The organism is Acidovorax sp. SUPP3434, from assembly GCF_030159015.1.
GTDB lineage: Bacteria > Pseudomonadota > Gammaproteobacteria > Burkholderiales > Burkholderiaceae_C > Paracidovorax.
Genome location: NZ_BQXL01000001.1, coordinates 508,999 through 564,650 on the forward strand (window position 1 = coordinate 508,999; position 55,652 = coordinate 564,650).

50 protein-coding genes, 2 tRNA genes and 1 pseudogene (2 of these 53 only partly in view) are annotated in these 55,652 nt (G+C 66.3%); 33 read left to right on the top strand and 20 right to left on the bottom strand.

Annotated features, from left to right (window positions below; translation table 11 throughout):
• The 4 genes from AVKW3434_RS02270 to AVKW3434_RS02285 all read right to left on the bottom strand — a co-directional run.
• Nucleotides 1–1,144, bottom strand: the 5' end (the start) of a protein-coding gene (locus tag AVKW3434_RS02270; protein ID WP_284403998.1) for an EAL domain-containing protein. 1,400 nt of this gene lie to the left of the window's left edge; 1,144 of the gene's 2,544 nt are visible here — the first part of the coding sequence; it begins with the start codon at nucleotides 1,142–1,144; its stop codon lies beyond the left edge, outside the window.
• A 198-nt stretch (nucleotides 1,145–1,342) separates the two neighbouring features.
• Nucleotides 1,343–1,759, bottom strand: coding sequence for a hypothetical protein (locus AVKW3434_RS02275; protein ID WP_272569117.1), 417 nt, complete (start codon nucleotides 1,757–1,759; stop codon nucleotides 1,343–1,345).
• 172 nt (nucleotides 1,760–1,931) lie between these two features.
• On the bottom strand, nucleotides 1,932–2,711 hold the full coding sequence (locus tag AVKW3434_RS02280; RefSeq protein ID WP_284404001.1) for a cold shock and DUF1294 domain-containing protein: 780 nt from the start codon (nucleotides 2,709–2,711) through the stop codon (nucleotides 1,932–1,934).
• Between the two features lie 3 nt (nucleotides 2,712–2,714).
• The gene (locus AVKW3434_RS02285) at nucleotides 2,715–3,596 is read right to left on the bottom strand and encodes a CoA transferase (RefSeq protein ID WP_284404003.1); all 882 of its coding nucleotides are present in this window, start codon (nucleotides 3,594–3,596) and stop codon (nucleotides 2,715–2,717) included.
• A gap of 218 nt (nucleotides 3,597–3,814) precedes the next feature.
• On the opposite strand from AVKW3434_RS02285, the gene ygiD reads away from it, so the two are divergent.
• Nucleotides 3,815–4,675 (top strand): 4,5-DOPA-extradiol-dioxygenase, encoded by an 861-nt coding sequence (gene ygiD / locus AVKW3434_RS02290; protein WP_284404591.1) that lies wholly within the window; start codon nucleotides 3,815–3,817, stop codon nucleotides 4,673–4,675.
• A 112-nt stretch (nucleotides 4,676–4,787) separates the two neighbouring features.
• Here ygiD and AVKW3434_RS02295 read toward each other — a convergent pair whose 3' ends face one another.
• On the bottom strand, nucleotides 4,788–5,984 hold the full coding sequence (locus AVKW3434_RS02295; protein ID WP_284404005.1) for an amino acid aminotransferase: 1,197 nt from the start codon (nucleotides 5,982–5,984) through the stop codon (nucleotides 4,788–4,790).
• A gap of 108 nt (nucleotides 5,985–6,092) precedes the next feature.
• Between AVKW3434_RS02295 and uvrB the strand changes: the two genes are divergently transcribed.
• The 16 genes from uvrB (at nucleotide 6,093) to AVKW3434_RS02375 (ending at nucleotide 18,419) form a co-directional block, all read left to right on the top strand.
• Nucleotides 6,093–8,174 carry an excinuclease ABC subunit UvrB gene (gene uvrB, locus AVKW3434_RS02300; RefSeq protein WP_284404007.1) on the top strand — a complete coding sequence of 694 codons (2,082 nt, stop codon included), beginning with the start codon at nucleotides 6,093–6,095 and terminating at the stop codon, nucleotides 8,172–8,174.
• Between the two features lie 251 nt (nucleotides 8,175–8,425).
• Nucleotides 8,426–8,962 carry a Fe-S cluster assembly transcriptional regulator IscR gene (gene iscR / locus AVKW3434_RS02305; protein WP_092739258.1) on the top strand — a complete coding sequence of 179 codons (537 nt, stop codon included), beginning with the start codon at nucleotides 8,426–8,428 and terminating at the stop codon, nucleotides 8,960–8,962.
• A 132-nt stretch (nucleotides 8,963–9,094) separates the two neighbouring features.
• Nucleotides 9,095–10,315 (top strand): IscS subfamily cysteine desulfurase, encoded by a 1,221-nt coding sequence (locus AVKW3434_RS02310; protein ID WP_284404008.1) that lies wholly within the window; start codon nucleotides 9,095–9,097, stop codon nucleotides 10,313–10,315.
• Nucleotides 10,316–10,349: 34 nt separating this feature from the next.
• On the top strand, nucleotides 10,350–10,748 hold the full coding sequence (gene iscU / locus AVKW3434_RS02315; RefSeq protein ID WP_272553075.1) for a Fe-S cluster assembly scaffold IscU: 399 nt from the start codon (nucleotides 10,350–10,352) through the stop codon (nucleotides 10,746–10,748).
• Nucleotides 10,749–10,763: 15 nt separating this feature from the next.
• Complete coding sequence (gene iscA, locus AVKW3434_RS02320) at nucleotides 10,764–11,087, top strand: iron-sulfur cluster assembly protein IscA (protein WP_284404010.1); 324 nt, start codon at nucleotides 10,764–10,766, stop codon at nucleotides 11,085–11,087.
• A gap of 66 nt (nucleotides 11,088–11,153) precedes the next feature.
• Complete coding sequence (hscB, locus tag AVKW3434_RS02325) at nucleotides 11,154–11,672, top strand: Fe-S protein assembly co-chaperone HscB (protein WP_284404012.1); 519 nt, start codon at nucleotides 11,154–11,156, stop codon at nucleotides 11,670–11,672.
• 77 nt (nucleotides 11,673–11,749) lie between these two features.
• Nucleotides 11,750–13,621: a Fe-S protein assembly chaperone HscA gene (hscA, locus tag AVKW3434_RS02330; RefSeq protein WP_284404014.1), complete on the top strand. Its 1,872-nt coding sequence runs from the start codon at nucleotides 11,750–11,752 to the stop codon at nucleotides 13,619–13,621.
• Nucleotides 13,622–13,637: 16 nt separating this feature from the next.
• Nucleotides 13,638–13,976: an ISC system 2Fe-2S type ferredoxin gene (fdx, locus tag AVKW3434_RS02335; RefSeq protein WP_272569129.1), complete on the top strand. Its 339-nt coding sequence runs from the start codon at nucleotides 13,638–13,640 to the stop codon at nucleotides 13,974–13,976.
• Nucleotides 13,976–14,704, top strand: coding sequence for a DNA polymerase III subunit epsilon (gene dnaQ, locus AVKW3434_RS02340; RefSeq protein WP_272569130.1), 729 nt, complete (start codon nucleotides 13,976–13,978; stop codon nucleotides 14,702–14,704). The genes fdx and dnaQ overlap by 1 nt, the downstream gene beginning before the upstream one ends.
• 25 nt (nucleotides 14,705–14,729) lie before the next feature.
• Nucleotides 14,730–14,804 (top strand) — tRNA-Val (locus AVKW3434_RS02345).
• A 44-nt stretch (nucleotides 14,805–14,848) separates the two neighbouring features.
• Nucleotides 14,849–14,923, top strand: a tRNA-Val gene (locus AVKW3434_RS02350).
• A gap of 146 nt (nucleotides 14,924–15,069) precedes the next feature.
• A complete protein-coding gene (locus AVKW3434_RS02355; protein ID WP_284404593.1) occupies nucleotides 15,070–16,125 on the top strand; it encodes a histone deacetylase family protein in 1,056 nt (351 codons plus the stop codon).
• On the top strand, nucleotides 16,122–17,225 hold the full coding sequence (locus AVKW3434_RS02360; protein ID WP_284404017.1) for an NAD(P)/FAD-dependent oxidoreductase: 1,104 nt from the start codon (nucleotides 16,122–16,124) through the stop codon (nucleotides 17,223–17,225). Before AVKW3434_RS02355 ends, AVKW3434_RS02360 begins: the two co-directional genes overlap by 4 nt.
• 124 nt (nucleotides 17,226–17,349) lie before the next feature.
• Nucleotides 17,350–17,658, top strand: coding sequence for an ElaB/YgaM/YqjD family protein (locus AVKW3434_RS02365; protein ID WP_272553263.1), 309 nt, complete (start codon nucleotides 17,350–17,352; stop codon nucleotides 17,656–17,658).
• A 43-nt stretch (nucleotides 17,659–17,701) separates the two neighbouring features.
• Nucleotides 17,702–18,097 carry a phage holin family protein gene (locus AVKW3434_RS02370; protein ID WP_284404019.1) on the top strand — a complete coding sequence of 132 codons (396 nt, stop codon included), beginning with the start codon at nucleotides 17,702–17,704 and terminating at the stop codon, nucleotides 18,095–18,097.
• A 37-nt stretch (nucleotides 18,098–18,134) separates the two neighbouring features.
• A complete protein-coding gene (locus tag AVKW3434_RS02375; protein WP_284404021.1) occupies nucleotides 18,135–18,419 on the top strand; it encodes a hypothetical protein in 285 nt (94 codons plus the stop codon).
• Nucleotides 18,420–18,498: 79 nt separating this feature from the next.
• Here AVKW3434_RS02375 and AVKW3434_RS02380 read toward each other — a convergent pair whose 3' ends face one another.
• Nucleotides 18,499–19,569, bottom strand: a complete 1,071-nt coding sequence (locus AVKW3434_RS02380) for a quinone-dependent dihydroorotate dehydrogenase (protein WP_284404023.1) — start codon at nucleotides 19,567–19,569, stop codon at nucleotides 18,499–18,501.
• Between the two features lie 36 nt (nucleotides 19,570–19,605).
• Here AVKW3434_RS02380 and rpiA point away from each other — a divergent pair, with 36 nt between their 5' ends.
• On the top strand, nucleotides 19,606–20,295 hold the full coding sequence (gene rpiA / locus AVKW3434_RS02385) for a ribose-5-phosphate isomerase RpiA (protein ID WP_284404025.1): 690 nt from the start codon (nucleotides 19,606–19,608) through the stop codon (nucleotides 20,293–20,295).
• A 116-nt stretch (nucleotides 20,296–20,411) separates the two neighbouring features.
• On the opposite strand, the gene AVKW3434_RS02390 is transcribed toward rpiA, so the two are convergent.
• From AVKW3434_RS02390 to AVKW3434_RS02410, 5 genes are all read right to left on the bottom strand, one after another.
• Nucleotides 20,412–21,047, bottom strand: a complete 636-nt coding sequence (locus AVKW3434_RS02390; protein WP_284404027.1) for a glutaredoxin domain-containing protein — start codon at nucleotides 21,045–21,047, stop codon at nucleotides 20,412–20,414.
• Between the two features lie 42 nt (nucleotides 21,048–21,089).
• A complete protein-coding gene (locus AVKW3434_RS02395; RefSeq protein WP_284404030.1) occupies nucleotides 21,090–23,129 on the bottom strand; it encodes a M3 family metallopeptidase in 2,040 nt (679 codons plus the stop codon).
• A 58-nt stretch (nucleotides 23,130–23,187) separates the two neighbouring features.
• Nucleotides 23,188–24,039, bottom strand: a complete 852-nt coding sequence (folD, locus tag AVKW3434_RS02400) for a bifunctional methylenetetrahydrofolate dehydrogenase/methenyltetrahydrofolate cyclohydrolase FolD (RefSeq protein WP_284404031.1) — start codon at nucleotides 24,037–24,039, stop codon at nucleotides 23,188–23,190.
• A gap of 82 nt (nucleotides 24,040–24,121) precedes the next feature.
• Nucleotides 24,122–24,748 (bottom strand): response regulator transcription factor, encoded by a 627-nt coding sequence (locus AVKW3434_RS02405; protein ID WP_092739228.1) that lies wholly within the window; start codon nucleotides 24,746–24,748, stop codon nucleotides 24,122–24,124.
• A complete protein-coding gene (locus AVKW3434_RS02410) occupies nucleotides 24,745–27,303 on the bottom strand; it encodes a PAS domain-containing sensor histidine kinase (RefSeq protein WP_284404034.1) in 2,559 nt (852 codons plus the stop codon). Before AVKW3434_RS02410 ends, AVKW3434_RS02405 begins: the two co-directional genes overlap by 4 nt.
• Nucleotides 27,304–27,467: 164 nt before the next feature.
• Between AVKW3434_RS02410 and aceE the strand changes: the two genes are divergently transcribed.
• The 6 genes from aceE (at nucleotide 27,468) to AVKW3434_RS02440 (ending at nucleotide 36,920) form a co-directional block, all read left to right on the top strand.
• Complete coding sequence (gene aceE, locus AVKW3434_RS02415; RefSeq protein ID WP_272569141.1) at nucleotides 27,468–30,191, top strand: pyruvate dehydrogenase (acetyl-transferring), homodimeric type; 2,724 nt, start codon at nucleotides 27,468–27,470, stop codon at nucleotides 30,189–30,191.
• A 103-nt stretch (nucleotides 30,192–30,294) separates the two neighbouring features.
• Complete coding sequence (aceF, locus tag AVKW3434_RS02420) at nucleotides 30,295–31,992, top strand: dihydrolipoyllysine-residue acetyltransferase (protein ID WP_284404036.1); 1,698 nt, start codon at nucleotides 30,295–30,297, stop codon at nucleotides 31,990–31,992.
• A 13-nt stretch (nucleotides 31,993–32,005) separates the two neighbouring features.
• Nucleotides 32,006–33,877, top strand: a complete 1,872-nt coding sequence (gene lpdA / locus AVKW3434_RS02425; RefSeq protein ID WP_284404038.1) for a dihydrolipoyl dehydrogenase — start codon at nucleotides 32,006–32,008, stop codon at nucleotides 33,875–33,877.
• A gap of 207 nt (nucleotides 33,878–34,084) precedes the next feature.
• Complete coding sequence (locus AVKW3434_RS02430; protein ID WP_284404039.1) at nucleotides 34,085–35,050, top strand: tripartite tricarboxylate transporter substrate binding protein; 966 nt, start codon at nucleotides 34,085–34,087, stop codon at nucleotides 35,048–35,050.
• Nucleotides 35,051–35,252: 202 nt separating this feature from the next.
• Complete coding sequence (locus AVKW3434_RS02435; protein WP_284404041.1) at nucleotides 35,253–35,843, top strand: hypothetical protein; 591 nt, start codon at nucleotides 35,253–35,255, stop codon at nucleotides 35,841–35,843.
• 126 nt (nucleotides 35,844–35,969) lie between these two features.
• Nucleotides 35,970–36,920, top strand: coding sequence for a class I SAM-dependent methyltransferase (locus AVKW3434_RS02440; protein WP_284404043.1), 951 nt, complete (start codon nucleotides 35,970–35,972; stop codon nucleotides 36,918–36,920).
• 64 nt (nucleotides 36,921–36,984) lie between these two features.
• Here AVKW3434_RS02440 and AVKW3434_RS02445 read toward each other — a convergent pair whose 3' ends face one another.
• The gene (locus AVKW3434_RS02445; protein WP_284404045.1) at nucleotides 36,985–37,884 is read right to left on the bottom strand and encodes a LysR family transcriptional regulator; all 900 of its coding nucleotides are present in this window, start codon (nucleotides 37,882–37,884) and stop codon (nucleotides 36,985–36,987) included.
• Nucleotides 37,885–38,006: 122 nt separating this feature from the next.
• On the opposite strand from AVKW3434_RS02445, the gene AVKW3434_RS02450 reads away from it, so the two are divergent.
• Nucleotides 38,007–38,957 (top strand): NAD-dependent epimerase/dehydratase family protein, encoded by a 951-nt coding sequence (locus AVKW3434_RS02450; protein ID WP_284404047.1) that lies wholly within the window; start codon nucleotides 38,007–38,009, stop codon nucleotides 38,955–38,957.
• Between the two features lie 34 nt (nucleotides 38,958–38,991).
• On the opposite strand, the gene AVKW3434_RS02455 is transcribed toward AVKW3434_RS02450, so the two are convergent.
• From AVKW3434_RS02455 to AVKW3434_RS02470, 4 genes are all read right to left on the bottom strand, one after another.
• On the bottom strand, nucleotides 38,992–39,546 hold the full coding sequence (locus AVKW3434_RS02455; protein WP_284404053.1) for a 2OG-Fe(II) oxygenase: 555 nt from the start codon (nucleotides 39,544–39,546) through the stop codon (nucleotides 38,992–38,994).
• Between the two features lie 104 nt (nucleotides 39,547–39,650).
• Nucleotides 39,651–40,418, bottom strand: coding sequence for a hypothetical protein (locus AVKW3434_RS02460; protein ID WP_284404054.1), 768 nt, complete (start codon nucleotides 40,416–40,418; stop codon nucleotides 39,651–39,653).
• A gap of 45 nt (nucleotides 40,419–40,463) precedes the next feature.
• Nucleotides 40,464–41,288, bottom strand: coding sequence for a DUF2167 domain-containing protein (locus AVKW3434_RS02465; RefSeq protein ID WP_284404055.1), 825 nt, complete (start codon nucleotides 41,286–41,288; stop codon nucleotides 40,464–40,466).
• A gap of 174 nt (nucleotides 41,289–41,462) precedes the next feature.
• Nucleotides 41,463–41,825, bottom strand: a complete 363-nt coding sequence (locus tag AVKW3434_RS02470; RefSeq protein ID WP_284404057.1) for a response regulator — start codon at nucleotides 41,823–41,825, stop codon at nucleotides 41,463–41,465.
• A gap of 55 nt (nucleotides 41,826–41,880) precedes the next feature.
• On the opposite strand from AVKW3434_RS02470, the gene AVKW3434_RS02475 reads away from it, so the two are divergent.
• Entirely contained in the window at nucleotides 41,881–43,002 is a 1,122-nt protein-coding gene (locus AVKW3434_RS02475; protein WP_284404060.1) for a sensor histidine kinase, read from the top strand.
• Between the two features lie 103 nt (nucleotides 43,003–43,105).
• Here AVKW3434_RS02475 and AVKW3434_RS02480 read toward each other — a convergent pair.
• The 4 genes and pseudogenes from AVKW3434_RS02480 to AVKW3434_RS02495 form a co-directional block, all read right to left on the bottom strand.
• A pseudogene (locus tag AVKW3434_RS02480) lies at nucleotides 43,106–43,972 on the bottom strand (isocitrate lyase/PEP mutase family protein).
• Nucleotides 43,973–43,976: 4 nt separating this feature from the next.
• Nucleotides 43,977–45,428, bottom strand: coding sequence for a bifunctional 2-methylcitrate dehydratase/aconitate hydratase (locus AVKW3434_RS02485; RefSeq protein ID WP_284404062.1), 1,452 nt, complete (start codon nucleotides 45,426–45,428; stop codon nucleotides 43,977–43,979).
• A 58-nt stretch (nucleotides 45,429–45,486) separates the two neighbouring features.
• The gene (gene prpC, locus AVKW3434_RS02490) at nucleotides 45,487–46,650 is read right to left on the bottom strand and encodes a bifunctional 2-methylcitrate synthase/citrate synthase (protein ID WP_284404066.1); all 1,164 of its coding nucleotides are present in this window, start codon (nucleotides 46,648–46,650) and stop codon (nucleotides 45,487–45,489) included.
• Nucleotides 46,647–47,072, bottom strand: a complete 426-nt coding sequence (locus AVKW3434_RS02495; protein WP_284404069.1) for an acyl-CoA thioesterase — start codon at nucleotides 47,070–47,072, stop codon at nucleotides 46,647–46,649. The genes prpC and AVKW3434_RS02495 overlap by 4 nt, the downstream gene beginning before the upstream one ends.
• Before the next feature lie 120 nt (nucleotides 47,073–47,192).
• Between AVKW3434_RS02495 and AVKW3434_RS02500 the strand changes: the two genes are divergently transcribed.
• The 7 genes from AVKW3434_RS02500 to AVKW3434_RS02530 form a co-directional block, all read left to right on the top strand.
• On the top strand, nucleotides 47,193–48,653 hold the full coding sequence (locus tag AVKW3434_RS02500) for a short-chain fatty acyl-CoA regulator family protein (RefSeq protein ID WP_284404071.1): 1,461 nt from the start codon (nucleotides 47,193–47,195) through the stop codon (nucleotides 48,651–48,653).
• Nucleotides 48,654–48,807: 154 nt separating this feature from the next.
• Nucleotides 48,808–49,386 (top strand): sigma-70 family RNA polymerase sigma factor, encoded by a 579-nt coding sequence (locus AVKW3434_RS02505; protein WP_284404074.1) that lies wholly within the window; start codon nucleotides 48,808–48,810, stop codon nucleotides 49,384–49,386.
• 81 nt (nucleotides 49,387–49,467) lie between these two features.
• The gene (locus AVKW3434_RS02510; RefSeq protein ID WP_284404077.1) at nucleotides 49,468–50,550 is read left to right on the top strand and encodes a FecR family protein; all 1,083 of its coding nucleotides are present in this window, start codon (nucleotides 49,468–49,470) and stop codon (nucleotides 50,548–50,550) included.
• Between the two features lie 161 nt (nucleotides 50,551–50,711).
• Nucleotides 50,712–53,156: a TonB-dependent siderophore receptor gene (locus AVKW3434_RS02515; protein WP_284404079.1), complete on the top strand. Its 2,445-nt coding sequence runs from the start codon at nucleotides 50,712–50,714 to the stop codon at nucleotides 53,154–53,156.
• Between the two features lie 46 nt (nucleotides 53,157–53,202).
• Nucleotides 53,203–54,852, top strand: coding sequence for a PepSY-associated TM helix domain-containing protein (locus tag AVKW3434_RS02520; RefSeq protein ID WP_284404083.1), 1,650 nt, complete (start codon nucleotides 53,203–53,205; stop codon nucleotides 54,850–54,852).
• A complete protein-coding gene (locus tag AVKW3434_RS02525) occupies nucleotides 54,849–55,154 on the top strand; it encodes a DUF3649 domain-containing protein (protein WP_284404085.1) in 306 nt (101 codons plus the stop codon). Before AVKW3434_RS02520 ends, AVKW3434_RS02525 begins: the two co-directional genes overlap by 4 nt.
• 27 nt (nucleotides 55,155–55,181) lie before the next feature.
• Nucleotides 55,182–55,652, top strand: the 5' portion of a protein-coding gene (locus tag AVKW3434_RS02530; protein ID WP_284404088.1) for an alpha/beta hydrolase. 396 nt of this gene lie beyond the right edge of the window; 471 of the gene's 867 nt are visible here — the first part of the coding sequence; it begins with the start codon at nucleotides 55,182–55,184; its stop codon lies beyond the right edge, outside the window.

A 55,652-nucleotide genomic window follows, 5' to 3' on the forward strand; every position in this document is an offset into this window, starting at 1 on the left:
ATTGCTGCTCGCGCGTCACGTCGTGCAGCACCAGCACGGCGCCCGCCAGTTGGCCCTGGTTCATTAGCGGCGATCCCACCAGCGTGACGGGGACGGTGCTGGCGTCCGGCCGCACGATGCGGTGCGGGTGTTCGTCGTGCAGCCCGACGGTGCCGTGCAGCGCGCGTTCGAGCAGTTGGGTGATGCTGCCGTGGGTGGCGGGTGGCTCGGCGCTGCCGGTGGCCTTGGCGCCGTCTGGGGGGCCCGTGTGCAGCAGTTGCGCCAGCGGCATGCCCAGGCTGTCCTGGCCGGAGCGGGCCAGCAGGTTCTCCGCCGCGGGATTCATGTAGCGCACGTTGCCGTGCAGGTCGGTGGTGACGATGCCGTCGCCGATGGCCGCCAGGGTGGTGTGCGCCTGTTCGCGCTCGGCTTCCAGAATGGCTTCCACCTGGCGGCGCTGCCCCATCAACTGGCGGGTGTGGGCCAGGGTGAGGGCGATCAGCGCCAGCACCGTGGCCACGTTCAGCCACAGCAGCCAGCCCATGATGCGCCGCGAACTGTCGCCCATCGTTGCGCTGAAGTCGGTGGCGGCCGGTGTGACCCCGACGTCGATCTCATCGACCAGGCGCTGCCAGCGCTGCACCATGTCCGGCGTCACGCCGCCGGCCACGTACCCCGCCCGGATCTCGCGCGACAGGGCGTCCAGCCGCTGCAGGTATTCGTCGCCCAGCATCCAGTGCCGGATGGGCTCGCGCAGGATGTCGTGGTCCCGGAAAAGGCGCAGCATCCAGATCAGCCCCGTGAGGTCGCTCGGGTGGTTGCCGCCGCGCAGGAGGGCCTCGCGGGCGCCGGCCACATCGGGCTCGGGGGCCTCGATCAGCAGCCGCGCCTCGCGGTCGGCCAGCGGAATCTGCAAGGCCTGGTGGAACTGCTCGTACAGGCGGCCCTCGCCGGTGACGACGTATTGGCCCAGGTGGTGAATGGCGTCCTTCTGGCCCTTGGTCCATTGGCTTTCGCCCGCGACGAACGCGCGCACGGTGGACAGTACGTACAGGCTGGCGGAGGCCACGACGGCCTGCAGGATCAGGATGGCAATGAAGGGGCCGGTGAGGCCGGACGTCCACGGGCGCCGACGGTTTCCTTGCGGGGGAGTCGGCGCGTCCATGCAGTCACCAGGAAGGAATGGGGACGTTCGCCGGCGGGCGGCGAAGGTCCTGCGGCAAGGCCATGCCCGGCGCTCCCATCGCGAAGGGGAGGCATCGGGCAGACGACGCAGGGAGGCAGGCCATGGCGAACTATATCGGCAGGGGCGCCAAAGTCCAAGGCGCCGGTCCGGTCACGTTTCGGCTTGCTGCCCTGCCTGTCAAGGCACGGGCTGCGGAATCAGGTCCTCGATGATGAGCCGGCGGTAATAGAAGGCGGCTTGCGCGCCGTGCGGCTCCAGCGCGGCCTGCAGGGTTTCCGCATCGTCGTCGTCGCCCACCTTGACCAGCAGGCCATGGTGCCCGGCCGCGGCCAGGTCGGAGATGCGGCGAACGATGGTGCCTTCCGCGCCCACCGAGGGCAGGGGGGTGTCGGCATTGCCCAGCGTGCGCACCACGTGCTGCAGGATGGCGTCCGGCGTGGCGTGGGAGATGTCGGTGCGTTCGCCGTCGGCCCCCAGGGCTTCGGCGGCATCGCGGGCGTGGGCCTCGTCGGGAAAGAGGGCGAAGACATGGCCGGTGGGGTAGAAGGTGCCGGCCGAGGACGTCATGTCCGGGTCGAGGACGAAGGGCTTCATGGGGTTCCTCTCGCTGTGGATTCAACGACCATTGGGCCCGGGCCCGGACGCAAGCGCTGTAGGGCGGGGCAAGGCCGCCGTGTGGGACGCGTCCGAGACGGGCGTGGCCGGGCTGGCGCAGACCAGGCATCGAAACGGCCTGTGGCGCAATGAAATCTCCGGCATGCCGCTACTAAAAACGTAGCAATATGCCCGACTGATGGGCCAGCACCGCGGCCATCGCGGCGCAGTGCACGGCCACGGTGAGCCAGTAGACCGCGCGGAAAGATGCCTTGCTCGACTTGTGCCGCAGCCACTGCTGTGCCCACCACGCGGCCGGCCAGCCGCCCAGCACGGCGAGCAGATGCAGTCGCTGCTCGCTGGTGCGCCATCCCCCGCTGCGTGCGGCGTCCTTGTCGCTGGCATACACGGCAAAGGTCACCCCGTTGACGGCCACCAGGGCCGCCAGCCATCCCATGGAAATTCGCTGCGTCCAGACGCCCCAGGCCACGAGCGCCAGCCACGCGACCATCCACGAATAGGCCACGCCATGGTTCGCGGAGCGCGCATCGCGCGAAGGGGTGCGCCGCCGGGCCGTTGGCGACGCAGCGGCGCGTGCCTGGGCGCCTTCAGCAGGTCCACGCTGGTGGGTTTGCCGGGGCGGTGCGCGGCCAGGATCAGCCCGGGCTGGCGGGGCCGATGCCGGGGACGGGGGGCGCGGCCCGCGTCGCGCTACCAGTTGAGGACCTCCACCCGCCTGAAACGGCCCGTGGGCGGCCCGCACGGCCATCGCCCGCGGCCCTTTTCCGCCCACGTGGATTTCCTCGTACACCACGGCCAGGCCGGGCCGCGGCTCCGATAGGCCCTGCAGGTCCCGCACATGAAAGAACACATCCACGCCCGTATCGCCGCTGCGCAGAAAGCCGAATCCGCGCGTGGCGTCCCAGCGCAGCACCGTGCCTTGCTTTTGCATCGTTCAGTCCAGCGTGTGCAGGGGGATGTCCTCTCCAGTGGCCAGCGCGTCTAGCGTGGCGCGCGTCTGCCTCTGCAAGAACGCTGCGATCGCGGCATGGGTGCCGGGCGCCCGGGGATCGGCCTCTGGCGGCAACCCTGCCGCCCGGGCCAGGCGCGCGAGGAAATGCGGCTCCAGGGCCGCCACCGCCACCCGCCCGTCGATGCACGAATAGACCCGGTAGCCCGCATGCGCGCCGCCCACATCGCCATCCGGCAGGGTCAGGCCCCAGTCGCGCGGCTGGGCCAGCCACTCGGCGGCGTCCGACAGGGCCACGTCGATGCACGCGCCCTGGCCGGACGCGGCGCGCGCCAACTGCACCTGCAGCACGGCCTCGCTGGCCATGAGGGCGCCGCCCATGTCGGCATACAGCGTGGGCGGCAACGTGGTGCCGGTGACCAGCCCTGCATCGGCGAGGTAGGTGAGATCGTGCCCCGGCTCTTCCGCACGGCTGCCCGGCGCGCCCACGATGCGCACCATCGACAGCCGAGGGTAGCGCGCGTGCAGCGCGTCCCAGCCCAGCCCGAGCTTGGCCAGCGCCGACGGACGAAACGAGGTGATGAGCGCATCGGTGCGCGCCAGCTCCGCCTGCAGCACGGCTTGGCCCGTATCCGTCTTGAGGTGGGCGTGCACCACGCGGACCTGGGCATGCATCGCCGCGTAGGCGGGTGGGCTGTACATCGCCATCGGGTCCGCGCTGGAATGGCCCTCGGGCGGTGGCGGCTCCAGCTTCGTGCATTCGGCGCCCAGGCGCTGGCAGCGCAGCAGGGCGGCGGGGCCGGGCAGGTTCAGCGCCAGGCTCAGGAGCCGGACGCCACGCAGGGGCAGCAGGGAAGGTGCAGTCATGGGTGGAGACAAGGTGAGTGGTAAGCGCGGCGCAGGGTGGAACAATGCATGGCCCGGGCCGGGCCGTGGAACGTGGCGAACCGGCCGGAACTTCGGCCCACCGTGCCGCTCCGTCCCCGCGGTTATACAAAATCCCATTCCATCGCCCCTTTCGCATGCAACGCAGAACGTCCGTGGCCGCCCTGGCCGGCCTCGCCACCCTTCCCGGAGCTTTCCTCATGTCGCCCTTGTCCAGTGCTGCCACGGCCAACGCCCTGGAGCGGCTCAAGCCCTCGCCGCGCATGCCGGTGCTGTTCGTGGGCCACGGCAGTCCGATGAACGCCATCGAGGACAACGCCTGGCGCCGCGCCTGGCAGGCCATGGGCACCGAGCTGCGGGCGCGCGGCACGCCGCCGCAATTGATCCTGTGCATCTCCGCGCACTGGCTCACCCGGGGCGGGTGGCAGCTGACGGGCATGGCCGCTCCGCGCACCATCCACGATTTCGGCGGGTTTCCGCAGGCGCTGTTCGACCACCAATACCCCGCGCCGGGCGCACCCGCGGTCGCCGCGGGCCTGGCGGGCGAGTTGCGGTCGCCGGCCACGGGCCAGCCGCTGGCGGTGGATGCGGGCTATTGGGGCCTGGACCATGGCACCTGGTCGGTGCTCAAACCCATGTACCCGGCGGCGGACATCCCCGTGCTGCAACTCAGCATGGACTACGGCCGCCCGCCGGCCGAGCACTACGCGCTGGGCCGGCAACTGCGCGCCCTGCGCGAGCGCGGCGTGCTCATCGTGGGCAGCGGCAACATCGTGCACAACCTGCGCGTCACCCGGCGGGGCACGGCGCCCACCGAGGCATACGACTGGGCGGTGGAGTTCGACACCGTGGTGCAGAACCAGATCAAGCAGGGCGAGCTGGATGCGCTGCAGCACTTTCAGCGGCTGGGCCCGGTCGCGCAGCAGGCCCATCCCAGCCACGAGCACTACCTGCCGCTCCTGTATGCCGCCGCCGCGGCCGATGCGCGCGAAATGCCGCGCTTCTTCAACACGGGCTACCAGTCGGCCTCGATCTCGATGCGGTCGGTGCTGTGGGGGTAATTGCTATATTATTTATAGCGCTATGCCCCAAAAGATATTGTGCTGGCGGCCTGAAATACCCTTAATAAAAAAACCGCCCGAAGGCGGTTTTTTGGGCGGCCGGGGCAGGGGGTCACACCACCTTGGCGATCGACTGGCAGACGTAGTCGATGTTCTTGCTGTTGAGCGCGGCCACGCACATGCGGCCGGTGTCGGTGCCGTACACGCCGAACTCGCTGCGCAGGCGCACCATCTGGTCCTTGGACAGGCCGGAGTAGCTGAACATGCCGATCTGCTGCGTGATGAACGACATGTCCTGCTTCACGCCGGCAGCCTTCAGGCCATCGACCAGCTTCTGGCGCATGGCCTTGATGCGCACGCGCATCTCGCCCAGTTCCTTTTCCCACAGCGCGCGCAGCTCGGGGTTGCCCAACACGGCCGCCACCACCGCGCCGCCGTGGATGGGCGGGTTGGAGTAGTTGGTGCGGATGGCGATCTTGAGCTGGCTCAGCACGCGGCCGGCTTCTTCCTTGTCGGCGCACAGCACCGACAGGCCGCCCACGCGTTCGCCGTACAGGCTGAAGCTCTTGCTGAACGAGGTGGACACGAAGAAATTCAGGCCGGCGGCGACGAACTTGCCGATCACCGCACCGTCTTCGGCGATGCCGTGGCCGAAGCCCTGGTAGGCCATGTCCAGGAAGGGCGTCAGGCCCTTGGCCTTGACCACCGCGATCACCTGGTCCCACTGCTCGGCCGTGATGTCGTAGCCGGTGGGGTTGTGGCAGCAGGCATGCAGCACGACGATGGTGCCGGCCGCGGCCGCGTTCAGGCTGGCCAGCATGCCGTCGAAGTTGACGCCGCGCTTGGCCGCGTCGTAGTAGGCGTAGGTATCGACCGTGAAGCCGGCGTTGGTGAACAGCGCGCGGTGGTTTTCCCAGCTGGGGTCGGAAATCAGCACCTTCGCATCGGGGCTGACCTTCTTCAGGAAGTCGGCGCCGATCTTGAGGCCGCCCGTGCCGCCGATGGCCTGCACCGTGGCCACGCGGCCGGAGGTGACGGGCTCGCTGTCCGCACCGAACACCAGGGCCTTGACCGCATTGTCATAGGCCACGATGCCGTCGATGGGCAGGTAGCCGCGGGCGGCGGGCTTTTCCATCATGGCCTTTTCGGCTGCCTGGACACATTGCAGCAGGGGCAGCTTGCCGTTGTCGTCGAAATACACACCCACGCCCAGATTGACCTTGTTGGGGTTGGTGTCCGCGTTGTATTGCTCATTCAGACCCAGGATCGGGTCGCGGGGGGCCATTTCGACGGCGGTGAACAGAGACATTGAATAGTCCTTGGAGGTTGGAAAACTGACGTTGCGCCCCAAGCTGCGATAGGCTTTCGGGTCAACCGCCGATTTTAGCGGCCCATGCAAGCGAGTCGCCCCCACACCATGCACCCAGTCATCACCGAACCCGTGACCGGCCAGTTCGTCAGCTTCGCGGACTCGCCGTTCGAGCTGTACCAGCCCTATCCCCCTGCGGGTGACCAGCCCGAGGCCATCGAAAAGCTCGTGGAAGGGGTGAGGGACGGCGAGGTCTTCCAGACCCTGCTGGGGGTGACCGGCTCCGGCAAGACGTTCACCATGGCCAACGTGATCGCGCGGATGGGGCGTCCCGCCATCGTTTTCGCGCCCAACAAGACCCTGGCCGCCCAGCTCTACAGCGAGTTCCGCGAGTTCTTCCCGAAGAACGCCGTGGAATATTTCGTGAGCTATTACGACTATTACCAGCCCGAAGCCTATGTGCCGCAGCGCGATCTCTTCATCGAGAAGGATTCCGCGATCAATGAGCACATCGAGCAGATGCGCCTGTCATGCACCAAGAGCCTGATGGAGCGGCGCGATGTGGTGATCGTGGCCACCGTGTCGGCCATCTACGGCATCGGCGAGCCCGAAAGCTACCACCGCATGGTGATGACGCTGCGCGTGGGCGACAAGCTCAGCCAGCGCGACGTGATCGGGCAGTTGATCCGCATGCAGTACCAGCGCAACGAGCAGGACTTCAGCCGCGGCAAGTTCCGCGTGCGCGGCGACACCATCGACGTGTTTCCGGCCGAGCACTCCGAGCTGGCGATCCGCATCGAGCTGTTCGACGACGAGATCGAGAGCCTGCAGCTGTTCGACCCGCTCACCGGGCGCGTCAAGCAGAAGATTCCGCGCTTCACGGTGTACCCGAGCAGCCACTACGTGACCCCGCGCGACAAGGTGCTGACGGCGGTGGAGACCATCAAGCTCGAACTGGCCGAGCGCCTGGGGCAGTTCGTGTCCGAAGGCAAGCTGGTGGAAGCGCAACGCCTGGAGCAGCGCACCCGGTTCGACCTGGAGATGCTCAGCGAAGTCGGGCACTGCAAGGGCATCGAGAACTACACCCGTCACCTGTCGGGCGCTGCGCCGGGCGATCCGCCCAGCACCCTGACGGACTACCTGCCCAGCGATGCGCTCATGTTCCTGGACGAGAGCCACCAGATGATCGGCCAGCTCAATGCCATGTACAGCGGAGACCGCTCGCGCAAGACCACGCTGGTCGAGTACGGCTTCCGACTGCCGTCCGCGCTGGACAACCGCCCGCTCAAGTTCGAGGAATTCGAGACGCGCATGCGCCAGGTGATCTTCGTGTCCGCCACCCCGGCCGACTACGAAAAGACCCATTCCGGCCAGGTGGTGGACCAGGTGGTGCGTCCCACCGGGCTGATCGATCCCGAGGTCGAAGTGCGCCCCGCCACCCACCAGGTGGACGACGTGCTGCAGGAGATTCGCATCCGCGTGGACAAGGCCGAGCGCGTGCTCATCACCACGCTGACCAAGCGGATGGCCGAGCAGTTGACCGACTACCTGAGCGACAACGGCGTGAAGGTGCGCTACCTGCACTCGGACATCGACACGGTCGAGCGCGTGGAAATCATCCGCGACCTTCGGTTGGGCGCGTTCGACGTGCTGGTGGGGATCAACCTGCTGCGAGAGGGGCTGGACATTCCCGAGGTGTCGCTGGTGGCGATCCTCGACGCCGACAAGGAAGGCTTCCTGCGGGCCGAGCGCAGCCTGATCCAGACCATCGGGCGCGCCGCGCGCAATCTGAACGGCAAGGCCATCCTCTACGCCGATCGGGTGACCGAGTCCATGAAAAAAGCCATCGGCGAAACGGAACGCCGGCGCATCAAGCAGATCGCACACAACGAGGAAAAGGGAATCACCCCCCGCAGCATCGTCAAGCAGGTGAGAGACCTGATCGACGGGGTGTACAGCGAGAAGGCCGGCAAGGATGCCGAGCGGCTGGAGCAGGAATCGATGCGCCGCGCCCAGGTGGAAGACATGTCCGAAAAGGACGTGGCCCGGGAAATCAAGCGGCTGGAAAAGCTCATGCTGGAGCATGCCCGTAACCTCGAGTTCGAACAGGCTGCCCGTGTTCGGGACCAATTGGGCCAGTTGAAATCGCAGGCGTTCGGGGCCTCCGGGGGCGACCAGGTGGCGCTGTAACGGCCAAGTTGGCGACGGTTGGGGAGAAAAGGTGACTGATGGGTTTTGTTACCCGACAAAAACAATAGGGATTTGTGCTATACTTGGGTGAAACACTCAACAAAACAGCCCAACGATGAAGGGCTCCCAAAGTCTCTTCGCTTTCAAGCGAGAGGTGCACGGAGTTAGGGGCGGAGACGGTGCCTCAGGCGGCAATCATGTTGCCTCGGGGCGTTTCTATAACGGACAAGCCTGACGACAAGGAGCTTGCGATGCGTCTCACTACCAAAGGCCGTTTTGCGGTCACTGCCATGATCGATCTGGCCCTGCGCCAGAACAATGGCCCCGTCACTTTGGCGGCAATCAGCCAGCGGCAACAAATTTCGCTCTCCTATCTGGAGCAGCTTTTCGGCAAGTTGCGCCGGCACGAACTGGTCGAATCCACCCGCGGCCCAGGCGGCGGCTACACGCTGGCCCGCAAGGCCGCGGACATCACCGTGGCCGACATCATCGTCTCGGTGGACGAGCCCATTGATGCCACCCAGTGCGGTGGCAAGGAAAATTGCCTGGGCGAAGCCGGCCGTTGCATGACGCATGAGCTGTGGGCGTCGCTCAACCAGCGCATGGTCGAGTTTCTGGACTCGGTCACGCTTCAGAAGCTGGTGGACGACCAACTGGCCAAGGGCGTTCAGATCGAAGACAAGCCCGTCGTGCGCCGTGCTATCTCGACAACGCCGGTCGTGAAGCCGATTCGCGTCAATGCACCCAACTCGGTCTTCGCGTTGGGCAACGTGTTCGCCAAGTCGTGAGTGGATGCCCGGCTTTGGCCGGGCAGTCTCACCGCCAAGTCGTGAGTGGATGCCCGGCTTTGGCCGGGCAGTCTCACACGCCGGATTTTTGATTTCTGACTCTCGCCAGCCAGACCCCTTACTGAGCCAGCCATGGACATGACCCCCCACTTTCCCATCTATCTCGACTACGGTGCCACCACGCCAGTGGACCCGAGGGTCGTGGATGCCATGATTCCGTGGTTGCGCGAGCATTTCGGCAACCCGGCCTCACGGAGCCACGCCTGGGGTTGGGAGGCGGAAGAGGCCGTTGAAAAAGCCCGTGTGGAAGTTGCTCGCCTGATCAATGCGGACCCGCGTGAGATCGTCTGGACGAGCGGAGCCACCGAGTCTAACAACCTGGCCATCAAGGGTGCAGGGCAGTTCTACAAAGGCAAGGGCAAGCACCTGATCACGGTGAAGACCGAGCACAAGGCCGTGCTGGACACCATGCGTGAGATGGAGCGCCAAGGCTTCGAAGTCACCTACCTCGACGTGCAGGAAAACGGCCTGCTCGATTTCGAGGTGCTCAAGGCGGCCATTCGCCCAGACACCATCCTGTTGAGCGTCATGTTCGTGAACAACGAAATCGGGGTGATCCAGGACCTGCCGGCGATCGGTGCCCTGTGCCGTGAAAAGGGCATCATCTTCCACGTGGATGCTGCGCAAGCCACGGGCAAGGTGGACATCGATCTTTCGACGCTGCCTGTCGATCTGATGAGTCTGGCCTCCCACAAGACATACGGCCCCAAGGGCATTGGCGCGCTGTATGTGCGGCGCAAGCCTCGCGTGCGGCTGGAAGCCCAGATGCATGGCGGCGGGCATGAGCGCGGGATGCGTTCCGGCACATTGCCGACCCATCAGATCGTGGGCATGGGCGAGGCTTTCCGCATCGCCCGCGAAGAGATGGCGCAGGACCTGGCAAAAGCCAAGGCACTGCAAAAGCGCCTGCTCGATGGTTTGCACGATATCGAACAGGTGTTTGTGAACGGCGACATGGAGCGCCGTGTGCCGCACAACCTAAACATCAGCTTCAACTACGTCGAAGGCGAGTCGCTGATCATGGGCATCAAGGGCCTGGCCGTGTCGTCGGGCTCTGCCTGCACTTCCGCCAGCCTGGAACCCAGCTACGTGTTGCGCGCTCTGGGCCGCAGCGACGAGCTGGCACACAGCAGCCTGCGCATGACGATCGGTCGCTTCACCACCGAAGAAGAGATCGACTACGCGGTATCCACCATCCGCCACAACGTGGCCAAGCTGCGCGAGTTGAGCCCTTTGTGGGAAATGTACAAGGATGGCGTTGACATCAGCGCCATCCAGTGGGCCGCGCATTGATGGCGCCGGTCAGCAGATTCAAGAGGTAAACATCATGGCTTATTCAGACAAAGTGATCGACCATTACGAGAACCCCCGCAATGTGGGCTCGTTCGACAAGGGCGACGATTCGGTGGGCACCGGCATGGTGGGCGCACCGGCCTGCGGCGACGTGATGAAGCTGCAGATCAAGGTCAACCCTGAAACCGGTGTGATCGAAGATGCCCGCTTCAAGACGTATGGCTGCGGTTCGGCGATTGCATCGTCGTCCCTGGTCACGGAATGGGTGAAAGGCAAGACGCTGGACGAGGCGGCTGCACTCAAGAATGCGGAAATTGCGCAGGAATTGGCCTTGCCTCCGGTCAAGATCCATTGCTCCATCCTGGCGGAAGACGCGATCAAGGCGGCCGTGCAAGACTACAAGGCCAAGCACACCGCTATGGCCGCTGCCTGAACGGGGCAAGGTGACATGGCGATCACATTGACCGAAGCTGCGGCCCGACATGTGAGCCGCTATCTCTCCCGTCGCGGCAAGGGCGTCGGGGTTCGGCTGGGCGTGAAGACGACGGGTTGCTCCGGTTTGGCTTACAAGCTGGAGTATGTGGACGAGCAGAGTCCGGAAGACATGGTGTTCGAAGACCATGGCGTGAAGGTGCTCATCGATCCCAAGAGCTTGGCCTACATCGATGGCACCCAGCTGGATTTCGTGCGCGAGGGGTTGAACGAAGGCTTCAAATTCAACAATCCCAATGAGCGCGACCGGTGTGGCTGCGGAGAGAGCTTCCGGGTTTGACCTTTCTATCCACGCTGGTTGCAATGAACCGCCAACGCGTTCCGTGCTGGCGGTTTTTTTCTTGACATGAACCTTCAATCCGACGACTTCGAACTCTTCGGCGTGCCACGCCAATTCGCGCAGGATCGCCCGGCCCTGGATGCCCGTTGGAAAGAGTTGCAGCGCGAAGCCCATCCTGATCGATTTGCCATGCATGGCCCCTCGGCGCAACGCCTGGCAATGCAATGGTCGGTGCGCATCAACGAGGCATACCAACGCATCAAGGACCCCCTCAAGCGCGCGGCCTATTTGTGCGAACTGGGCGGCGCGTCGATCCGGGCCGAAGACAACACGGCCATGCCCACCGATTTTCTGATGCAGCAGATGGAATGGCGCGAGGCGCTCGACGACGCGGCAGATCCCTCTTCGCTCGATGCGCTGGACCAAGCCGTTCGAGATGCGCGCGCTGCTGCGCTGCAGCGTTGTGAACAGCTTTTGGATGGGCAGCGCGACTACGCCGCCGCCGCGAACGAAGTCAGAGCCCTCATGTTCATTGCGCGATTTGCCGACGATATCGACCGCCGCAGAGACGCACTGGGACAATAGCGTCTGCCTTTATTGATTGATCGATCGAATGCATGCGGCAGCCAGTGCATGCCGCCTCCCACCTAGAAAAAGACCCCATGGCGCTTTTGCAGATTTCAGAACCCGGCCAATCTCCTGACCCGCACCAGCGGCGCATTGCCGTGGGCATCGATTTGGGCACCACCCATTCCCTGGTGGCGGCTGTGCGCAACGGCGTGGCCGAGTGCCTGCCCGACGACCAGGGCCGCGTGTTGCTGCCGTCTGTCGTTCGCTACTTGGCAGAAGGCCGCCGCCAGATCGGCTACGAAGCGATGGCAGCCCAGGCGCAGGACGCGGGCAATACCATTGCGTCGGCCAAGCGGTTCATGGGGCGCAGCCTGCAGGATATTGCCCACCCCGAAAAGCTCCCCTACGACTTTGTCGAAGCGCAGGATGAAGGCGGCGGTGGCATGGTCTCCCTGAAAACCGTGGACGGCGCCAAGTCGGCGGTGGAGGTCAGCGCGGAGATCCTGGCGACGCTGCGTTTCCGTGCCGAAGACAGTTTCGACGACGAGATTTTCGGTGCGGTCATCACCGTCCCGGCTTATTTCGATGATGCGCAGCGCCAAGCCACCAAGGACGCAGCGCGTTTGGCGGGCTTGAATCTGCTGCGGCTCATCAACGAGCCGACCGCCGCCGCCATTGCCTACGGCCTCGACAATGCCAGCGAAGGCGTCTATGCGGTGTATGACCTCGGTGGTGGCACGTTCGATGTGTCGATCCTGCGGCTGACCCAAGGGGTGTTCGAAGTGATTGCCACGGGGGGAGACTCCGCTCTGGGGGGCGACGATTACGATGCGGCGCTGGCCGATTGGGTGCTTCAGCAGCAGGGCTTGGTGGCCGTCACGGCCCAGGAGAAGGCCGCCGTTCGGCTGGCCGCACGCGCGTGCAAAGAGGCGCTCAGCGCTGCCGAGACTGCAGCCTTCGTCGCCGAGGTATCGGGCGCCAGCATCGACGTCCCCGTGCACCGTGCCGATCTGGAAGCGGCCACGGCGGCGCTCACCCAGCGTTCGATTGCGGCGGCGCGCCGCACCCTTCGCGATGCGCAGCTGTCTCCCGAGGAGGTGCAAGGCGTGGTCATGGTGGGTGGCTCCACGCGCATGCCGCAAGTGCAGCGCGCCGTGCAAGCGTTCTTCGGAACGGAGCCGCTGAACAACCTGAATCCGGACGAGGTCGTCGCACTGGGCGCAGCCCTTCAGGCAAACCAGTTGGCAGGCAACAATCCATCGGGCGACATGCTGCTGCTGGACGTGATTCCTTTGTCGCTCGGCATCGAAACCATGGGCGGGCTGGTCGAACGCATCGTGTCTCGCAACGAAACCATTCCCACCGCCAAGGCGCAGGACTTCACCACGTACAAGGACGGCCAGACCGCCCTGGCCATTCATGTGGTGCAAGGCGAACGCGATCTGGTGGCGGATTGCCGGAGCCTGGCGCGGTTCGAGCTGCGTGGCATTCCACCGATGGCCGCAGGCGCGGCCAGAATCCGGGTCACGTTCACCGTCGATGCCGATGGCTTGCTCAACGTGAGCGCGAAAGAGCAGGGCAGTGGCATCGAAGCGCGCGTCGACGTCAAGCCTTCCTACGGCCTGTCGGACGACCACATTGCACGCATGTTGCAGGAAGGCTTTGCAACGGCCGCGCAGGACATGCGGGCCCGGTCGCTGGTCGAGGCGCGGGTGGATGCCGACCGCATGTTGATGGCCACCCGCAGTGCGCTGGATGCCGATGCCGATCTGCTCGAAACCGACGAACGCAAAACCATTGAAGCGCTGATGCTGGCCCTGCAGCAGGCGCGTGAACTGGACGACGCGGCAGCGATCGAGGCGGCGACCCAGGCCTTGGCCCACGGGACCGAGGCATTCGCCGCGCACCGCATGAATCGCGGTATCCAGCAGGCCCTTGGCGGCAAGAACGTGCAAACCCTTTAAACGACGATCCAGCCCCATGCCCGTCATCAAAATACTGCCCCATCCCGAGTACTGCCCCGCGGGCGCCGACATCACCGCGCCTTCCGGTACCTCGATCTGCGAAGCCTTGCTCGACAACGGCATCAAGATCGAACACGCTTGCGACATGAGCTGTGCCTGCACGACCTGCCATGTGATCGTGCGCGCTGGAGGGGCTTCCCTCAACGAGGCCGAAGAGGAAGAAGAGGATCTGCTCGACCGCGCCTGGGGCCTGGAGCCACAGTCGCGCCTGAGTTGCCAGGCGATTCTTGCCCAGAGCGACGTGACGGTGGAGATCCCCAAGTACACCATCAACCACGCCAAGGAGAACCACTGATGTCGCGTCAGATCGTTCTGGACACGGAAACCACCGGCCTGTCGGCCGAAGGCGGCGACCGCATCATCGAACTAGGATGTGTGGAACTGCTGAACCGCAAGCTCACCGGCAACAACCTGCACCTGTATTTCAATCCAGGGCGCGACAGCCATGAAGACGCGCTCAAGGTGCACGGCATCAGCAACGAATTCCTGCGGGACAAGCCGAAGTTTGCGGAGATGGCCGACGACATCCTGCAGTACCTGCAGGGTGCGGAAATCATCATCCACAACGCGGCCTTCGACGTGGGCTTCCTCAACAAGGAACTGGAACTGACGGGCCGCCCGGGCTTCAAGACGTACGTCGAAAGCGTGACCGACACGCTGGTGATGGCCAAGGAGATGTTCCCTGGCAAGCGCAATTCGCTGGATGCCCTGTGCGACCGGCTCGGCGTCGACAATTCCGGCCGCACGCTGCACGGCGCGCTGCTGGATGCGGAACTGCTGGCTGATGTCTACATCAACCTGACGCGCGGGCAGGACCCGTTGCTGATCTCTGACGAAGAAAGCGACACCAAGTCCGGCATTCGTGTGGCGCCGATCGATCTGAGCGCGCTGGTGTTGCAGGTGCTCACCGCCAGCGAGCAGGAATTGTCGTTGCACGAAGAGACGCTGGCCCACATCGATAAAGCCAGTGGTGGAAAAACAATTTGGCGAATTGAGTCTTCGGTCGAAAAAGCTGTGCAATAATCATGGGCTTGTCGCAAGACAACACGGGTGATTAGCTCAGCGGTAGAGCACTGCCTTCACACGGCAGGGGTCACATGTTCGATCCATGTATCACCCACCAGTGTTTTTTTGAATCAGAAGTGCGTTGTGCATGGCTGATTCAATGGGTGATTAGCTCAGCGGTAGAGCACTGCCTTCACACGGCAGGGGTCACATGTTCGATCCATGTATCACCCACCACATCAACCCCTGCAGGCTTTGTCTGCAGGGGTTTTTTGTTGCCTGCTTCGCGATGGATGGGGCCTCGCCGGATGCCCGCCACCAACGCGTTCGGCTCGCTGCGTTCGGCCACAATCGATGGTTTCGATTCCCGAGGCCGCCAGACGATGCTCACCTTTCACAATCCCCTGCACAACGCCCATGCCCCGGTGCATGAGTTCTTTCGCGGCGAACGGGTGCCGTGCTTCGAGAAGCCGGCGCGCCAGGATTATGTCGAGCAGCGTCTGAAAGAGTGTGGCCACGCGCTCTTGGCACCCAATATCGACAGCACTGCCGTGTTGAAGCAAATTCATGCGGAGCGGTATCTGTCGTTCCTGCAGACCGCGTGGCAGCAGTGGCTGGCGCAAGACCCGGCGAATGCCGCTGTGCAGCCGTTTCCCTCCGTGTGGCCGGTTCGCACCTTGCGGTCGGACATCGAACCCGCGAATTTCACAGCGCGCTATGGTCTGTATTCCATGGACAACGGGACTCCGCTGGCCGAAGGCACCTGGGCCGCGGCCAAGGCGGGCGCGGACGCGGCTGCCAGTGCCGCGTCCGCGGTGGCCAGCGGTGCCGCGGGTGCATCGTTTTGCGTGACGCGGCCGCCCGGCCACCATGCGGGGCCGGACTTCATGGGAGGCTACTGTTTCCTCAACAATGCGGCCGTCGCAGCCCAGACGCTGCGCAACTCCGGCATGCCTCGCGTGGCGGTGCTGGATGTGGATTACCACCACGGCAATGGCACCCAAAGCATTTTCTACGAGCGTTCGGACGTGCTGTTCATCAGCATCCATGGCGACCCAATGACTGAATACCCTTTTTATCTGGGCCATGCGGACGAGACCGGCCACGGTGCTGGTGCGGGCTTTAACCTGAATCTGCCGCTGCCCGCTGGCATCGGGTTCGACGCATGGTTTGCCGCGTTGGAAAAGGCCTGCACGGCCATCCTGGCTTACGGGCCGCAGGCGGTGGTGGTCTCCCTGGGCTTGGATACGTTCGAGGGGGATCCCATCTCGCGCTTCTCCTTGGCATCCCAGGACTTTTCTCGAATCGGGCAGCGCCTGGCACAACTGAACCTACCGACCGTGTTCGTGCTGGAAGGCGGCTATGCCGCCGCAGAGCTGGGTCTCAACGCAGTGAACGTGATCGATGGGTTCGAAGCGCAAGGCAGGCAGTCATCATGACCGAGTCGGTGGATTGCGTTGTCGTTGGCGCGGGGGTGGTGGGCCTGGCCGTTGCGCGCGCCCTGGCCCTGCGGGGCCGCGAGGTGCTGGTGCTCGAAGCCGCCAATGCGATTGGCACGGGAACCAGCTCCCGCAACAGCGAAGTGGTGCATGCGGGGATCTACTACCCCCCAGGATCGCTCAAGGCCCGGCTGTGCGTGCAGGGCCGCGACATGCTCTACGCGTATTGCGAGGCAAGGGGCATCGCGCACCGGCGCTGCGGCAAGCTGATCGTTGCCACGTCGGACGAGCAGCGGGCATCGCTGGAAAGCATCCAGCAAAAGGCGCATGCCAATGGCGTCACCGACCTGCAATGGCTGACGCGGGAGCAGGCCCGGGCGTTGGAGCCCGCGCTGGAATGCGTGGCCGCATTGCTGTCGCCCAGCACCGGCATCGTGGACAGCCATGCCTTCATGCTCTCGCTCCAAGGCGATCTGGAGAACCAGGGTGACATCGTGGCACTGAATTCGCCTCTGGCGCATGCAGTACTAGGGGGTGATGCTATCGTTTTGGAAGCGAGCGACGGTACGCGCTTGAGTGCCCGCACGCTGGTGAATGCCGCAGGCCTGCAGGCGCCCGATCTGGCCAAGCGGTTCCATGGCATCGATCCGCGCCATGTGCCAACGGCCCGGTACGCGAAGGGCAGTTACTTCACGTTGACGGGTGCATCGCCGTTTTCCCGCTTGATCTACCCCGTTCCCGAAGCGGCTGGCCTGGGCGTGCACCTGACACTGGACATGGGACACCAAGCCAAGTTCGGTCCCGACGTGGAGTGGGTGGGCTCGGCCGACGACCTGTCGGTCGATCCTGCGCGCGGCGAGGCGTTCTATGCGGAGGTTCGCCGGTACTGGCCCGGCCTGCGGGATGGCGCTCTGGTGCCTGGCTATGCAGGCATTCGGCCCAAGATCCACGGGCCGGGCGAGCCCGCAGCGGACTTTTGCATCCAAGGCCCTGAAACGCATGGCATGGGTGGGCTCATCCAGCTGTTCGGCATCGAGTCGCCAGGCCTTACCAGTGCGCTGGCGTTGGGCGAGCATGTCGCAGATCAAGTCTCCCGCTGACTTTCTCATCCAAGCGGCCATGGCCTACGGCCGTATGTAAAGCGTGTGACTAAGATGGGGCATCCGCCTACAGTCCGGCTGTATGGGGCGGATTACCTTTATTCCATGCTATGAAAGGCTCTTCATGACTTCTGCATCCAACACGCTTTCTTCCGCGCAAAACGAACTGGAAAAGCTGGTCTCTGACTTGCGTGGCCTTTTGTCCAGCAAGGACCTGGACAGCGTTCCGGAAATCAAGCAACTGCGCCAGCGCCTGGACGATGGCATCCACTCGGTGCGTGACTCCGCTGTGCGCGCTGCCCAGGATGCCGCCTACCAAGCCAAGGAAGCCGCCCGCGCCGCTGACCAATACGCCCATGACGAACCTTGGCGTGTGGCCACCGCTGCCCTGGCAGCAGGTGCCTTGGTCGGCTTCTTGCTGGCTCGCCGCTGATCCCCGTTAAAAACAATGACCTGATGGCTCAAGAGAGGCTCGCATGAATTGGTTGGCACTTCTGGGATTGGACGGCTGGGTTGCGCGATGGCGCGCTGCCGTCATCGAAGGGGCCATTGCTGCGGAAGACCGGCTGGATCTGGTGAGGCTCGAATGGGCCGAACAGAAGCGGCGCTTGGGCTTGATGGTCATGCTGGTGGTTGCCGTGGGCGGTCTCACGGTCGTCACCCTGGTGCTCGCGTCACTCGCCGTGCTGGTGCAATTTTGGGATTCACCCCAGCGCACGATGGTGGGCTGGCTGGTGGCGGGCACTTGGCTGGTGCTGTGGGCCGGTGCCTTGATCGGATTGATCTCGGTGGCCAAGCAGGCGGGCAACGCTTTCGTGCTGACGCGGCAAGAACTGGCCCAGGATTGGCGTGATATCAAGGAAAGGCTCTGAACCCATGACTTCCACATCGCAAGATGGATCCGCTTCCTTGAGTGATCGCCAGCAAAAGGTTTTAGAGCGCATCGCCATGCAACGTCAGCGCGTGCGCGCACGGCGCGCCGCCCGGTCGCAGGCCATGCAGGTGCAGGCCGCACAAGACCAACGGCAAGCTGCTGACTCAGACACTTCGATGACCATCCGGCTGCTCGCCTTCGCGCGATCGCATCCTGCCGCCATTGCCGTGGTGGCCGGACTGGCGGTGGTGGCGGGGCCGGCCCGGCTGATTCGGTGGGCGAGTCTGGCCATGCCGCTGATCATGCAAATGCGGCGTTGAGGCCGCGCGTCGCACGCGTCGTAGCCTTGAAAGCGTAAAAAATTAGAAAGGACCCTCTTGGGTCCTTTTTGTATTGGCTTCAGCGCATGGCCTTGATCGCGCGGGCTGCCTGCGGAACCAGCGAAGGGCCTTGATAGATGAGGCCGGTGTATATCTGCACCACATCGGCGCCCGCCTTGATCTTGCTCACGGCGTCGTCCGCACTCAGAATGCCGCCCACGCCGATGATCGGAAATTGCGGCCCCAATGCCTGCCGCAATTGGCGGATTACCCGATTGCTGGCTTCCAGCACCGGCGCGCCGCTGAGCCCGCCGGTTTCCTCGGCATGCTGCATTCCCTTGACGGCATCGCGGGCGATTGTGGTGTTGGTGGCCACGACGCCGTCCATCCCGTGGCGCTGCAGCGTCGCCGCAATCAGCTCAACCTGAGCCGCGTCCAGATCGGGGGCGATCTTGACGAACACCGGTACGCGGCGCGGAGCGCCCTGTGCGTTGGCATGGCGCTGGGCAAGGGCTTCCCGCCGCTCGGCAATGGCGCCGAGCAGCGCGTCCAAGGCTGCATCGCTCTGCAGGGCGCGAAGATTCTGCGTGTTCGGTGAACTGATGTTCACCGTGACATAGTCGGCGTGGGGATAGACGCCGTCCAGGCAGGTTAAGTAGTCCGCAGTGGCGTTCTCGATCGGCGTGGTGGCGTTCTTCCCGATGTTCAATCCCAGCAGCATGGGGTGTTTGCGCGCCTGGGTGCGAAAGCGCGCCTGCTGCACGTTGTGCAGGAAAGCGTCCAGCCCTTCGTTGTTGAATCCCAAGCGGTTGATGAGCGCATTGGCCTGCGGCAGCCGGAACATGCGCGGTTTGGGATTGCCCGGCTGGCCCTTGGGCGTGACGGTGCCGACCTCGACGAAACCGAAGCCCATGGCACCCAGTGCGTCGATGCAGCGGGCGTTCTTGTCCAGGCCCGCGGCCAACCCTACCCGGTTGGGAAAGGTCAGGCCTGCCAGCGTCACGGGGTCGTCCACGGTGTCGTTGCACCAGGCCCATTGCAAGGGCGTGCGTTGGCCGCGCGACAGCATGTCCATGGTCATGTCGTGGGCGGCTTCGGCATCCATGCCGAAAAGAAGAGGGCGGGCGAGGGCGTAGGGGATCAAGGACATGGGGATAATTCGGTGAACTACTCCCGATTTTCCCCCATGACGACACCTTCACCCCTCACCCAAGAAGAACTCAAGGCCCTGGTCGGCCAAGCGGCCCTGCAATACGTCGTGCCCGACGAGATCGTCGGCGTCGGCACCGGCTCCACGGTGAACCATTTCATCACCGCGCTGGCCACCATCAAAGACCGCATCCGGGGCGCCGTGTCCAGCTCCGAAGCCAGCACCCAGCGGCTGAAAGCCTTGGGGATTCCCGTGTTCGATGCGAATGAAGTCGAGTCCCTGGCGGTCTACATCGACGGCGCCGACGAGATCGACGGGCGGGGCCACATGGTCAAGGGTGGCGGCGCTGCGCTCACGCGCGAAAAGATCGTGGCGGCGCTGGCCCGGCAGTTCGTGTGCATTGCCGACGAGTCGAAGCGGGTGGATGCACTGGGCCAGTTTCCGTTGCCCGTGGAAGTGATTCCCATGGCGGCGCAGCAGATCACCCGCCGCTTCGCGGCCCTGGGCGGCCAAGCCACGCTGCGCCAGAAAGACGGCGCGCCTTTGGTGACGGACAACAAGCAGCACATTCTGGATGTGCGTGGCCTGCGCATCACCGATCCACTGGCTTTCGAGTCTGAGGTGAACCAATGGCCGGGCGTCGTGACCGTGGGCGTGTTCGCGCACCAGAAAGCCCATGTGTGCCTGCTGGGCACGGCGCAGGGCGTGCGCACCGTTCAATACTGAACACCCTCAGGGCCGGGCCGCCGCCGGCCTGATGGCCCGGTACCGAATGGCACTGCAGACCGTGTTGCAATCTGCGGGAGTGACGCCGCGCCCGGCCTGCAGTGCCGGATGTTGCGTCAGAACGTGATGCCTGCCGGGTTGCTTGGCGTTCTGCCACCATTGCCGCTTGGTGCGGCGGGGCGCGGTGCTTCCGACGGCGCGGCAGGTGCCGCCGCCGCTGCGGGGGCTGCCGGCTTGGCCGCGACCATCGGCGCCGCGGGGGCGCGGCGATAGTTCGGAGGTAGCTGCGATTGCTTGGGGTAGCCTGCCGCGTCGAGGTACTGCCCCCACTCGCTGTCCGAAAAGCCCACGAGCTGTTGCGAGCCGATGGTACCGAACGGCAGATTGGTCGAGCCGCTGAGGCGCTTGAGCGCATCGGCGTCTTCTTCGGTGTTCACGGTGCGTTCGGTGAACGGCACGCCGCGGTTCACCAGCAGGTTGCGCGCACTCACGCATGGCGTGCAGTCGTTGCCGGTATAGAGCGTGACCGGGAAACGGGTGGCGACCTGCTGCAGTTCATAAGGCAGGGCCGGGCCGCTGGCGCGTCCGCCGCCGACCTGGGCCGGTGGCGTCTTGGCATCGGGTGCGCGGTCCGAGAAGGTCACCTTGCCATCGGGGCCGACGATGCGGTACACCTGCTGTGCCTGGGCGGGCAGGGCGGTCACGGCCAGGAAGGTCGAAGCCAGCGCGAGGGCGAAGAGCGGTTGCTTCATGTCGTAGGACTCCAAAGGGAACAGTCTCGGGTATCGATGGGCTCAGGCGTTTCCGGCCATGCCCTGGTGGCGCAGCAGCGCATCCAGGCTGGGCGCGCGGCCGCGGAACGCCTTGAACGACTCCATGGCCGGACGGCTGCCGCCCGCTTCCAGAATGGCCTGGCGGTAGCGGCGCCCGGTCTCGGCGCTGGGCAGGCCGTCCACGCCGGCCGTCTCTTCGAACGCGGCGTAAGCGTCCGCGCTGAGCACTTCGGCCCATTTGTAGCTGTAGTAGCCTGCGGCATACCCGCCTGCGAAGATGTGGCTGAAGGTGTGGGCGGTGCGGCTGAAGGCTGGCGGTGTCAGCACCGACACCTCGCTGCGGACCTGGGCCAGCAAGGGCATGAAGTCCTGCGACGGGTCGTGCGAGGTGTGCAACAGCATGTCGAACAGCGCGAATTCGATCTGCCGCAGCGTGCCCATGCCGCTCTGGAAATTCTTCGCCGCGATCATCTTGTCGAACAGCGCGCGCGGCAGCGGCTCGCCAGTTTCCACATGGGCGGTCATGTGCTTGAGCACGTCCCACTCCCAGCAGAAGTTTTCCATGAACTGGCTGGGCAACTCGACCGCATCCCATTCGACGCCGCTGATGCCCGAGACATCGCGCTCGTTGATCTGGGTGAGCATGTGGTGCAGGCCGTGGCCGAACTCGTGGAACAGCGTGATGACGTCGTCATGGGTCAGCAGCGGCGGCGCACCGTTCACGCCTTCGGCGAAGTTGCACACCAGGTGAGCCACGGGCGTTTGCAGTTTGCCCGTGTCGGGGCGCAGCCAGCGGGTGCGCACATCGTCCATCCAGGCGCCGCCGCGTTTGCCGTTGCGCGCTGGCTGGTCCAGGTAGAACTGGCCCACGAGCTCCGTGCCGCGCTCGATGCGGTAGAACTCCACGGCCGGGTTCCAGACGGGCGCGCTGTCGCGGCGAATGGCCACTTCGAACAGCGTCTCAACGATCTTGAACAGGCCGGCCAGAGCCTTGGGCGCGGTGAAATACTGTTTGACCTCCTGCTCGCTGAAGGCGTAGCGCGCTTCCTTGAGCTTCTCGGAGATGTAGGGCCAGTCCCAGGCCTGCGGATCGGCAATGCCGAGATCCTTCGCGGCGAACTCGCGCATGTCGGCAATGTCTTTTTCGGCGTAGGGCCGGGCACGGCGGGCCAGGTCGCGCAGGAAGTCGATCACCTCCTGGGGCGAGTCGGCCATCTTGGCGACGACCGACACCTCGCCGAAATTGGCGTAGCCCAGCAGTTGCGCCTCTTCTTTACGCAGTGCGAGGATTTCGCGGATGAGGGCGCTGTTGTCGAAGCGTTTGGCATCGCCTTCGGCCTGGTCCGAGGCGCGGGTGACATAGGCGCGGTACAGCGTTTCGCGCAGGGCGCTGCTGCGGGCGAACTGCATCACCGGCAGATAGCAAGGCATCTTGAGGGTGAGCTTGTAGCCGGCCTTGCCCTCGGCTTGCGCCGCGGCCAGTGCGGCCTGCTTCACGTCGTCGGGCAGCCCGTCGAGCTCGTCTTCCCGGGCGTAGTAGGCGAAGGCGTCGGTGGCGTCGAGCGCGTTTTCGCTGAACTTCTGGCTGAGTTCCGCCTGGCGCTCCTGGATCTGCGCGAAGCGTTCGCGCGCCGCGCCCTGCAGTTCGGCGCCCGACAGCACGAAGTTGCGCACGGCGTTGCGCAAGGCCTGGCGCTGCTCTGTGTTCAGCGTCTGCGGATCGATGGCCTTGTACTTGGCATACAGGCGTTCATCGGCGCCCAGGCGGGTCCAGAACTCGGTGACGCGGGGCAGGGCCTCGTTGTAGGCCGCGCGCAGTTCGGGGGTGTCGGCCACGCTGTTGAGGTGGCTCACCGCGCCCCAGGAGCGGCCCAGCGCTTCCGTCGCGACATCCAGCACCTCGGCGATCGATTCCCATCGCGCCGGAAAGTCGGGCGCCGTGACGGTTTCCAGTGCCGCGCTCGCACGTTGCAGCAGCACATCGACCGCCGGAGCCACGTCGCTGGGCTGGATGCGGTCGAACAGGGGGAGGTCGGAGGGGGCGAGGAGGGGATTGCTCATGCGCGGATAGATGGCGTTGGATGGGTCAGGTTCAAGCCGGCCGTGGCAGCAAAAATGGTCAGGCGGCTGCGCGCTCCGCGGCTTCGAGCGTGTTGACGAGCAGCATGGTGATGGTCATGGGGCCGACGCCGCCGGGCACGGGCGTGATCCAGCCGGCCACCTCGCTCACGCCGGCAAAGTCCACGTCTCCGCAGAGCTTGCCTTCGTCGTTGCGGTTCATGCCCACGTCGATCACTACCGCGCCGGGCTTGACCATGTCGGCCGTGAGCACGTTGCGCTTGCCCACGGCGGCCACGATCACGTCCGCCTGAAGGGTCTGCGCCTTCAAATCTTGCGTGGCGCTGTGGCACACGGTCACGGTGGCGTTCTTTTGCAGCAGCATGAGCGCCATCGGCTTGCCCACGATGTTGCTGCGGCCGATGACCACCGCATGCTTGCCCTGCAGCGAGTAGCCGATGGATTCGAGCATCTTCATGCAGCCATAGGGCGTGCAGGGCCAGAAACCGGGGATGCCAGTCATGAGCGCGCCGGCGCTGGCGATGTGAAAGCCGTCCACGTCCTTGGCGGGCGAGATCGCCTCGATGACCTTCTGCGCGTCGATGTGCGCGGGCAGCGGCAACTGCACCAGGATGCCGTGGATGGCCGGGTCGTTGTTCAGGGCCTCGACGCGGGCGAGCAGCTCGGCCTCGCTCATCGTGGCATCGTACTTTTCCAGCACCGAATGCAGCCCGCTGTCCTCGCAGGCCTTGACCTTGTTGCGCACGTAGACCTGGCTGGCAGGGTTGTCGCCCACCAGCACCACGGCCAGGCCGGGGACGGTGCCGCGCGCTTTCAGGGCAGCGGCGCGCTGGGCCACTTCGGTGCGCAGTTGGCGGGAGAGGGCGTTGCCGTCGATCAGTTGGGCTGTCATTCGTCGAGAAACTCAGGTTGGCAATGAAAACGGCTGCCTGCCGGCGGTTTGATTGTGCTGGCAGCTATCAAATCAGGAGCAATCAGCCTTTGGGCGCGTTCTGGCCGAGGGCGATCTTGAGCAGGTCGGCCACGGTGTTGGCGTTCAGCTTTTCCATGATGTTGGCGCGGTGCGCCTCCACGGTCTTGATGCTGATGCCCAGGTCGTCGGCGATCTGCTTGTTCAGGCGGCCAGCGACGATGCGCTCCAGCACCTGGGCTTCGCGGCCGGTGAGCTTGGACAGCAGGGCGTCGCGGCTGGCGGCCTGCTGGTGGCCGGCGAAGGATTCGCGTGCCCGGTCGAGCATGCGGTCCACCAGGCCCACGAGCTCTTCCTCGTTGAACGGTTTCTGGATGAAATCGAGGGCGCCTTTCTTCATGGTGTTCACGGCCATGGGCACGTCGCCGTGGCCAGTGATGAAGACGACGGGCAGGGGGGACTTGCGTTCGAGGAGCCGGTCCTGCAATTCCAGGCCCGTCATGCCGCCCATGCGGATGTCGACGATGAGGCAGGCGACTTCGCGGGGGTCGTAGCGCGAGAGGAAGGATTCCGCCGAATCAAAGCAGCGCACCCGATAGTCCTTGCCTTCCAGTAACCACTGCAGGGAGTCGCGGACGGCCTCGTCGTCATCCACGACGTAGACGGTGCCTTTTTTCGGAATCAAGCTCATGCAGGGGTCCTTGGATGTGATGCGTTTGCTACAGAATTCGTAGTGGCATCCGCAGGCTGCGCCAGCGGAAGCCAGAAGGAGAACCGGCAGCCGGTGACCTCCGGGCCATTGTAGAGGTTCTCCGCCTGCATCCTCCCCTGGTGGGACTCGACGATGCTGCGGCACAGGTTCAGGCCCATGCCCATGCCTTCCTGCTTGGTGGAGAAGAAGGCCTCGAACAGGTGCTCCAGCACTTCGGGGGCCAGGCCCTTGCCGGTGTCCTGCACCGTGAACTCGATCACCTCGCGGCCTTCGACCTGGCGGGGCACCACGCGCAGCTCCACGCTGCGCCGGGGCGGCGGGCGCTGGGCGTGCTCGATGGACTCGGCGCCGTTCTTCATCAGGTTGACCAGCACCTGCTCGATCAGGATGGTGTCGGCCATCACCTGGGGCAGCCGCGCCGCCACGTAATGGGTCAGGCGCACGTTGTGCCGGCGCAGTTCGATGTCGGCCAGCTCCACCGCCTCGCTCACCATGGTGGGGACGTCCGCCAGGGCCCGGTTGGGCTCGCTGCGCTTCACGAAGGCGCGGATACGCTGGATGATCTGGCCCGCGCGCTGCGCCTGGTGGGCGGTCTTTTGCAGCGCGGACAGCAGCGCCTCTTCGGTGATCTGGCCGCTCTCGATGCGCGAGACCATGCCGCTGCAGTAGTTGCTGATGGCGGTGAGCGGCTGGTTCAGTTCGTGCGCCACGCTGGAGGCCATCTCGCCCATGGTGATGAGCCGGCTGACCGACTGCGCGCGCTCGGCCTGCCGTGCGGCCTGCTCCTCGGCCTGGCGGCGCGGCGTGATGTCGGTGGCGATCACCATCTGCGCCAGGCGCCCGTCCACCCAGTTCAGGTAACGTGATCGCACTTCGAGCCACTTGCCCAGGTCGGGCAAGTAGATCTCGGCGTTTTCCGACCGGGCGCTGGTGAGCGGATCGGTGGGCAGGCCCATCAGCCCGTCCTCGTCGTCCATGCCGCGCTCGCTCGATGTGGTGGTGGGCAGCACGCCCGCCTGCGCCACCAGTTGCAGGTGCCCGCCGGTCTGGGAGCCGAACCACTGGCGGTACAGCTTGTTGGCGAACAGCAGTTCCTCGCTGCCCAGCGGCGCGACCGATACCGAGGCATCGAGCGACTCCAGCACGATGGTGAAGCGCTCGTGCGATGCGGACAGCTGCTCGCGAACGCGGTTGGGCTCGGTGATGTCGGTCATCGACGTCATCCAGCCGGTCTGGTGGCCATGGGCGTCGATCAGGGGCGAGACATACAGGCGCGCGTCGAACAGCGTGCCGCTCTTGCGCTTGACCCGCACCTGGAATCCGCCCAGCGTGACCTTGCCGCTCAGTTCGTCGCGCAGCTTGGCGTGCAGCGCTTCGTGGTCGCTCTCGGGCCAGTAGGTGTAGGGCGGCGACTGGCCCACCAGATCAGCCTCGTTCCAGCCCGTCATCTGGCAGAACGCGGCGTTCACGTAGGTGATGCGCCCTTGCATGTCCAGGGCGCGCATGCCGGTGAGGATGGAGTTCTCCATCGCCCGGCGGAAGTTGGTTTCGGCCACCAGCGCCTGCTGGGCCTGCATGCGCCGGCGCGTGTGGCGCCAGGTGGCGATCAGCAGCCAGGCCGTCATGGCGCTCAGCGTGCCGACCAGCCAGAACAGCCCGCTGCCCACCACGCCGAGCGACGTGCGATAGGCCTGTGCGCGCAGCACCAGGCCGTTGCCCACGGGCGAGACCGGCACCTCGTATTCGTTGGCGCGCGCGGTCCACGGCAGCAGCCCGGAGGCGCTGCGCGGCGTGAGCGCGCTGCCCGCCAGCACTTGGTCGTGCCCATCCAGCATGGTGACGGCGTAGCGCGCCAGCACCTCGGTCGGCGTGCCGTAGCGCAGCAGGCTGTCGATGGAGTATTCCGCCAGCACCACGCCGGTGAACTTGCCCTGCGCGGCCAGCGGCACCTGCAGCTGCAGCAGCGGGGCGGTTTCGCCTTCGGTGCCGTTGGGCTGGGCGTACACGGGCTGCTGCAGGTCCCGGGCGAGGCTGAAGGTATCGGCGGTGTCGCCGTTCTTGAGCACCTCGCCCGCCACGCGCAACTGGCCGCTGGTGACGGTGGGCGCCGCATGGCTGGCGCGGATGCGACGGCGGTCGTCGATCCAGCTGATGGCCTGCAGTTCAGGGTACTGGCTGATGAGGCCTTCGGCACGCGCCACGAAGTCGGCGCGCTCCAGGTCCTGGTTGGAGAGGTCGCGCGCGATGCGCATGATCTGCTCCTGCCGCTCCAGCAGGCGCAGCCGCACGCGCTGCTGCGCGTATTCCACGTCGCGCTTGAGGGCTTCCTGCTCGCGCTCGCCTTCTTCCATGCGCAAATACCAGAACGCCGCCACGATGGCCGCCAGGAACATCAGCACGGCGGCCAGTGGCGCCAGGGCCGCGAAGCGGTCCTGGCGGGTGGGGGAGAGGCTGCGCCACCAGGTGCGCCACCAGCGCACGGGGGCGACCACAGCGGGCCCGGTGGCCGGGGGCGGAGAAGGCGGACGTTCCATGGGCGGAGTGTAGGGGAGCACTGGAGGCCTGCTTCCGGTATGAAAAATGTGCACTTGCAGCAATATTTTGCATTATGAAAATGAAAAGCACAATTTGAAATACCAAAAAAATATGAGACACTCGCCCGAAATTTCCAACGCCAGCACCCATAAAGGAGACAGGCATGTCAGCTCAGACCGACCCCCAGGCCGGAAACCCGGCGTCGTCCACCCCCGACACCGATCAGCAGGAAACCCGTGAGTGGATGGATGCGCTGAGCGCCGTCATCGACAAGGAAGGTGCCGAACGCGCCCACTTCCTGATCGAACAACTGCTCGAACATGCCCGGCAAAGCAGCATCGACCTGCCCTTCTCGGCCAACACCGGCTACGTGAACACCCTGGAGTCGAACCAGGAAGCCCGTTGCCCCGGCAACCTCGAAATCGAAGGCCGCCTGCGCGCCTACATGCGCTGGAACGCCATGGCCATGGTCGTCAAGGCCAACCGCCACCATCCGCCCGAAGGCGGCGACCTGGGCGGCCACATCGGCTCGTTCGCCTCGCTGGCCAACATGTTCGGCGCCGGCTTCAACCACTTCTGGCACGCCGAGAGCGAGAACCACGGCGGCGACCTGCTGTACATCCAGGGCCACGTGTCGCCCGGCATCTACGCCCGCGCTTACCTCGAAGGCCGCCTGTCCGAAGAGCAACTGCTCAACTTCCGCCAGGAAGTGGATGGCAAGGGCCTGTCCAGCTACCCGCACCCCAAGCTGATGCCCGAGTTCTGGCAGTTCCCCACCGTGTCGATGGGCCTGGGCCCGCTGATGGCGATCTACCAGGCGCGTTTTCTCAAGTACCTGCATGCCCGCGGCATCGCCAACACCGAAAACCGCAAGGTCTGGGTGTTCTGCGGCGACGGCGAGATGGACGAGGTCGAATCGCTGGGCGCCATCGGCCTGGCCGCGCGCGAGAACCTGGACAACCTGATCTTCGTCATCAACTGCAACCTGCAGCGCCTGGACGGCCCGGTGCGCGGCAACGGCAAGATCATCCAGGAGCTGGAGAGCGAGTTCCGCGGCTCCGGCTGGAACGTCATCAAGCTGCTGTGGGGCAAGGGCTGGGACGACCTGCTGGCGCGCGACAAGGACGGCGCACTGCGCAAGATCATGATGGAGTGCAACGACGGGGACTACCAGTCGTTCAAGGCCAACGACGGCGCCTACGTGCGCAAGCACTTCTTCGGCCGCGATCCGCGCACGCTGAAGATGGTCGAGCACATGAGCGACGACGAGATCTGGAACCTGCGCCGCGGCGGCCACGATTCGCAGAAGGTCTATGCCGCCTTCCACGCCGCCAACGAGCACAAGGGCCAGCCCACCGTGCTGCTGGTCAAGACCGTCAAGGGCTTCGGCATGGGCAAGATCGGCGAGGGCAAGAACACCGTCCACCAGACCAAGAAGCTCGGCGACGAGGACATCAAGGCCTTCCGTGACCGCTTCAACATTCCGATTCCGGACAGCCAGATCGCCGACCTGCCGTTCTACAAGCCGGCCGACGACACCCCCGAAATGAAGTACCTGCACGAGCGCCGCAAGGCCCTCGGCGGCTACCTGCCCAAGCGCCGCGTGAAGGCCGACGAGAGCTTCACCGTGCCCGCGCTGGAAACGTTCAAGGCCATCCTCGAGCCCACGCCCGAAGGCCGCGAAATCTCCACCACGCAAGCCTACGTGCGCTTTCTCACGCAGCTGCTGCGCGATCAGGCCCTGGGCCCGCGCGTGGTGCCCATCCTGGTGGACGAGGCCCGCACGTTCGGCATGGAAGGCCTGTTCCGCCAGATCGGCATCTACAACCCGCACGGTCAGCAGTACACCCCGGTCGACAAGGACCAGGTCATGTACTACAAGGAAGACAAGGCCGGCCAGATCCTGCAGGAAGGCATCAACGAGGCCGGCGGCATGAGCAGCTGGATCGCGGCCGCCACCTCGTACAGCACCAACAACCGCATCATGGTGCCGTTCTACGTGTACTACTCGATGTTCGGCTTCCAGCGCATCGGCGACCTGGCCTGGGCGGCGGGCGACATGCAGGCGCGCGGCTTCCTGCTGGGCGGCACCTCGGGCCGCACCACACTGAACGGCGAAGGCCTGCAGCACGAAGACGGCCACAGCCACATCCTGGCCGGCACCATCCCCAACTGCGTGAGCTACGACCCGACCTTCGCCCACGAAGTCGCGGTGATCATGCACGACGGCATGAAGCGCATGGTCGAGCGCCAGGAAAACGTCTTCTACTACCTCACGCTGCTGAACGAAAACTACTCGATGCCCGGCCTGCAGCCCGGTACCGAAGAGCAGATCATCAAGGGCATGTACCTGTGCAAGCAGGCGCCGGCCCTCAAGAAGGACGCCCCCACCGTGCAGCTGCTGGGCAGCGGCACCATCCTGCGGGAGTCGTTCTTCGCGCAAGAGCTGCTGGAAAAGGACTGGGGCGTGGCCGCTTCCGTGTGGAGCTGCCCGAGCTTCAACGAGCTGACCCGCGACGGCCAGGACGCCGACCGCTGGAACCTGCTGCACCCCACCGAAACGCCGCGCGTGCCGTTCGTGGAGGAGCAGTTGTCCAAGACCACCGGCCCGGTCATCGCCTCCACCGACTACATGAAGGCCTACGCCGAGCAGATCCGCCCTTTCATCCCCAAGGGCCGTGCCTACAAGGTGCTGGGCACCGACGGGTTCGGACGCAGCGACTTCCGCCGCAAGCTGCGCGAGCACTTCGAGATCAACCGCCACTACATCGTCGTGGCGGCGCTCAAGGGCCTGGCGGACGACGGCGTGGTGCCGGCGGCCAAGGTGGCCGAGGCGATCCAGAAATACGGCATCAACACCGACAAGATCAACCCGCTCTACGCTTGAACACCGATCGGAGACGCACGGTGAACCCCCACGCTCATATTCATTCGCTGCCCCCCAAGGGGGCACATGCCTCCTTTGAGGCGGCTCGGCAGGAGGCATAAACATGGCATTGGTAGATATCCAGGTCCCGGACATCGGGGATTTCGACGAAGTGGGCGTGATCGAGTTGCTGGTCAAGCCCGGCGACACGGTCAAGGCCGAGCAATCACTCATCACGGTGGAATCGGACAAGGCCTCGATGGAAATCCCGTCGAGCCACGCCGGCGTGGTGAAGGAACTCAAGGTCGCCGTGGGCGACAAGGTCAAGCAGGGCTCGGTCATCGTGGTGGTCGAAGCCGCCGATGGGGCCGCTGCCGAGTCCAAGCCGGCTCCCGCGCAGGCCGAGTCCGGGCAGGGCGCTGCCCAATCGGCCGCACCCGCGCCCGCCCCGGCTGCGGCGCCTGCCGCCGCTCCGGCACCCGCTCCCGCAGCGTCGGGCCCGGTGGAAGTGCACGTGCCCGACATCGGCGACTTCAAGGACGTGGCCGTCATCGAACTGCTCGTCAAGGTGGGCGACACGGTCAAGGCCGAGCAGTCGCTGTTCACCGTCGAATCCGACAAGGCGTCGATGGAAATCCCGTCGCCCGCGGCCGGCGTGATCAAGGAACTCAAGGTCAAGATCGGCGACAAGCTCAATGTGGGCGATCTCGTGGCGATCATGGAAGGCGCCGCAGGTGCAGCCCCCGCGGCGGCGGCCCCTGCGCCTTCTGCTGCTGCCCCCGCACCGCAGGCCGAGCCGAAAGCATCGGCCGCCGAAGAGGCTGCGCCCCAGGCCAGCGCCAAGCCGGCTGCAGCGCCCGCGCCGCACGCCCCGGGCGCCGCGCCCGTCGGCTTGCCGCACGCCAGCCCCTCGGTGCGCAAGTTCGCCCGCGAACTCGGCGTGCCGCTGGACGAGGTCAAGGGCTCCGGCCCCAAGGGCCGCATCACGCAGGACGATGTGCAGGCCTTCACCAAGCAGGTGATGAGCGGCGCGGCCCAGACCAAGGCGCAGGCTGCCAAGCCCTCGGCCGGTGGTGGATCGGGCGCCGGACTGGACCTGCTGCCGTGGCCCAAGGTGGACTTCGCCAAGTTCGGCACCGTGGAGCGCAAGGACCTGTCGCGCATCAAGAAGATCAGCGGCGCCAACCTGCACCGCAACTGGGTGATGATTCCCCACGTCACCAACAACGACGAGGCCGACATCACCGAGCTGGAAGCCTTCCGCGTCTCCACCAACAAGGAGAACGAGAAGTCCGGCGTGAAGGTGACCATGCTCGCCTTCGTCATCAAGGCCGTGGTGGCCGCGCTCAAGAAATTCCCCGAGTTCAACACCAGCCTGGACGGCGACACGCTCGTCTACAAGCAGTACTACCACGTCGGCTTCGCGGCGGACACGCCCAACGGCCTCGTGGTGCCGGTGCTGAAAGATGCCGACAAGAAGGGCATCCTCCAGATCAGCCAGGAAATGGGCGAACTGGCCAAGAAGGCCCGCGACGGAAAGCTCGGCGCGGCTGACATGCAGGGCGGCTGCATGTCGATCAGCTCGCTGGGCGGCATCGGCGGCACGCACTTCACACCCATCATCAACGCACCCGAAGTGGCCATCCTCGGCCTCTCCAAGGGCCAGATGAAGCCGGTGTGGGACGGCAAGGCCTTCGTGCCGCGCCTGGTGCTGCCGCTGTCGCTGTCTTACGACCACCGCGTGATCGACGGCGCCAGCGCCGCGCGCTTCAACGCCTACCTCGGCCAAGTGCTGGCGGACTACCGCCGCATCCTGCTGTAAAGGAGCATCCCCTATGGCAGTGATCGACATCAAGGTGCCCGACATCGGCGACTTCGCCGAAGTGGGCGTGATCGAAGTGCTGGTGAAGCCCGGCGACACCATCAAGGCCGAGCAGAGCCTGGTCACCGTGGAGTCCGACAAGGCATCGATGGAAATCCCGTCGAGCCATGCCGGCGTGGTGAAGGAGCTCAAGGTCAAGATCGGCGACAAGGTCGCGGAAGGCTCCGTGCTGCTCACGCTGGAGGCGTCCGACGCCGCCAGCGCGCCGGCCGCGGCGCCTGTACCTGCAGCAGCGCCTGCGGCAGCTTCCGAGCCAAAACAGGCTCCAGCACAATCAACACTAGGGCATGCTGCTACAAAAAGCGTAGCAATCGCTCCGGCGGCCAGCTACGGCGGCACGGTCGACCTGGATTGCGACGTGCTCGTGCTGGGCGGTGGCCCCGGCGGCTACAGCGCCGCGTTCCGTGCGGCCGACCTGGGCCTCAAGGTGATCGTGGTCGAGCGCTACGCCACCCTGGGCGGCGTCTGCCTGAACGTGGGCTGCATCCCGTCGAAGGCGCTACTGCACGTGGCGGCGGTGATCGACGAGGTCAGCCACCTGAAGGCGGCGGGCATCGATTTCGGTGCGCCCAAGGTGGACATCGACACGCTGCGCGGCCACAAGGAAAAGGTCATCGGCAAGCTGACGGGCGGCCTCGCGGCCATGGCCAAGATGCGCAAGGTGACCACCGTGCGCGGCGTGGGCCAGTTCGTGGGCGCGAACCACCTCGAAGTGGAAGAGACCACGGGCGCCGCGGGCCAGGAGAAGACGGGCAGCAAGAAGGTCATCGCCTTCAAGAACGCCGTCATCGCCGCCGGCTCGCAGGCCGTGCACCTGCCGTTCATGCCCAAGGACCCGCGCGTGGTGGACTCCACCGGCGCGCTGGAACTCCAGTCGGTTCCGAAGCGCATGCTCATCCTGGGCGGCGGCATCATCGGCCTGGAAATGGGCACGGTGTACAGCACGCTCGGCGCGCGCCTGGATGTGGTCGAGATGATGGACGGACTGATGCAGGGCGCTGACCGCGACCTCGTCAAGATCTGGCAGAAGATGAACGCCAAGCGCTTCGACAACATCATGCTCAAGACCAAGACGGTGGGCGCCGAAGCCACGCCCGAGGGCATCAAGGTGACGTTCGCCGCCGCGCAAGAGGGCGGCACCGCGCCCGAGCCGCAGGTGTACGACCTGGTGCTGCAGGCCGTGGGCCGCACGCCCAACGGCAAGAAGATCGGTGCCGACAAGGCCGGCGTGGCCGTCACCGACCGCGGCTTCATCGACGTGGACATCCAGATGCGCACCAACGTGCCGCACATCTTCGCCATCGGCGACATCGTGGGCCAGCCCATGCTGGCGCACAAGGCGGTGCACGAGGCGCACGTGGCGGCGGAAGTCATCGCCGGCGAACTGCAGGGCAACAAGGAGCTGGCCGCCGCCGCCTTCAACGCCCGCGTGATCCCGAGCGTGGCCTATACCGACCCCGAAGTGGCCTGGGTTGGCCTGACCGAAGACCAAGCCAAGGCGCAGGGCATCAAGGTCAAGAAGGGCCTGTTCCCCTGGAACGCCTCCGGCCGTGCCATCGCCAACGGCCGCGACGAAGGCGTGACCAAGCTGCTGTTCGACGATTCGCCCGAGGCCCATGGCCACGGCCGCATCCTGGGCGGCGGCATGGTCGGCACACATGCGGGCGACATGATCGGCGAGATCGCCCTGGCGATCGAGATGGGCGCCGACGCGGTGGACATCGGCAAGACGATCCACCCGCACCCCACGCTGGGCGAAAGCATCGGCATGGCGGCCGAGATCGCGCACGGCTCCTGCACGGACGTGCCGCCGCAAAAGAAGTGAGTCCGGCGCCACTGCGGCGCCCGCATTCTGCAAGGCAGCTTCGGCTGCCTTTTTTCATGGGCCGGAAGGTCGCGATTGGCCGGGGGGTAGGCGCCGAGGGGTCACCAGCTGCGGCCTATCATGGGTCGAAGTTCGGGCCCGGCGCCACAATGCACTTGCCGTCACGCGCTGCGATGGACTCGAATCCACCACAGGAGATATTTCCCCATGCGATTGAAATTCTGCGCGCCGGCCGTTCTGCTGGCGCTGTCCAGTGCCGCCATGGCCGCCTGGCCCGAAAAGCCCATCACCCTGGTCGTTCCCTTCCCGCCCGGTCAGGCCACCGACATCTTCGCCCGCGCGCTGGCCGAGAAGCTGGGCACCCGCCTGGGGCAACCGCTGGTGGTGGACAACAAGGCCGGCGCGGGCAGCAACATCGGCACCGAGCAGGTGGTGCGCGCCAAGGCGGACGGCTACACGCTGGTGATGGCCGGAAGCGCGATGGCGGTCAACCAAACGCTGTACCGCAAGGTCAACTTCGATCCGCGCAAGGATCTGCAGGGCATCAGCCTCGTCGCCAAGGTGCCGCTGGTGTTCCTGGCGCACCCCCAGTCCGGCATCAAGACCATGCAGGACCTGGTGGACAAGGCCCGGGCCGAGCCGGGCAAGCTGAGCTATGCCAGCGCGGGCATCGGCGGCACGCAGCACCTGAGCGGGGAAATGGTCAAGGCGCGTGCGAGGATCGAGATCGAACACATTCCCTACAAGGGCAGCGGGCCGGCGCAGGCCGACTTCATCGGCGGGCAGGTGCCCTTGATGGTGGATTCGGTGACGGCGGGCCTGGCCAACATCCAGGCGGGCAAGGCCGTTGCGCTGGGTGTCACCTCTGCCACGCGCTCCAGCCAGTTGCCGAACGTGCCGACGATCGCCGAGACCGGCCTGCCGGAGTTCAAGGGCTTCGAAGCCGTGGGCTGGCTGGGCCTGATGGCACCCAAGGGCACGCCGCGTGCCATCGTGGACCGCCTGAACCACGAGGTGGTAGACATCCTTTCCAGCGCCGAGATGCAGAAGTTCATGCGCGACCGCGGCTCCGAGCCGTCGCCCAGCTCGCCCGAGGCCATGGACCAGTTCGTCGCCCGCGAAATCGTGGAGTGGGGCAAGGCCGTGAAGCAATCCGGCGCGTCGGTGGACTGATCCGGCCGAACCAGGCATCTGCCAGGCAGCGCAGCCGCGCAGGATCCGGGAGGACTGCGCGGTTTTTTCATGGGCGCGCCTTTTTGATGCGGGATGCGGCAGCATCGATGCCTGGGGTTCGTTCGACCCCCCTCTACTTCGCATGGCAAACGGGGTCGAATATTCGTCCTTTCATAATCAAAAAAACTCCGGCCCAATATCAATGAATATCGACTCCAATCTGTCGACAGCCCAATATGCGCTTCGCAGAATCAAAGAAGAAATCTATAAAAAAGACAACTTCAAATCCTCCAACAAAACCAGCTTGAGAAAAAGCGACGCGCTGGAAAATGCCCGCATGCAGGCGGCCGCCGACGAGATCGATGCCATTCGCGCGCCAAGGAATGTCTTCAATCTGAAGCGAGCCTTGTGGGAGGGCCGTGGACACAACTGTGGCGAGTTGGCCAGTGCAGCGAAATACATCGCGGCCGAAAGAGGGATGGCGGCGTGTGTTGCGCGCACCGACGCGCACGGTTTCGCCGTGATCGGCGACCTTCCGGACCCGGCCGGACTGCCTGCCCGGATGGAGCAGTGGCCCGAACATCTCGCGGTGTGCGATCCCTGGGTGAATGTCGCTTGCCAGGCCACCGCATACCCCGAAAAATTCATGGAAAAAATGCAGAAGTGGGAGCGGGATGAAAAGATTATTGAAAATCCGCATTCCCAGACCGAGGAGGATGGCTGGATCCGTCCGATCGATCCTGCGTGGACCCAAGCCGTGCTCAACGGGCCCCGGCCCGAGTCGGGTGATTGAATGAAGCCACCCTGGCGCGCCAACAAGGTGGTATGGCGCAGATTGCTATTTAATTGATAGCAAATTAAGCTGAAAGAACAAGCGCTGGCGGGCGTTCGGGGGCGGCTTTTTTGCCACAATCGCACCATGCAACCCTTGCTCGACGCCATCGCCACGATGGCCTTTCCCACGGACGCCCAGCGCATCTTCCACGGACGCGGCGGCCGGTTTCCCGGCTGCGAACATTGGGCGCTGGACGCCTACCCGCCGGTCTTCGTGCTCACCAGTTTTCTGCCCGTGGCCGAAGAAGACCTCGCCACCATCGGCGCCGCATTGCAAAGCCGGTGGGCGCAGATTGCGCCGGGCGAGCCGCTGAACTGGGTGTTCCAGTGCCGCCACGAGCAACTGCGCGTGCAGGGCCGCGCAGAAACCCGTCTGATGGCAGGCGCCGTGCCGGACCCGCATGTGGTCACGGAGCAGGGCGCGCGCTTTCGCGTGCATGTGCTCAAGGGGCAGAACCACGGCCTGTTCCTGGACATGGCGGAAGGCCGGCGCTGGGTTCGGCAATACGTCGCAGCGCACCAGGCCCGCGAACCGCGCGGTGCCAAGGTGCTGAACCTGTTCGCCTACACCTGCGCGTTTTCGGTGGTGGCACTGCAGGCGGGCGCCCGGCAGGTGGTGAACGTGGACATGAGCCACGGCGCCATCGCCATCGGACAGCAGAACCACCAGCTCAATGGACTGACCACGGGCGCAGGCTTTCTGGCACATGACATCTTCAGCACCTGGGGCAAGATCACGCGCGGCGGCCCCTACGGCCTGGTGATCGTGGACCCGCCCAGCTACCAGAAGGGCAGCTTCGTCGCCACCAAGGACTACGCGCGGCTCATGCGGCGGTTGCCGGACCTGCTGGCACCGGGCGGGCACGCGTTGCTGTGCCTGAATGCACCGGAGCTGGGGTTGGATTTCCTGCAAGGGCAGATGCAGGCGCTGGCGCCGGACTTGGCGTTGGTGGAGCGGTTGGCCAACCCCGCGGTGTTCGCGGACGTGCAGGCGGAGCGGGCCCTGAAAGTGCTGGTGTACAAAGCGCCGGATTGAAGCCCGGTAGAGGGCCCATGCCTCTGCGCGGGAGGCCCGCAGCGCGCTTCGTGGGTGGGCCGCTTCAGCCGCCGCTCTGGATGTAGCGCGTGAGGCCCGCCGCCAACGCGGCGAAGGTGGCAGCGCAGCGCGGGCTCTCGCGCAGGTCTTCATGCATGGCGATCCAGGTGTCCAGTGCGGGCGAAAACTTCGGCTGGAGCACGCGCACCAGCGACTTGTCCCGGGCCGCCAACCCGACTTGGCAAGCGCCGATGCCGAAGCCTGCCCGGATCGCTGCCAGTTGCGCCAGATCGCTGTCTGCCCGAAACGCGAGCCCGGGGCGAGCGAACACCGGGAATTGCGCCTGCATCTTGCGCAGAAAAGGCGTCTCGTGGTCGAACCCGATCATCGCGTGGCCGGCCAGGTCGTCCATCGACTTCGGCACCCCGTGGGCCGCCAGGTAGCGCTTGTGCGCATACAGCCCCAGTTCCACAGCTCCGATGCGCCTGGCCACCAGGGCCTCCTGCGTGGGCTGGAACATGCGCACGGCAATGTCGGCCTCCCGGTGCAGGAGGTCGTCCGCCGCATTCGACAGCACCAGCTCGATGGTCAGTTGCGGGTGCGCGCTGCGCAGGGCCGACAGGATCGGGGGCAGCACCTCGACCCCGACGATCTCGCTGGCCGTGAGGCGCACCGTGCCGCGCACGCCGGATCCATGGCTGCTGGCCACGCGGCGCAGCGCCGCCGCGGTGGACGCCAGGCCGGCCGCATAGGGTTGCAGTTCCAACGCGGCTTCGGTGGGCTTGAACCCATCGAACGAGCGCGTGAACAGCTTCAACGCCAGGGCGTTTTCCAGGCTGTCGACATGGCGGCCGACGGTGGGCTGCGTCAAGCCCATCGCCCGGGCGGCCGCTGACAGCGAACCGGTTTCCATCACCTGCAGGAAGGTCCGGTACCACTCCCAACTCGGTTCGGGATCGGCCATGGTATGCATTGATGAATAGTGGGGATGCGATTTTAGGCAATTTTCTTTGACCCACTCCGCTCGCAAACTGCAGGCTCGCACCGCTGAAGCACCGGCGGTCCACGATTCCGCAGGACATCACCATGCCCCCCATCGCACTCTTCGGCGCCGCAGGCGCCATTGGACAAAGCATCGCCGCTGCGCTTCGCGCCAAAGGCCAGCCCTATCGCGTCGTCGGCCGGACCCGATCCAGCCTGAGCCAGGCTTTCGGCGCCGATCCGCTGGCCGACATCGTGACCTGGAATCCCGACGACCCGGCTTCGGTGCAAGCGGCCGCGTCGGGCGTGGAGACGCTGGTCTACATGGTGGGTGTGAACTACTGGCAGTTCGGGCTGCACCCGGACGTGATGCGCAAGACGCTGGCGGGCGCCATCGCGGCCGGCGTCCGGAACATCGTTCTCATCGGCACGGTGTATCCGTATGGCCGCCCGCGGACACAGCCGGTGCGCGAAGACCACCCCCGGGCGCCGCACACGTTCAAGGGCCGCATGCGCAAGGCACAGGAAGACCTGGTGATGCAAGCCCATGCCGAAGGCCATATCCGCGCGACGGTGCTGCGCCTGCCGGATTTCTATGGCCCCGGCGTGCAGGCCAGCCTGCTGCATGGGGCCGCGCAGGCTGCCATTCAGGGCGGCACCGCCGACATGGTGGGGCCCATCGACCGCCCGCATGAGTTCGTCTACGTGCCGGATGTGGGCCCGGTGGTCGTCCAGCTGGCGAACACCCCCGCTGCATTCGGCAAGATCTGGAACCTCGGCGGAGCCGGCGTGACCACGCAGCGTGAGATGGTGTCCGAAATGGAGCGCCAGACCGGCAGGGCGCTCAAGCGCAGGGTGGTGGGCAAGACCATGCTGCGCCTGATCGGCCTGTTCAACCCTTTCATGCGCGAGATGGTGGAGATGCACTACCTGCTCACCGACCCGGTGCTCATGGACGACTCGGCCCTGCGGCAACTGCTGGGGCCGATCCACAAGACGCCTTATGCGCAGGGCATCCGGCAAACGCTGGCGGTCGCGGCAGAGCGCGGGGGTTGATGCCTGCCTCTTTCATGCATGGCGTCCAAGCGGTTCAGACGATGGCCGGGCCCTTGGGGTACAGCACATCCGACCGCAGCACGTACTTGGTGCCTTCCACCAGCGCGCTGCCTTCGTGCCAGGTGTCGTGGATGAACACGAGGGCCGTGCCTTGCCTGGGTTGCACCTGGAAGGTCTTGAAGTCGGTGGCGCCTCCCTCGAATCCCTCGTTCAGGTGCACGAGGAACGTGAGCGCGCTGGTCAGGCCGCCTTCATGCCATGGGCCGTCCTTGTGCATCTTGAACCGCTGGCCGGGCGCGTATTTGTAGAAGCGCAGATCCTTGGGCAGGCCCGCCGCACGGGCACCCTCGATCTTCGGCAGTTCCACCTGCGACAGCCTGTGCCACAGCAGCGCCACCCAGTCCGGGCTTTCCACCATCGTGCGCTGGTTGTTGCGCACCTGGGGCAGAGGTCGGGGCCCACCGTGGGTGCGTACCTCCGCCGCGGTGAAACCCGTGTCTTCAGCCAGCTGGATGAGTTGACCGCACTCGGCGGGCGTCAAAAACTGGGGGATGGTGAAAACGCGAGGACTCAGTGTCACCCGATGCATGGTTCGATCTCCGCCAAAAAAACGTCCGAAGCGCAGCCAAAGGCCAGCGCGCAGGCTGCGTGTTTCGATGGTCTCACAGTGTGTGGAGATGCTGGCTTTGGGGGCTACGGCACATGCCCATCCGCACTGGCCCCGCTGCTGGCTTGCAGCCGGCCACGGGCTGCGCTGAGACGCTGAAGCGTCTGGGGGTTGTTCTCGGCCTGCGCCTGGTCCATGCCCGCTTCGACGACGGTCTGCGCGCGCTCCGCCAGGCCGCGCCACGCACCCGGCTCCAGCAGAGCATGGGCCGCCTGAAGCCAATCGCAAGGGGGCAAGTAGGCTGCCGACAGCTTGCGCACGGCGTTGAGCGCAAACGGCGGGCACAGGATGGCCTGCACCGCCACCGAGCGCGCGGTGTGCTGTGGCGTATGGCCGCGCCGCCCCTGCTGCAGGGCCAGCAGCGCGATCCAGAGCGCGAACCCGTAGATCAGCGCGAGGCAGCCCAGTTGCGCGGCCTCGCTCGGCCGAAGGAACAGCACCGCAGGCAGCAGCACGAACAGGGTGGCTCCGAGTCCACACAGCGGCCACGCGAAGCCGGCGAAACCCATGGCGTGCTGGCGCAGGCCCTCGATCGCCCGCGCATCGCCCGGCAGGTGGACACGTTCCACGTCCCACCTCAGCGTGTAGACGGGCTGGTGCGGCAGCAGCAAAGCAGGCCAGGCCAGGTAGGCCCAGCGGACCTCGAAACCCTGCGTCGCCAGCAGTCCGTGCCAACCCCGCCGGCCCCGGCGCAGCAGGCCGGCATCTGCGGCCAGCGGCACGCAGGCGTCATACCCATAGAAGGCGCAGATGGCAAGCATCACCTGCGCTTCGGGGCCGAGCAGCGTGAACACGGGGTGTCAGAGGTTGGGGGAGAGGGGCCGTAGCGGGCGCGGTGCTCAGGCTTCCTTCTTGCCGCGGCCGTACAGCTTGCCGATGGCACCGAAGACCGCGGCCACGCCGACGAGCAGGAACTTCCAGAACGCGGCGATGAAACCGCCGATGACCGTCCACAGGCCCTTCTTGGACGCCACAGCCGCTGCGCCGCCCAGCACCAGCGCACCCAGGCCGATCTTGGCGAGCTTGTCGCCGTTCTTGAATTCGGCATAGGTCTGGCCGCTGTTGTAGTTGAATCCGGTGAGCACCTGCTTGAACTGCTCGGTGTCCTTCGCGAGGTTTTCGGGATCGGACACGAGGATGGCACTCATCACGCCGGTGCGGCCCAGAATGCGCGAGGTGTAGTTGATCGCCTGGTGGCCGCTTTCATCGCGCAGGCGCAGGCCCCATTCCAGTCGCTTGCTCTGCGCGTCGTAATGCGGCTCGACCTGCCAGCCCTCGGTGTACAGGGCCTCCATGCCCAGCTTCTTGCGCTGCTGGTTGCCCTCCGCATCCGCGGCCTTGATGGACGACAGCAGTTCGGGGGCGTTGATCTTCTCGTCGTCCCTGATGTAGCCGGTGTCGTCGAACGAGAACACCGCGAACCAGTCCAGCGACTGCGGGGCGATCAGGTAATGGTTCGGCGTGGGCGGATTGCCATACAGCTGCAGCAGTTTGGCCGTGTCCTTGTCGTCCAAAAAGGCGTATCCCTTCGGGATCTTGATGGTGGCGTTGCTGCCGATTTCGCCCTGGCCCTGGTCGATCCAGTGCAGTGCCTTGACTTGCTCCGCTAGTTTTTCCTGGCGCTGCTGCGATTCCGGCGCCTGGGCCCAAAGGGCCATGGACATGCTGACGCCCAAGATGGCCGTAGCCAACGACTTGATCATTTCTTACCCTGTTATGAATTGGTTTTTGGTGTGTGCGCACGGGTCTTCCGCCCAGCCCCAGGCTGGAGCGGACACCTCTGCCGCCCGGCGCCAGGGCAAATGTACCCGGTGCGCCGCACCACAAAACCGCTCGGCCTAGGGTAGGAAGATGCCCATGAGCCGTTCGACATTCAAGGGTTTCGTCAGGGCATGACTGAAATCCGGACCGCCCTGGTGCTGCGCCACTTCAGCAACGCTGCCCGACAGGGCGATCAGCACGGGCGCCTTGCCGCCGAGCTTCGCCCGGATCTCACGGGCCACCTGGATGCCGCTCATTCGGGGAAGCATGAGGTCAAGAATGACTACATCGAAATGTCCACTGAGCGCCTGCTCCAGCCCGGACAGGCCGTCGTAAGCTGCCTGCACAGACAAATCGGGATTTCGGATCATCAGCAGTTCGCAGAGCATGTCTGCGGAGTCGCGGTGATCATCGACAACCAGGATGCGTTTGGGCTTCATATTTTCCTGGTAACGGCACACGTTACTTTTCTTCAAGGCCAATCGGAGTATCGCCATGCGCCTTGCGCAGTTCATTCGCCAAGCTCGGGAAGAGATCCTCGCCGAGTCGTTTGCCTATGCAACCCAGATTCCCGCGCTGCAGGGCTCCGCCGCCAGCGTTTTGCGCAACCATCTGCCACTGGTGCTGAACACCATAGCACTGGATCTGGAGCAGCCGCAAAGCCGGGAGCAGTCCATCGACAAATCCCTGGGGCACGCGGCGCCTCCCGCCGAAGAATCGGCTGCGCAGTCCCACGGCACGCTGCGCGCCCGCATTGGGCTGGACATCGAGCAACTGGTGGCCGAATACCGCGTGATCCGCTCCTGCGTGCTGCGGCTGTGGACGGAGGCATGCGAGCCCAATGAGTTCGTCATCCAAGACACGGTGCGTTTCAACGAGGCCATCGACCAGGCGGTCGCAGAATCAGTGGCTTTCCATGCCGCAGAAATTGCGAAATGGCGGCATATTTTTCTGGGGGTGCTGGGCCATGACCTGCGCGGCCCGCTGAACGCCATGATGCTCACCGCAGAGTTGCTGGAGCGGGTCGAGAGCAAGAGCAATGGGCAGGCGATGTACCTGGTCGGCGCGCTGCTGCGCAATGGCCGCCGCCTGAATGCGCTGCTCGACTCGCTGCTCGAATACAACAAGGCCACGCTGGGCGTCGGCATGCAGTTGAATCGCGAGGCGGTCGATCTGGGCGCGGAATGCCAGGAAGAGTTCGAGATGCTGCAGCAGGCCTTTCCCAAACGGCAGATCCAGCTGCAGATCACGGGCGATACGCGCGGCGCCTTCGACAGGTCGCGCGTGCGGCAGGCCGTCTCTAACCTGGTGTCGAACGCAGCGCAGCACAGCCCGGAGGGCAGCGCGGTGGCCGTGATCGTCGTAGGCCAGGAGACGGCGGTGGAGATCACCACGGAGAACGTTGCCGATCCGATTCCACAGGACGTGCTGAACACCTTGTTCGATCCCTTGCGGCGCAACGCCAGCGAGGCCGGCGCCTCGTCCGGACACTTGGGCCTGGGCCTGTTCATCGTGCGGGAGATCGCCAGGGCCCACCAGGGCGAGGTAACGGCCACGACGGCGGATGGCGTGATCCGGTTCAGGATGGTGCTGCCCAAATCCCCAAGGACGGCTTGAGGGGCAGGCGCTGTCGGCAAGCCCGGCCGGAAGGGCTCGCCGCACCGTTCAGCTGTAACGTCTTGCCGAATTCGCCAATCCGGGCCGGCGCGAGCAGCCTCTGTCAAACATAGCGCCGCTCCAGGGTATCCCATGCGGGCTTGCCCATCAGGCGCTGGCGCTCTGCAAAAGAGGCCACCAAGGCCGGGTCTTCGCCGAGGCGCTTCGTCTCGCGCAGCACGGTGAGCGCCTTCTGCATGCCGGCCACCGCGCCCTGCAGCGCTGCATTGGCATACAGCACGATCCCGTAGCCCAACTGGCCCAGTTCCTCTGCCCCGACGATGGGCGTGCGCCCGCCGATCACCATGTTCATGAGCTGGGGCGTGGCCAGGCGCCCGGGCAGCGCGCGAATGTCCTCGGCCGTGGTGACGGCCTCGACGAACAGAAGATCGGCCCCGGCTTGCGCGAAGCGCTCGGCACGCTCGATGGCTGCCTCCAGGCCCAGCGTCGCGGCCGCGTCGGTGCGCGCCATGATGAGCAGGTCGGGATCGGTGCGCGCATCCACCGCCGCCTTGATCTTGCCGACGGCCTCTTCGCAGGCGATCACCTCCTTGCCGGCAAAGTGCCCGCAGCGCTAGGGTGCAACCTGGTCTTCGAGCTGGATGCAATCGGCGCCGGCCCGCTCCAGCACGCGCACGGTGTGCCGCACGTTGAGCGCGTTGCCGAAGCCCGTGTCGGCATCGACGATCAGGGGCAGGGCGACCGCGTCGCGGATGCGCGCCGTGTGGTCGGCGATCTCGTGCAGGCCCATGAAGCCCTGGTCCGGCAGGCCGAACCACATGTTGGTCACACCGGCACCGGTGACGTAGAGCGCTTCGAAGCCCAGGTCTTCGACGACCCGGGCCGACAGCGCATTGAAGGCGCCCGGCACCAGCACGCCGCGGCGGGCCTCCACCAGTGCGCGCAGATGTTTGCGTGGGTTGTGGGCCATGGCGTCAGATCACGTAGAGGTCGATGTATTCGTGCACCGGCAGCGCCTCCAGCGTCTGCGCATCGAGCGAGACCGCCAGGATCGCGTCCTGCTGCTTCGGGGGGAAGCTGCGCGCGAGGTTGCGGCGGAATTTGGCCTCCAGCAGTGGAATGCCTTCGGCGCGCCGGCGCCGGTGGCCGATGGGGTATTCGACCGCCACTTCGGGCAGGGCGCTGCCGTCGTTGAACACCACGGTCAGCGCATTGGCGATGCTGCGCTTTTCCGGGTCGTGGTAGTCGGCGGTGTAGCGGGGGGCCTCCACGCAATGGATCCTGGCGCGCAGCGCGTCGATGCGCGGATCGGCCGCCACGCCGGCTTCGTAGTCGGCTGCGGTGAGCCGGCCGAAAATCAGCGGCACCGCCACCATGTACTGGATGCAGTGGTCGCGGTCCGCCTCGTTGTTCAGCGGGCCCTGCTTGTCGATGATGCGGATGCAGGCCGCGTGCGTGCGGATGGTGATGCGCTGCACGTCGTCCACGGTCTTGCCTATGCCGCGCAGTTGCTGGTGCAGAGCCATGGCCGCTTCGACCGCGGTCTGGCTGTGGAACTCGGCCGGAAAGCTGATCTTGAACAGCACGTTCTCCGCCACATAACTGCCGTAGGGGCGCTGGAAGCGGAACGGCTGGCCCTTGAAGGACACGTCGTAGAAGCCCCAGGTTTTCGCGGTCAGTGCCGAGGGGCAGCCCATCTCCCCGGTCTGCGCGATCAGCGCCAGGCGCACGGCACGGCTGGTGGCGTCACCCGCCGCCCAGCTCTTTCGGCTGCCTGCGTTGGGCGCGTGGCGGTAGGTGCGCAGGCTTTGTCCATCGACCCAGGCCAGCGACACGGCGGCCAGCGTCTCATCGCGCGACAGGCCCAGCAATTGGGAGACGACCGCGGTCGATGCCACCTTGACCAGAACCACATGGTCGAGCCCGACCTGGTTGAAAGCGTTTTCCAGCGCGATCACGCCCTGGATCTCGTGGGCCTTGACGATGGCGGTGAGCACGTCGCGCATCACCAGCGGTGGCTTGCCCGCCGCCACGGCGGTGCGGCTGAGCCAGTCGGCCACGGCCAGGATGCCGCCCAGGTTGTCCGACGGATGGCCCCATTCGGCGGCCAGCCAGGTGTCATTGAAGTCGAGCCAGCGGATCAGCGCACCGATGTTGAACGCCGCCTGCACCGGGTCGAGCTGGAACGCGGTGCCCGGAACCTTGGCGCCGTGGGGTACCGACGTGCCCTTGACGATGGGACCAATGAGCTTGCGCGCCGCGGGGTATTCCAGCGCCTCCAACCCGCAGCCCAGGGTGTCGATGAGGATGTGGCGGGCGGTGGTGAGCGCGAGTTCCGAGGTCACCTCGTAGCGAAGCGCGTAGTCGACGATATCGACGATGACCTGGTCGTATTCGGGGCGGATGTTGCTGATGGGCGCGGACATGGGGGCAGGGGTGTCGAGTGGTGTTGAACAAAGAAGGATGGAATGCGCCGATGCGGCTTCAGGTGCGGTCGGCCAAGGCGACGAAGGCCTGGTCTTCCGGCCCCGTGTAGTTCGCGCTGGGCCGGATGATCTTGTTGTCGATGCGCTGCTCGATCACGTGCGCGGCCCAGCCGCTGGTGCGGGCGATGACGAACAGGGGCGTGAACATGGCCGTGGGCACGCCCATCATGTGGTAGCTCACGGCGCTGAACCAGTCCAGGTTGGGGAACATGTTCTTGGCCTCGCGCATCACGGCCTCCAGCCGTTCGGCGATGTCGAACATGCGGGTCGATCCCGCCTCCTGCGACAGGGTTTTGGCCACGCCCTTGATGACCGCGTTGCGCGGATCGCTCACGGTGTAGACCGGGTGCCCGAAACCGATCACCACCTCCTTGGCCTCGACGCGGCGGCGGATGTCGGCCTCGGCCTCGTCGGGGTTGTCGTAGCGCTTCTGGATCTCGAAGGCCACCTCGTTGGCGCCGCCGTGCTTGGGGCCGCGCAGCGCGCCGATGGCGCCCGAGATCGACGAATACAGGTCGCTGCCGGTGCCGGCGATGACGCGCGCGGTGAAGGTGGAGGCATTGAACTCGTGCTCGGCATACAGGTTGAGCGAGGTGTGCATGGCGCGCTCCCAGCTCGCCGGCGGCTTTCGGCCATGCAGCAGGTGCAGGAAGTGCGCGCCGATGGAGTCGTCATCGGTTTCGACGTCGATGCGCCGGCCCTGGGTGGACCAGTGGTACCAGTACAGCAGCATCGAGCCGAGCGATGCCAGCAGCCGGTCGGCGATGTCGCGCGCGCCGGCCGTGGGGTGCTCGTCCTTTTCGGGCAGGGTACAGCCGAGCGCCGACACGCCGGTGCGCATCACGTCCATCGGGTGGGCATGCGCGGGGATCTGCTCCAGCGCCGACTTGACGCTGGCCGGCACCCCGCGCATCGCCCGGAGCCGGGCCTTGTAGGCGCGCAGCTCCGCGGTGGTCGGCAGTTTTCCGTGCACCAGCAGGTGGGCGATTTCCTCGAACTCGCAGACCTCGGCGATGTCGAGGATGTCGTAGCCGCGGTAGTGCAGGTCGTTGCCGGTGCGCCCGACGGAGCACAGCGCCGTGTTGCCGGCCGTGACGCCGGACAGCGCCACGGATTTCTTGACGCGGGCGCCCGGGGGCGCGGTGGGGGTCGCGAGGGTCATGCGATTTCCTTTGCAAAGGGGAGGGGATCGTTGGGCAATGCGGCATCGGAGCGGGGGATGGGTGCGGGGCGTCCGGCGGCGTCCACCGCCACCATTTCGAACACGCCCCGAAGCACCTCCTGCTGCGGCCCACCCAGGGCCTGCGCCAGGCCGGTCACGCAGACGGTCATCGAACTGCGGCCCACCCGGCTCACGCGGGCCTGCAGCGTGAGCACATGGCCCACCGGCACGGGCGACACGAAGTCGATGCCGGTCACGCCGGCCATCACCGCATCCTGCTGGGCGACGCTGCGTCCCACGAGGAACGCCGCTTTGGCCATGGATTGCAGGGCATGGCCTGCGAACAACGTGCCGCGGTGGTTCGCCTGGCTGGGAAAGACGATGTCCTGGAACGCGAAGAGGGGGCCGCTGGGGGTTGTCATGCTTCGCAATCTACGCACAATGAAGGCATTGATAAAGCACTGAAAAGGCGAAGCTTTGCGAATGAAAAACAGCCGATTTGCAAATTCTGCAAATTTTTCTTCTGGGTGGCGGGCGACACGATGAAGAAAACCTTCATGGGGGTGCGCCTGCGCAAGCTGCGCGCCGAGCGTGGCCTGTCGCAGATCGCCATGGCGCAGGCGCTGGGCCTGTCGCCCAGCTACCTGAACCAGCTGGAGCAGAATCAGCGGCCGCTCACCGTGGCCGTGTTGCTCAAGGTCAGCCGCACGCTCGGGGTGGACGTGCAGCAGTTCTCCGAAGACGAAGAGGCGCGCATGGTGGCGGGCCTGCAGGAGGCGCTGGCGGACAACCCCGGGGGCGAGTCGGTCGCGCTGCCGGAGCTTCGGGAGATCGCCTCGCAGATGCCGGCCGTGGGCCGCGCGCTGCTGGCGCTGCACCGGCGCCACCTCGAAGCGACGCAGCGGCTGGAGGCACTCGCCGTGCGCCTGGGCGACGGCCGGGGAGAAGGGCCGGACACCGGCCATGCCCCCCTTGCACCCGCGCAGCCCATGGCCTTCGAGCGCGTGCGTGACTTCTTCCTTTCGCACCAGAACTACCTGGACTCCATCGACCGCGCCGCCGAGCAGTTGGCCGCCGAAGCGCAGGCCGAGGGCGGTCTGCTGTCCGACTGGCTGGCGCGGCGCCTGCAACAGCAGCACGGCGTGCGCACCGTGCCCTCGCAGGACGACATGGGCACGCACCTGCGCAGCTACGACCCGGGCAGCAAGGTGCTGCGGCTGTCCCCGTCGCTCGACCCCGGCCAGCTCGCGTTCCAGTTGGGCACGCAGTGGGCGCTGCTGGCGCATTCAACGCTGCTCGATGCGCTGGTGGACCTGCCGGAATTCCGGCACGACCCGCAGGCGCGCGCACTCGCGCGCATCGGCCTGGCCAACTACTTCGCAGGGGCCTTGCTGCTGCCCTACGCCGTGTTTCTGCAGGCCGCCGAAACCACGCGCTACGACATTGACCGCCTGGCGCGGCGCTTCGGGGTGGGCTTCGAAACCATCTGCCACCGGCTCAGCACGCTGCAGCGGCCCGGTGCGCCGGGCGTGCCGTTCTTCTTCATCCGCGTGGACCGGGCCGGCAACATCTCCAAGCGCCAGTCCGCCACCCATTTCCATTTCTCCAAGACGGGTGGCACCTGTCCGCTGTGGAACGTGTACGAGGCGTTTTCGCAGCCCGGCAAGATCCTGCCGCAACTGGCGCGCATGCCGGACGGGCGTAGCTACCTCTGGATCGCCCGGACGGTCTCCACGGGCCAAGGCGGCTTCGGCGCTCCGAGCAAGACCTTCGCGGTGGCCCTGGGTTGCGACATCCGCCATGCGCCCCGGCTGGTCTATTCGCGCGGCATGGACCTGGACGATCCCGAGATCGCCACGCCCATCGGAATGGGCTGCAAGGTGTGCGAACGCATCGGCTGTCCGCAACGGGCCTTTCCATTCTTGGGCCGGCCGCTGGATGTGAGCGAGAACGAAAGCCGCTTCACCCCGTACCCGGCCGGGGACACGGCGGGCCGTGGGTAGCCGCGCACCATGGCACGGGCCGATGAGCGCATCGGCGAACATGGCGCATGCAGTTCGAAGTGAATCTCATTCACTGCATCTCCTATACTGCGGCCTTCACTTGCCTTTTGCGCCATCGATCCTGCGTTCGCGGGGTCTGGCCATGTCGATGGGCATGGCCCATTCCCTGGTTCAGATTTCCGTGTTCGCGCGCTATTACCGAGAGTTGCTGAGGTTTCTGCAGGGGTCCGTCCAGGATCGCGAGATGGCGGCCGACCTGGCGCAGGAAAGCTATGCGCGGGTGCTGGCCGTGCAGCGGTCGGGCGAGCCCATCGCGGAGCCCCGGGCGTTTCTGTACCGCACGGCGCGCAACCTCGTCATCGACCAGCACCGCCGCGACGCGGTGCGCGGCCAGCATGCCCCGCTGGACGGCGACGATGGCTTCGAGCAGGCCGCTCAGGCCTTGGCCGGCCCACGGGCCTGCGAGCCCGAGGTGGCGGCCATGTCCTCCCAGACCGTGAACGCTTTGCTGGCTGCCATCGGCGAACTGCCGCTGCGCTGCCGCGAGGCGTTCATCCTGCACAAGTTCGATGGCCTTGCCCAGGCGGACATCGCGCGCCGCATGGGCATCTCGGTGACGATGGTGGAGCGCCACATCCAGCGGGGCATGCAGGCCTGCCGCGACTGTCAGGACCGGCTGGGGGGCACGCCCCGCACATCGGCACAGCCCACACCAACAGAAAGCCCGCGATGACGCGCTCCCCATTCCTGGGTCCGCAAGGTTGGGATGGCACCGCGCCGTGCGTCTACTGCCAGGTACCCTTTTGAAATGTCCATGACCGATCCCCACCGCGCGGCCCCCTCGTCCAGCGACCTCGATACCGAGGCGCTGGCGTGGTTCGCCCGCCTGGACCGGGAACGGGGCGTAGAGCAAAACGCCGAATTCCAGGCCTGGCTGGCCGGGCACCCCAGCCGGCAGGCGGCATTCGCCCGCTGGCAGGCCGACTGGCAACGGCTGGACCAACTGCCTGCGGCCGGCGTGGCGCAACTGCGTCGGCAACTGGCGGCCGAGCAGGCCCAGGCGGACCGCAAGCCCGCGCCGGCGCCCACCGGGCGCAGGGCGTGGCTGCAGGGTTGGTCGGCCCTGGTGCCGCAGGCCGCCGTGGCGGCGGTGGTGGTGCTGATGGCCGGGGGCGGCAGCTACCTGGCTTGGGACCATTGGCAGCAGCAGCCGGTTTTCGTGCAGAACTTCTCGACGGAACGCGGCCAGCAGCTGGACGTGCAGCTTCCCGACGGCAGCCGCCTGCGGCTCGATACCGCCACGCGGGTGGAGGTGGCGCTGTACCGCCAGCGGCGCGAGGTGCGCCTGCCCGAGGGGCAAGCCGTGTTCCAGGTGCAGGGCGATGCGGCCCGGCCGTTCGAGGTCCTCGCCGGCGCCGTGAAGGTGACGGTGGTGGGCACGCGGTTTTCCGTGCGCCACACCGCCAGCGTGCCCGGCGACAACGGCGTGCGCGTGGCCGTGGAGGAGGGACGGGTGCGCGTGGCGGCGGTCGGCGGCGCCGTGAGCCCACCCGGGCAGCCTGGTACGGCCGCGATGGTGCTCACCGCCGGGCAGCAGGTGGCGGCCGATGCCGAGGGCCGCATGGCGCCGGTCGGCCCGGTGGCGACGGCCGGCGTCGCCCCCTGGCGCGACGGGCGCATCACCTTCGACGATGTGCCGCTGGCGCAGGCTCTGGCGGAGTTCGAGCGCTACGGGCCGACGGGCCTCGTGGTGCGCGATGCGGCCGTGGGCGAACTGCGCATGACCGGCACCTTCGACCCGCGCCGCCTGGACAACTTCCGGCAGGCGCTGCCCAAGGTGCTGCCGGTGCGCCTGCAGGGCGAGGCGCCGCACACCGAAATCGTCGCGGCGCACTAAGCCGGTCTTTTACCAGGCGTGCGCACGTGCGGCCCGACCCCAAGGGCACAAGCCACTGAATCGCCTTTCGAAAAAAAGCGCAAAACCCAGGTTGGGGTTTTGCCAAGCCATGCGTCTACCTGAGAAGGCTTCTTATTCCCAACCTTCCGGAGATCGTTCGCATGTCCCGTTTTCGTTTCCATCCTGCCCCGTTGGCCGTGGCGGCCGCCCTGGCGCTGGGCGCCTTGCCCACCCATGCCCAGCCGGGGGCCGGTGCGCAGGCTGCGGCATCCGTGCCGGTGGACATCCGCATCGCGGCCCAGCCTCTGGCCCAGGCCCTGGATGCACTGGCGCGGCAGGCGCGCCTGGAGTTGATGGTGCAGCCCGCGCTGGTGGAGGGCAAGGTGGCGCCGGCCGTGCAAGGGCGCCTCACCGCCCGCGAGGCCCTCAACCGCCTGCTGGCGGGCAGCGGGCTGTTCGCGGAGATCGAAGGCACCTCGGTGGTCGTGCGCCGCGTGCCGCAAGGCGCGGGCACGGCCACGCTCGCGCCCGTGACGGTATCGGCCCAGGCCGAGCGCCCGGTGGCGACCGAGCACACGGGCTCGTACACCACGCGCGCCGTCACGGTGGGCAAGGGGGCCCAGGCGCTCAAGGACATTCCCCAGTCGATCAGCGTCGTCACGCGCCAGCTGATGGACGAGCAGAACATCACCTCGGTCTACGACGCGCTCGCCAGCACCACCGGCATCACGCTGGCGCAAAGCCCGCAGGGCGGCAAATACATCTATTCGCGCGGCTACGACCTGACCACGGTGCAGTACGACGGGGTGCCACTCAACCGCGGCATGTACGGGCGGGCGAGCAACTATTCGTCCAGCATGGCGATCATCGACCGGGCCGAGGTCCTGCGCGGCGCTGCCGGCCTGCTGCAGGGCGAAGGCAGCCCCGGCGGGGCGGTCAACCTGGTGCGCAAGCGTCCTCTCGGCACCAACGCCACCACGGTGGAGGCCCGCGTGGGCTCGTGGGACCGCTACGGCGCGCAGCTGGACACCAGCCGCGTCCTGAACGAAGAGGGCACGCTGCGCGGCCGCGCGCTGATCGACTACGAAGACCACCACTCGTTCATGGACTACGTGAACCGCCGCAGCCCGACCGTGTACGGCACGCTGGAATACGACGTCTCGGCCGCCACGCGCATCAACTTCGGGGCCAGCTCCGAAGAAACGCGGGGCCGTCCCTCCATGAACGGCCTGCCGCGCTACGCCACCGGCGGCGACCTGAACCTGCCCCGCTCGACCTACCTGGGTGCCACCTGGAACCGGCAGGAGTCGTCCAACCGCGGGCTGTACTTCGATGCGGCGCACCAGTTCAACGACGACTGGAAGCTGCAGTTCACGGCGATGCACCTCAAGGAAGAGCACGACCTGAAGTACGCCGGGGTCAACCGGGCGGTCAACCCGGCGCTGATGCAGAGCGCCAACATCGTGGCCCGGTCCATCGCCGACATCGAGACCTCGGGCATCGACGCGAACCTGACCGGAAAATTCGACGCCTTCGGCCGGCGGCACGAACTGGTGAGCGGGGTCAACTACACGCACACCACGAACGACACCGTCTACGGCTTTCGGACCAACTACAACATCTTCGGCCTGAACAGCTACCACCCCGACTTCCGCGAGCCCACGGACGCCGAGATCTACACCGGCACCCGCGAGGCGCGGCAGGGCAAGGCCCGGCAACTGGGCTTCTACAACGCGGTGCGCCTGCAGCTGACCGACCCGCTCAAGCTGGTGGTCGGCGCGCGCGTCAGCTGGTTCCGCACCGACTGGGACACCGTCACCACCGGGGCGGCGCCGTCCACCTCGGCCACCCACAGCCGCGAGAACGCCAAGGTCAACCCCTATGCCGGGCTGATCTACGCGCTCAACCCGCAATGGTCCGCCTACGTGAGCTATGCCGACATCTTCAAGCCGCAGTCCGAGCTGAACGAGGCGGGCCAGTTGCTCAAGCCCATGGTGGGCGCCAATTACGAAGCGGGCCTCAAAGGCGAGCTGATGGACGGCAAGGCGAATGCCTCGTTCGCCCTGTTCCGCGTGGACCAGAAGAACCGCGCGCAGGAAGACTTCAGCACCAGCCCCACCTGCCGCAGCGACTACTACTGCTACACCGACACGGGCGAGGTGCGCAGCCAGGGCCTGGATGCCGAGGTGAGCGGCGAGGTCGCGCGCCACTGGAACCTGTTCGCCGGCTACACCTTCAACCAGACCAAGTACCTCAAGGACGTGAGCAGCCAGGGCCTGTCCTTCAACAGCTACACGCCCAAGCACCTGTTTCGCCTGTGGAGCACCTACCAGCTGCCGGGCGAGCTGAACGCCATCACCCTCGGGGGCGGCGTCAATGCGCAAAGCGGCAGCTACCGCCAGATCGGCGCAGTGCGCGCCACCAACGGCGGGCGGGCGGTGTGGAATGCGCTGGTCAAGTACCAGATCAGCCGCCACTGGACCGCGGCGCTGAACGTGAACAACGTCTTCGACAAGCGCTACTACAGCTCGGTCACCGCGCTGGTCAACGGCAGCTACTACGGCGACCCCCGCAACGTGATGCTGACCCTGCGCGGCGCCTTCTGACCGTGCGCAGTCGATCGCGCAGCGAATGGCCAGGGATGCGGCCCGCATGAAAGGCAACGGCAACTTCCGCCAGTCCATGTCGTGGCTGCACACCTGGTGCGGCCTTGTCTGCGGATGGCTGCTGTGCGCCATCTTCCTCACGGGCACGCTCAGCGTGTTCCGGGAGCCGATCACCCGCTGGATGGAGGCCCGGCCCGTGCTGGCGGACGCCGCGGCCGGCACACAGGAGGCCGTGCCGCACGCGCTGGCCCAGGCCGTGCGGCACCTGGCCGCGCAGGCACCCGGCGCGCGCTTTTGGCGCATCGAGCTGCCCCAGGCCCCGGGCGATGCCCTGCTGCTGGCGTGGCGCAATGGCCGCGCCAACCAGATGGCCGCGCTGCACCCGGTGACCGGCGCCGTGCTGCCCTTGCCCTGGGGGCGGGCGACCGAAGGCGGGCGCCACTTCATGTCATTTCACTACATGCTGCAATGGAACGCGCTCGGCTTCTGGGTGGTCGGCTGGGTGTCGATGGCCATGCTGGTGGCGCTGGTGTCCGGCGTGGTCGTGCACCGGCGCATCTTTCAGGATTTCTTCACGTTCCGGCCGGGCAAGGGCCAGCGCTCGTGGATGGACGCCCACAACGCCACCGCCGTGCTGACGCTGCCCTTCCTGTTCATGATCGTCTACACCGGGCTGGCGATCTTCTACACCTCGTACATGCCCTGGCCCCTGCAGGCGGCCTACGGCAGCGGCGAGACGGCCTATGCCCGGTTCCAGGCCGAGTTGCACCACGGCGAGGGCGAAGCGCTGCGCCGCCCCCGCACGGGCCGGCCCGCGGCCTTGCACGATCTGGCACCGCTGCTGCAAAGGGCCCGCGACCTGACGGGCCAGCCACCGCGCATGGTGGTGATCGAGGCACCGGGCGATGCGAATGCCACGGTGCGCGTGCTCGGCCCCCGCGAAGCCGAGCTGGGCGCAGGCCAGCGCCGCGCCTTGCTGAACCCGGTGGCCACCGCGGTGTTCGACGGCGTGAGCGGCACCGTGCTGCAGGTGCGCCGGCCGGACCCCGACGTCGCCTTCGCTTCGGAGCAGGTGCACGCCGTGATGGAGTCGCTGCACTTCGCCCGCTTCGGTGGCTGGCCGATGAAGTGGCTGTACTTCGCCAGCGGTCTGCTCGGCACCGTGATGGTGGCCACCGGCACCGTGCTGTTCAGCGTGAAGCGGCGCCGCGCCTGCGGCAACGAGTTCGGCCGTGCCACGGCTGGCGTCTACCGCGCCGTCGAGACCCTGAACGTCGCGGCCGTGGCAGGCATCGGGGTGGCCTGCATCGGCTACCTCCATGCCAACCGCCTGCTGCCCGCCGAACTGCCCGGCCGCGCGCTGTGGGAGATCCGGGCCTTCCTGGCGGTCTGGCTGGCCACGCTGCTGCACGCCGCGCTGCGCCCGCCGCGCCGGGCCTGGATGGAGCAACTGGGCGCGGCGGCGGCGCTGTGCGTGGCGCTGCCCGCGCTGAACGCCTGGACCACCGGCCAGCACCTGGGCCGCTACGCCCTGGCGGGCGATGGGCAGCGCGCCGGCGTGGAGCTCGCCGCGCTGGCCTTCGGCGCGGCGCTGGCGTGGGCCGCGTACCGCACCGGGCAAGGCTGGCACGGCGCGCGCAAGGCGATGCCGGGCGCCCCCCGGCGCCCTGCGCCGCGCGGCGGGGTGCAGGGATGAGCCGCCCCCTTCGGCCAGCAACGCGTTCGACCGGCCGGCTCGGCGTTGCCAGCCGGGTGCTGGCCGCGTGCGCGGGGGGGTACGCCGTGGCGTCCCTGCTCGCCGCCGTGCTGGCGCTGGCCGCGCCGCGCCTGTGGGGAGGGAGCCGAGCGGATGGCGTGCTGCTGGCGACGTTGCTCAGCTTCGCGGTGTACGCGGCCATCGCGCTGTGGGTGTTCTGTGCCCGCAGCGCGGCGCGGGCCTGGCTGGGCCTGGGCGTGGCGGCAGCGCCCTGCGTTGGCCTGCTGTGGTGGTGGCGGTGACCCCGTGGGCCGCTAGCATCGCTGCCCATGCAACGTCGAAGAATCCTCGCGGCACTCGCTGCCGCCTTTTTGTGCCTCGCGGTTTTGCTCGGTGCGGGCGAAGTCCTGAGCCAGCCGCACCACCGGCCCGTGGGCGCGGCTCCGGGCGATCTGCCCGCGAGCCCGGTGCGGTTCGATACCGTCACGGGCCAGTCCCTTGCGGGCTGGCTGGTCCGTGGCGATGCCGGGGCCGGGGCGGTGCTGCTTTTGCATGGCATCGGCGCGGACCGGCGGCAGATGCTGGGCCGGGCCCGGTTTCTCCATCGCCTTGGCTATTCGGTGCTGCTCATCGATCTGCCCGCCCATGGCGAGAGCGCCGGGGACCGGGTGACTTTCGGCTGGAACGAATCGCAAGGCGTGGCGGCGGCCCTGGACTACCTGTCCGACGCGTTGCCCGACGAGAAGATCGGTGTGATCGGCGCATCGCTCGGGGCGGCGTCGCTCGTGCTGTCCCTCCCT

What these genes read in the sequence shown, in the direction of transcription:
- aceF (WP_284404036.1), top strand. Translation starts at nt 30,295, where the DNA reads ATGGCATTGGTAGATATCCAGGTCCCGGACATCGGGGATTTCGACGAA.
- AVKW3434_RS02525 (WP_284404085.1), top strand. Translation starts at nt 54,849, where the DNA reads ATGAGCCGCCCCCTTCGGCCAGCAACGCGTTCGACCGGCCGGCTCGGC.
- AVKW3434_RS02295 (WP_284404005.1), bottom strand. Translation starts at nt 5,984, where the DNA reads ATGTCTCTGTTCACCGCCGTCGAAATGGCCCCCCGCGACCCGATCCTG.
- hscA (WP_284404014.1), top strand. Translation starts at nt 11,750, where the DNA reads ATGGCGCTTTTGCAGATTTCAGAACCCGGCCAATCTCCTGACCCGCAC.
- AVKW3434_RS02455 (WP_284404053.1), bottom strand. Translation starts at nt 39,546, where the DNA reads ATGCATCGGGTGACACTGAGTCCTCGCGTTTTCACCATCCCCCAGTTT.
- AVKW3434_RS02510 (WP_284404077.1), top strand. Translation starts at nt 49,468, where the DNA reads ATGACCGATCCCCACCGCGCGGCCCCCTCGTCCAGCGACCTCGATACC.
- prpC (WP_284404066.1), bottom strand. Translation starts at nt 46,650, where the DNA reads ATGACCCTCGCGACCCCCACCGCGCCCCCGGGCGCCCGCGTCAAGAAA.
- AVKW3434_RS02430 (WP_284404039.1), top strand. Translation starts at nt 34,085, where the DNA reads ATGCGATTGAAATTCTGCGCGCCGGCCGTTCTGCTGGCGCTGTCCAGT.
- AVKW3434_RS02310 (WP_284404008.1), top strand. Translation starts at nt 9,095, where the DNA reads ATGGACATGACCCCCCACTTTCCCATCTATCTCGACTACGGTGCCACC.
- AVKW3434_RS02275 (WP_272569117.1), bottom strand. Translation starts at nt 1,759, where the DNA reads ATGAAGCCCTTCGTCCTCGACCCGGACATGACGTCCTCGGCCGGCACC.
- ygiD (WP_284404591.1), top strand. Translation starts at nt 3,815, where the DNA reads ATGTCGCCCTTGTCCAGTGCTGCCACGGCCAACGCCCTGGAGCGGCTC.
- AVKW3434_RS02435 (WP_284404041.1), top strand. Translation starts at nt 35,253, where the DNA reads ATGAATATCGACTCCAATCTGTCGACAGCCCAATATGCGCTTCGCAGA.
- AVKW3434_RS02445 (WP_284404045.1), bottom strand. Translation starts at nt 37,884, where the DNA reads ATGGCCGATCCCGAACCGAGTTGGGAGTGGTACCGGACCTTCCTGCAG.
- fdx (WP_272569129.1), top strand. Translation starts at nt 13,638, where the DNA reads ATGCCCGTCATCAAAATACTGCCCCATCCCGAGTACTGCCCCGCGGGC.
- AVKW3434_RS02470 (WP_284404057.1), bottom strand. Translation starts at nt 41,825, where the DNA reads ATGAAGCCCAAACGCATCCTGGTTGTCGATGATCACCGCGACTCCGCA.
- AVKW3434_RS02390 (WP_284404027.1), bottom strand. Translation starts at nt 21,047, where the DNA reads ATGAAGCAACCGCTCTTCGCCCTCGCGCTGGCTTCGACCTTCCTGGCC.
- AVKW3434_RS02440 (WP_284404043.1), top strand. Translation starts at nt 35,970, where the DNA reads ATGCAACCCTTGCTCGACGCCATCGCCACGATGGCCTTTCCCACGGAC.
- iscU (WP_272553075.1), top strand. Translation starts at nt 10,350, where the DNA reads ATGGCTTATTCAGACAAAGTGATCGACCATTACGAGAACCCCCGCAAT.
- AVKW3434_RS02355 (WP_284404593.1), top strand. Translation starts at nt 15,070, where the DNA reads ATGCTCACCTTTCACAATCCCCTGCACAACGCCCATGCCCCGGTGCAT.
- uvrB (WP_284404007.1), top strand. Translation starts at nt 6,093, where the DNA reads ATGCACCCAGTCATCACCGAACCCGTGACCGGCCAGTTCGTCAGCTTC.
- AVKW3434_RS02450 (WP_284404047.1), top strand. Translation starts at nt 38,007, where the DNA reads ATGCCCCCCATCGCACTCTTCGGCGCCGCAGGCGCCATTGGACAAAGC.
- AVKW3434_RS02485 (WP_284404062.1), bottom strand. Translation starts at nt 45,428, where the DNA reads ATGTCCGCGCCCATCAGCAACATCCGCCCCGAATACGACCAGGTCATC.
- rpiA (WP_284404025.1), top strand. Translation starts at nt 19,606, where the DNA reads ATGACGACACCTTCACCCCTCACCCAAGAAGAACTCAAGGCCCTGGTC.
- dnaQ (WP_272569130.1), top strand. Translation starts at nt 13,976, where the DNA reads ATGTCGCGTCAGATCGTTCTGGACACGGAAACCACCGGCCTGTCGGCC.
- AVKW3434_RS02465 (WP_284404055.1), bottom strand. Translation starts at nt 41,288, where the DNA reads ATGTCCATGGCCCTTTGGGCCCAGGCGCCGGAATCGCAGCAGCGCCAG.
- AVKW3434_RS02410 (WP_284404034.1), bottom strand. Translation starts at nt 27,303, where the DNA reads ATGGAACGTCCGCCTTCTCCGCCCCCGGCCACCGGGCCCGCTGTGGTC.
- hscB (WP_284404012.1), top strand. Translation starts at nt 11,154, where the DNA reads ATGAACCTTCAATCCGACGACTTCGAACTCTTCGGCGTGCCACGCCAA.
- AVKW3434_RS02285 (WP_284404003.1), bottom strand. Translation starts at nt 3,596, where the DNA reads ATGACTGCACCTTCCCTGCTGCCCCTGCGTGGCGTCCGGCTCCTGAGC.
- iscA (WP_284404010.1), top strand. Translation starts at nt 10,764, where the DNA reads ATGGCGATCACATTGACCGAAGCTGCGGCCCGACATGTGAGCCGCTAT.
- AVKW3434_RS02515 (WP_284404079.1), top strand. Translation starts at nt 50,712, where the DNA reads ATGTCCCGTTTTCGTTTCCATCCTGCCCCGTTGGCCGTGGCGGCCGCC.
- AVKW3434_RS02370 (WP_284404019.1), top strand. Translation starts at nt 17,702, where the DNA reads ATGAATTGGTTGGCACTTCTGGGATTGGACGGCTGGGTTGCGCGATGG.
- AVKW3434_RS02380 (WP_284404023.1), bottom strand. Translation starts at nt 19,569, where the DNA reads ATGTCCTTGATCCCCTACGCCCTCGCCCGCCCTCTTCTTTTCGGCATG.
- AVKW3434_RS02495 (WP_284404069.1), bottom strand. Translation starts at nt 47,072, where the DNA reads ATGACAACCCCCAGCGGCCCCCTCTTCGCGTTCCAGGACATCGTCTTT.
- aceE (WP_272569141.1), top strand. Translation starts at nt 27,468, where the DNA reads ATGTCAGCTCAGACCGACCCCCAGGCCGGAAACCCGGCGTCGTCCACC.
- AVKW3434_RS02505 (WP_284404074.1), top strand. Translation starts at nt 48,808, where the DNA reads ATGGCCCATTCCCTGGTTCAGATTTCCGTGTTCGCGCGCTATTACCGA.
- AVKW3434_RS02360 (WP_284404017.1), top strand. Translation starts at nt 16,122, where the DNA reads ATGACCGAGTCGGTGGATTGCGTTGTCGTTGGCGCGGGGGTGGTGGGC.
- AVKW3434_RS02405 (WP_092739228.1), bottom strand. Translation starts at nt 24,748, where the DNA reads ATGAGCTTGATTCCGAAAAAAGGCACCGTCTACGTCGTGGATGACGAC.
- AVKW3434_RS02500 (WP_284404071.1), top strand. Translation starts at nt 47,193, where the DNA reads ATGAAGAAAACCTTCATGGGGGTGCGCCTGCGCAAGCTGCGCGCCGAG.
- lpdA (WP_284404038.1), top strand. Translation starts at nt 32,006, where the DNA reads ATGGCAGTGATCGACATCAAGGTGCCCGACATCGGCGACTTCGCCGAA.
- folD (WP_284404031.1), bottom strand. Translation starts at nt 24,039, where the DNA reads ATGACAGCCCAACTGATCGACGGCAACGCCCTCTCCCGCCAACTGCGC.
- iscR (WP_092739258.1), top strand. Translation starts at nt 8,426, where the DNA reads ATGCGTCTCACTACCAAAGGCCGTTTTGCGGTCACTGCCATGATCGAT.
- AVKW3434_RS02395 (WP_284404030.1), bottom strand. Translation starts at nt 23,129, where the DNA reads ATGAGCAATCCCCTCCTCGCCCCCTCCGACCTCCCCCTGTTCGACCGC.
- AVKW3434_RS02280 (WP_284404001.1), bottom strand. Translation starts at nt 2,711, where the DNA reads ATGCAAAAGCAAGGCACGGTGCTGCGCTGGGACGCCACGCGCGGATTC.
- AVKW3434_RS02520 (WP_284404083.1), top strand. Translation starts at nt 53,203, where the DNA reads ATGAAAGGCAACGGCAACTTCCGCCAGTCCATGTCGTGGCTGCACACC.
- AVKW3434_RS02365 (WP_272553263.1), top strand. Translation starts at nt 17,350, where the DNA reads ATGACTTCTGCATCCAACACGCTTTCTTCCGCGCAAAACGAACTGGAA.
- AVKW3434_RS02475 (WP_284404060.1), top strand. Translation starts at nt 41,881, where the DNA reads ATGCGCCTTGCGCAGTTCATTCGCCAAGCTCGGGAAGAGATCCTCGCC.